Annotated in this window: 49 protein-coding genes, 4 pseudogenes and 1 riboswitch (2 of these 54 running past the window's edge); of the genes and pseudogenes, 29 read left to right on the forward strand and 24 right to left on the reverse strand. The window is 61.2% G+C overall.

Annotated features, from left to right (window positions below):
* The 13 genes from glpK to SJY08_RS18445 form a co-directional block, all read right to left on the reverse strand.
* Nucleotides 1-1,212 carry the 5' portion of a glycerol kinase GlpK gene (gene glpK / locus SJY08_RS18385; protein ID WP_377277441.1) on the reverse strand. Its footprint begins 282 nt before the window's first position, so the window shows 1,212 of its 1,494 coding nt (coding positions 1-1,212); its start codon is at nt 1,210-1,212; the stop codon falls past the left edge of the window.
* Between the two features lie 81 nt (nt 1,213-1,293).
* Complete coding sequence (locus tag SJY08_RS18390; protein ID WP_054149359.1) at nt 1,294-3,012, reverse strand: ABC transporter substrate-binding protein; 1,719 nt, start codon at nt 3,010-3,012, stop codon at nt 1,294-1,296.
* A gap of 83 nt (nt 3,013-3,095) precedes the next feature.
* Entirely contained in the window at nt 3,096-3,377 is a 282-nt protein-coding gene (locus SJY08_RS18395) for a DUF2160 domain-containing protein (RefSeq protein WP_054149358.1), read from the reverse strand.
* A 10-nt stretch (nt 3,378-3,387) separates the two neighbouring features.
* Nucleotides 3,388-4,206: a carbohydrate ABC transporter permease gene (locus SJY08_RS18400; protein WP_054149357.1), complete on the reverse strand. Its 819-nt coding sequence runs from the start codon at nt 4,204-4,206 to the stop codon at nt 3,388-3,390.
* A gap of 11 nt (nt 4,207-4,217) precedes the next feature.
* The gene (locus SJY08_RS18405) at nt 4,218-5,084 is read right to left on the reverse strand and encodes a carbohydrate ABC transporter permease (RefSeq protein WP_147887230.1); all 867 of its coding nucleotides are present in this window, start codon (nt 5,082-5,084) and stop codon (nt 4,218-4,220) included.
* 3 nt (nt 5,085-5,087) lie between these two features.
* Nucleotides 5,088-6,158: an ABC transporter ATP-binding protein gene (locus SJY08_RS18410; RefSeq protein ID WP_377277445.1), complete on the reverse strand. Its 1,071-nt coding sequence runs from the start codon at nt 6,156-6,158 to the stop codon at nt 5,088-5,090.
* 11 nt (nt 6,159-6,169) lie between these two features.
* On the reverse strand, nt 6,170-7,249 hold the full coding sequence (locus SJY08_RS18415) for an ABC transporter ATP-binding protein (RefSeq protein WP_069043977.1): 1,080 nt from the start codon (nt 7,247-7,249) through the stop codon (nt 6,170-6,172).
* A 48-nt stretch (nt 7,250-7,297) separates the two neighbouring features.
* The gene (gene glpD / locus SJY08_RS18420) at nt 7,298-8,809 is read right to left on the reverse strand and encodes a glycerol-3-phosphate dehydrogenase (RefSeq protein ID WP_377277448.1); all 1,512 of its coding nucleotides are present in this window, start codon (nt 8,807-8,809) and stop codon (nt 7,298-7,300) included.
* A 91-nt stretch (nt 8,810-8,900) separates the two neighbouring features.
* Entirely contained in the window at nt 8,901-9,689 is a 789-nt protein-coding gene (locus tag SJY08_RS18425) for a DeoR/GlpR family DNA-binding transcription regulator (protein ID WP_069042646.1), read from the reverse strand.
* 74 nt (nt 9,690-9,763) lie between these two features.
* Entirely contained in the window at nt 9,764-10,759 is a 996-nt protein-coding gene (locus SJY08_RS18430) for a FecCD family ABC transporter permease (RefSeq protein ID WP_377277450.1), read from the reverse strand.
* 68 nt (nt 10,760-10,827) lie between these two features.
* Entirely contained in the window at nt 10,828-11,784 is a 957-nt protein-coding gene (locus SJY08_RS18435; protein WP_377277452.1) for an ABC transporter substrate-binding protein, read from the reverse strand.
* Nucleotides 11,785-11,804: 20 nt separating this feature from the next.
* Entirely contained in the window at nt 11,805-12,599 is a 795-nt protein-coding gene (locus tag SJY08_RS18440; RefSeq protein WP_069042649.1) for an ABC transporter ATP-binding protein, read from the reverse strand.
* Nucleotides 12,600-12,800: 201 nt separating this feature from the next.
* Nucleotides 12,801-13,032: riboswitch (cobalamin riboswitch) on the reverse strand.
* A gap of 122 nt (nt 13,033-13,154) precedes the next feature.
* Complete coding sequence (locus SJY08_RS18445) at nt 13,155-14,438, reverse strand: NAD(P)/FAD-dependent oxidoreductase (RefSeq protein WP_377277455.1); 1,284 nt, start codon at nt 14,436-14,438, stop codon at nt 13,155-13,157.
* A gap of 121 nt (nt 14,439-14,559) precedes the next feature.
* Here SJY08_RS18445 and SJY08_RS18450 point away from each other — a divergent pair, with 121 nt between their 5' ends.
* Together SJY08_RS18450 and SJY08_RS18455 are read left to right on the forward strand one after the other, a co-directional pair.
* A complete protein-coding gene (locus SJY08_RS18450; protein WP_069042651.1) occupies nt 14,560-14,763 on the forward strand; it encodes a hypothetical protein in 204 nt (67 codons plus the stop codon).
* 81 nt (nt 14,764-14,844) lie between these two features.
* Nucleotides 14,845-15,669: pseudogene (locus tag SJY08_RS18455) on the forward strand (manganese catalase family protein).
* Nucleotides 15,670-16,302: 633 nt separating this feature from the next.
* On the opposite strand, the gene SJY08_RS18460 reads toward SJY08_RS18455, so the two are convergent.
* On the reverse strand, nt 16,303-16,848 hold the full coding sequence (locus SJY08_RS18460; RefSeq protein WP_377277457.1) for a DUF4142 domain-containing protein: 546 nt from the start codon (nt 16,846-16,848) through the stop codon (nt 16,303-16,305).
* Between the two features lie 141 nt (nt 16,849-16,989).
* On the opposite strand from SJY08_RS18460, the gene SJY08_RS18465 reads away from it, so the two are divergent.
* The 17 genes and pseudogenes from SJY08_RS18465 to hutC all read left to right on the forward strand — a co-directional run bounded on the left by SJY08_RS18465 (nt 16,990) and on the right by hutC (nt 36,654).
* On the forward strand, nt 16,990-17,943 hold the full coding sequence (locus SJY08_RS18465) for a sugar-binding transcriptional regulator (protein WP_377277459.1): 954 nt from the start codon (nt 16,990-16,992) through the stop codon (nt 17,941-17,943).
* A 147-nt stretch (nt 17,944-18,090) separates the two neighbouring features.
* Nucleotides 18,091-19,405: pseudogene (locus SJY08_RS18470) on the forward strand (ABC transporter substrate-binding protein).
* A gap of 144 nt (nt 19,406-19,549) precedes the next feature.
* Entirely contained in the window at nt 19,550-20,422 is an 873-nt protein-coding gene (locus SJY08_RS18475) for a carbohydrate ABC transporter permease (RefSeq protein WP_069043978.1), read from the forward strand.
* A 10-nt stretch (nt 20,423-20,432) separates the two neighbouring features.
* On the forward strand, nt 20,433-21,257 hold the full coding sequence (locus SJY08_RS18480) for a carbohydrate ABC transporter permease (RefSeq protein ID WP_054149341.1): 825 nt from the start codon (nt 20,433-20,435) through the stop codon (nt 21,255-21,257).
* Nucleotides 21,258-21,269: 12 nt separating this feature from the next.
* Nucleotides 21,270-22,268, forward strand: a complete 999-nt coding sequence (locus tag SJY08_RS18485) for an ABC transporter ATP-binding protein (protein ID WP_069042658.1) — start codon at nt 21,270-21,272, stop codon at nt 22,266-22,268.
* The gene (locus SJY08_RS18490; RefSeq protein WP_377277463.1) at nt 22,265-23,044 is read left to right on the forward strand and encodes an L-iditol 2-dehydrogenase; all 780 of its coding nucleotides are present in this window, start codon (nt 22,265-22,267) and stop codon (nt 23,042-23,044) included. Before SJY08_RS18485 ends, SJY08_RS18490 begins: the two co-directional genes overlap by 4 nt.
* A 34-nt stretch (nt 23,045-23,078) precedes the next feature.
* Nucleotides 23,079-24,563, forward strand: coding sequence for a mannitol dehydrogenase family protein (locus SJY08_RS18495; RefSeq protein WP_377277465.1), 1,485 nt, complete (start codon nt 23,079-23,081; stop codon nt 24,561-24,563).
* Between the two features lie 6 nt (nt 24,564-24,569).
* Nucleotides 24,570-25,277 (forward strand): HAD family hydrolase, encoded by a 708-nt coding sequence (locus SJY08_RS18500; RefSeq protein ID WP_377277467.1) that lies wholly within the window; start codon nt 24,570-24,572, stop codon nt 25,275-25,277.
* Nucleotides 25,270-26,895, forward strand: coding sequence for an FGGY family pentulose kinase (locus SJY08_RS18505; RefSeq protein ID WP_377277469.1), 1,626 nt, complete (start codon nt 25,270-25,272; stop codon nt 26,893-26,895). The genes SJY08_RS18500 and SJY08_RS18505 overlap by 8 nt, the downstream gene beginning before the upstream one ends.
* 136 nt (nt 26,896-27,031) lie before the next feature.
* Nucleotides 27,032-28,405 carry a formimidoylglutamate deiminase gene (gene hutF, locus SJY08_RS18510; RefSeq protein WP_377277470.1) on the forward strand — a complete coding sequence of 458 codons (1,374 nt, stop codon included), beginning with the start codon at nt 27,032-27,034 and terminating at the stop codon, nt 28,403-28,405.
* 43 nt (nt 28,406-28,448) lie between these two features.
* Complete coding sequence (gene hutH / locus SJY08_RS18515; protein WP_377277472.1) at nt 28,449-29,957, forward strand: histidine ammonia-lyase; 1,509 nt, start codon at nt 28,449-28,451, stop codon at nt 29,955-29,957.
* On the forward strand, nt 29,954-31,174 hold the full coding sequence (hutI, locus tag SJY08_RS18520; protein WP_377277474.1) for an imidazolonepropionase: 1,221 nt from the start codon (nt 29,954-29,956) through the stop codon (nt 31,172-31,174). Before hutH (SJY08_RS18515) ends, hutI begins: the two co-directional genes overlap by 4 nt.
* Nucleotides 31,171-32,706 carry a histidine ammonia-lyase gene (hutH, locus tag SJY08_RS18525; protein ID WP_377277475.1) on the forward strand — a complete coding sequence of 512 codons (1,536 nt, stop codon included), beginning with the start codon at nt 31,171-31,173 and terminating at the stop codon, nt 32,704-32,706. Before hutI ends, hutH (SJY08_RS18525) begins: the two co-directional genes overlap by 4 nt.
* Nucleotide 32,707: 1 nt before the next feature.
* Nucleotides 32,708-33,508: an N-formylglutamate deformylase gene (gene hutG, locus SJY08_RS18530; RefSeq protein ID WP_377277477.1), complete on the forward strand. Its 801-nt coding sequence runs from the start codon at nt 32,708-32,710 to the stop codon at nt 33,506-33,508.
* A 12-nt stretch (nt 33,509-33,520) separates the two neighbouring features.
* Nucleotides 33,521-35,194, forward strand: coding sequence for a urocanate hydratase (gene hutU / locus SJY08_RS18535; protein ID WP_377277479.1), 1,674 nt, complete (start codon nt 33,521-33,523; stop codon nt 35,192-35,194).
* 17 nt (nt 35,195-35,211) lie between these two features.
* On the forward strand, nt 35,212-35,829 hold the full coding sequence (locus SJY08_RS18540; RefSeq protein ID WP_300889371.1) for a HutD family protein: 618 nt from the start codon (nt 35,212-35,214) through the stop codon (nt 35,827-35,829).
* A gap of 87 nt (nt 35,830-35,916) precedes the next feature.
* On the forward strand, nt 35,917-36,654 hold the full coding sequence (hutC, locus tag SJY08_RS18545) for a histidine utilization repressor (RefSeq protein ID WP_377277481.1): 738 nt from the start codon (nt 35,917-35,919) through the stop codon (nt 36,652-36,654).
* Nucleotides 36,655-36,712: 58 nt separating this feature from the next.
* Here hutC and SJY08_RS18550 read toward each other — a convergent pair whose 3' ends face one another.
* The 3 genes from SJY08_RS18550 to SJY08_RS18560 are packed head-to-tail and all read right to left on the reverse strand — an operon-like array spanning nt 36,713 to nt 41,972.
* Nucleotides 36,713-39,766 (reverse strand): efflux RND transporter permease subunit, encoded by a 3,054-nt coding sequence (locus SJY08_RS18550; RefSeq protein WP_377277483.1) that lies wholly within the window; start codon nt 39,764-39,766, stop codon nt 36,713-36,715.
* Nucleotides 39,763-40,848: an efflux RND transporter periplasmic adaptor subunit gene (locus SJY08_RS18555; RefSeq protein WP_377277485.1), complete on the reverse strand. Its 1,086-nt coding sequence runs from the start codon at nt 40,846-40,848 to the stop codon at nt 39,763-39,765. The genes SJY08_RS18550 and SJY08_RS18555 overlap by 4 nt, the downstream gene beginning before the upstream one ends.
* Nucleotides 40,845-41,972 carry an efflux RND transporter periplasmic adaptor subunit gene (locus tag SJY08_RS18560; protein WP_377277487.1) on the reverse strand — a complete coding sequence of 376 codons (1,128 nt, stop codon included), beginning with the start codon at nt 41,970-41,972 and terminating at the stop codon, nt 40,845-40,847. The genes SJY08_RS18555 and SJY08_RS18560 overlap by 4 nt, the downstream gene beginning before the upstream one ends.
* A 58-nt stretch (nt 41,973-42,030) precedes the next feature.
* Between SJY08_RS18560 and SJY08_RS18565 the strand changes: the two genes are divergently transcribed.
* A complete protein-coding gene (locus tag SJY08_RS18565) occupies nt 42,031-42,771 on the forward strand; it encodes a TetR/AcrR family transcriptional regulator (protein WP_377277489.1) in 741 nt (246 codons plus the stop codon).
* Nucleotides 42,772-42,792: 21 nt separating this feature from the next.
* Here SJY08_RS18565 and SJY08_RS18570 read toward each other — a convergent pair whose 3' ends face one another.
* Genes SJY08_RS18570 through cyoA form a run of 5 tightly spaced genes read right to left on the reverse strand, consistent with a single transcriptional unit; the run spans nt 42,793 to nt 47,757 of the window.
* Nucleotides 42,793-43,497 (reverse strand): SURF1 family protein, encoded by a 705-nt coding sequence (locus tag SJY08_RS18570; protein ID WP_377277491.1) that lies wholly within the window; start codon nt 43,495-43,497, stop codon nt 42,793-42,795.
* A 14-nt stretch (nt 43,498-43,511) separates the two neighbouring features.
* Entirely contained in the window at nt 43,512-43,910 is a 399-nt protein-coding gene (cyoD, locus tag SJY08_RS18575; protein ID WP_054149323.1) for a cytochrome o ubiquinol oxidase subunit IV, read from the reverse strand.
* Nucleotides 43,910-44,533 (reverse strand): cytochrome o ubiquinol oxidase subunit III, encoded by a 624-nt coding sequence (gene cyoC / locus SJY08_RS18580; protein WP_377278663.1) that lies wholly within the window; start codon nt 44,531-44,533, stop codon nt 43,910-43,912. Before cyoC ends, cyoD begins: the two co-directional genes overlap by 1 nt.
* The gene (cyoB, locus tag SJY08_RS18585) at nt 44,527-46,539 is read right to left on the reverse strand and encodes a cytochrome o ubiquinol oxidase subunit I (protein ID WP_054149321.1); all 2,013 of its coding nucleotides are present in this window, start codon (nt 46,537-46,539) and stop codon (nt 44,527-44,529) included. Before cyoB ends, cyoC begins: the two co-directional genes overlap by 7 nt.
* A 12-nt stretch (nt 46,540-46,551) precedes the next feature.
* The gene (gene cyoA, locus SJY08_RS18590; RefSeq protein WP_069042675.1) at nt 46,552-47,757 is read right to left on the reverse strand and encodes a ubiquinol oxidase subunit II; all 1,206 of its coding nucleotides are present in this window, start codon (nt 47,755-47,757) and stop codon (nt 46,552-46,554) included.
* A gap of 237 nt (nt 47,758-47,994) precedes the next feature.
* Here cyoA and SJY08_RS18595 point away from each other — a divergent pair, with 237 nt between their 5' ends.
* The 3 genes and pseudogenes from SJY08_RS18595 to SJY08_RS18605 all read left to right on the forward strand — a co-directional run.
* Nucleotides 47,995-49,329 carry an MFS transporter gene (locus SJY08_RS18595; RefSeq protein WP_054149319.1) on the forward strand — a complete coding sequence of 445 codons (1,335 nt, stop codon included), beginning with the start codon at nt 47,995-47,997 and terminating at the stop codon, nt 49,327-49,329.
* Nucleotides 49,330-49,576: 247 nt separating this feature from the next.
* Nucleotides 49,577-49,759, forward strand: a pseudogene (locus SJY08_RS18600) (two-component system response regulator); the annotation flags it as partial.
* Nucleotides 49,760-49,867: 108 nt separating this feature from the next.
* Nucleotides 49,868-50,079, forward strand: a pseudogene (locus SJY08_RS18605) (IS3 family transposase); the annotation flags it as partial.
* A 297-nt stretch (nt 50,080-50,376) separates the two neighbouring features.
* Here SJY08_RS18605 and SJY08_RS18610 read toward each other — a convergent pair.
* Both SJY08_RS18610 and SJY08_RS18615 read right to left on the reverse strand, forming a co-directional pair.
* Nucleotides 50,377-50,772 carry a YybH family protein gene (locus SJY08_RS18610; protein ID WP_377277495.1) on the reverse strand — a complete coding sequence of 132 codons (396 nt, stop codon included), beginning with the start codon at nt 50,770-50,772 and terminating at the stop codon, nt 50,377-50,379.
* Between the two features lie 30 nt (nt 50,773-50,802).
* The gene (locus tag SJY08_RS18615) at nt 50,803-51,429 is read right to left on the reverse strand and encodes a TetR/AcrR family transcriptional regulator (protein ID WP_054149317.1); all 627 of its coding nucleotides are present in this window, start codon (nt 51,427-51,429) and stop codon (nt 50,803-50,805) included.
* A 142-nt stretch (nt 51,430-51,571) separates the two neighbouring features.
* Here SJY08_RS18615 and SJY08_RS18620 point away from each other — a divergent pair, with 142 nt between their 5' ends.
* The 6 genes from SJY08_RS18620 to SJY08_RS18645 all read left to right on the forward strand — a co-directional run.
* Nucleotides 51,572-52,645 carry a PotD/PotF family extracellular solute-binding protein gene (locus SJY08_RS18620; RefSeq protein WP_069042679.1) on the forward strand — a complete coding sequence of 358 codons (1,074 nt, stop codon included), beginning with the start codon at nt 51,572-51,574 and terminating at the stop codon, nt 52,643-52,645.
* Nucleotides 52,646-52,873: 228 nt separating this feature from the next.
* Nucleotides 52,874-53,737: an ABC transporter permease gene (locus SJY08_RS18625; protein WP_377277498.1), complete on the forward strand. Its 864-nt coding sequence runs from the start codon at nt 52,874-52,876 to the stop codon at nt 53,735-53,737.
* A gap of 2 nt (nt 53,738-53,739) precedes the next feature.
* On the forward strand, nt 53,740-54,528 hold the full coding sequence (locus tag SJY08_RS18630) for an ABC transporter permease (RefSeq protein ID WP_377277500.1): 789 nt from the start codon (nt 53,740-53,742) through the stop codon (nt 54,526-54,528).
* Nucleotides 54,525-55,610, forward strand: a complete 1,086-nt coding sequence (locus tag SJY08_RS18635; RefSeq protein ID WP_377277502.1) for an ABC transporter ATP-binding protein — start codon at nt 54,525-54,527, stop codon at nt 55,608-55,610. The genes SJY08_RS18630 and SJY08_RS18635 overlap by 4 nt, the downstream gene beginning before the upstream one ends.
* Nucleotides 55,611-55,620: 10 nt before the next feature.
* Nucleotides 55,621-56,358 (forward strand): MBL fold metallo-hydrolase, encoded by a 738-nt coding sequence (locus SJY08_RS18640; RefSeq protein WP_377277504.1) that lies wholly within the window; start codon nt 55,621-55,623, stop codon nt 56,356-56,358.
* 13 nt (nt 56,359-56,371) lie between these two features.
* On the forward strand, nt 56,372-57,671 hold the 5' portion of the coding sequence (locus SJY08_RS18645) for an aldehyde dehydrogenase family protein (protein ID WP_377277506.1). Its footprint extends 134 nt past the window's final position; 1,300 of the gene's 1,434 nt are visible here — the first part of the coding sequence; it begins with the start codon at nt 56,372-56,374; its stop codon lies beyond the right edge, outside the window.

Here is a 57,671-nt window from a genome sequence, read left to right on the forward strand (position 1 = left end):
CGTCTTCGATGCGCTGCCGTTCCAATCCTTCTTCATGGCTTCCAGGAGATCATGGGTCTGGTAGGCGACGCTTTCGAGTACGGCGCGAGCGAATTCCGCTGGGCCCGTTCCACGGGTCAATCCGAAGATGGCGCCACGGGCATCGGCATCCCAATGGGGTGCGCCAAGCCCGGTGAAGGCCGGTACAAGATAGACGCGCTGATGCGGGTCGGCCTTGCTCGCGAGCGCATCCGTCTCCGAGGCGACCTTCACAAAGCCCATCTGGTCGCGAAGCCACTGGACGGCGGCACCGGCGATGAAGATCGAGCCCTCAAGAGCGTAAGTGGTTTCGCCATTCATGCGATAGGCGATGGTGGTGAGCAACCGGTTCGAGGAAGCGACGCGATCGCGGCCGGTGTTCAGGAGTGCGAAGCAGCCCGTGCCATAGGTCGATTTCATCATACCGGGCTCGAAACAGGCATTGCCGATGACGGCGGCCTGCTGGTCGCCGGCGACGCCGAGGATCGGGATTTCGGCACCTAGCACGGACGCATCGGTGATGCCGAAATCGTCGGCGCAATCCTTGACCTCCGGCAGCATGGCGCGCGGGATTTCGAGGATCGCAAGGAGTTCGTCGTCAAAGCGGTTTTCGCCGATGTCATAGATCAGCGTGCGCGAGGCATTGGTCGCGTCGGTCGCATGAACCTTGCCGCCGGTCAGCTTGTAGATGAGCCAGCTATCGACCGTGCCGAAGCAGATCTCGCCATTTTCGGCGCGGGCCTTCAGGCCGTCGGCATTCTTCAAGAGCCAGGAGAGCTTGGTGCCTGAGAAATAGGGATCGAGTAGCAGGCCGGTCTTTTCGGTGAAGAGCGGTTCCAGGCCCTTATGTTTCAGTTCGTCGCAGAAACGGGCCGTGCGGCGGTCCTGCCAGACAATGGCACGGTGGACCGGCTGGCCGGTCTCGCGGTCCCAGACAACGACGGTTTCGCGCTGGTTGGTGATGCCGATCGCGGTAACATCGCCGATCTTGATCTTGGCGGCAGAGAGTGCCTTCTCGATGGTCGCCAGCACGCTCTGCCAGATCTCGTCCGCATCATGCTCGACCCAGCCGGAATCGGGGAAATGCTGGGTGAACTCCTGCTGGGCGACGCCGACAATATGCATCTCGTGATCGAAGATCATCGAGCGGGTCGAGGTCGTTCCCTGGTCGATGGCCAGAATGTAACCGCTCATCAGGCTGAAACTCCTTAAGTGAAGAAGCCGGGGCGTAGTTTGCGCCCCGGCGATTGTCAATTCAGCGGCGATCGCCGGTCGTTACTGCCAGCTCTTGACGAGCTCGTCGTAGTTGACCGTCATCGGCTGTTCTTTTTCGTTCTCGATCTTCAGCTGTGGCGCGATATTGCCCTTGGCAACGGCATCGGCGTTCCACTCTTCGAGGGTCTTTTCCTCGGCGAGCTTCGGACCGATATCGCCCTGGACGCCAGCGCGTTCGAGACGCTCAAGGACCTTTTCCTGCTCGGCGCAGAGCGAGTCCATGGCTTCCTGCGCAGTCTTTGCACCGGAAGAAGCATCACCGATTGCCTGCCACCAGAGCTGAGCCAGCTTCGGATAGTCAGGAACGTTGGTGCCAGTCGGCGACCACTGCAGGCGAGCCGGCGAGCGGTAGAATTCGACCAGACCACCAAGCTTCGGAGCGCGCTCGGTGAAGGACGGATGGTCAAGCGTCGACTGACGGATGAAGGTCAGGCCGACATGGCTCTTCTTCACGTCGACGGTCTTCGAGGTGACGAACTGGGCATAAAGCCAGGCCGCCTGGGCGCGATCGACGGGGGTCGAGGTCATCAGGGTCCAGGAACCGGCATCCTGATAGCCGAGCTTCATGCCGTCCTTCCAGTAGACGCCATGCGGGCTCGGAGCAAAGCGCCACTTCGGCGTGCCGTCCGCGTTGACGACCGGCAGGCCTTCCTTGACGAAGTCGGCGGTGAAGGCGGTGTAGGTGAACATCTGCTGGGCGATTTCACCCTGCGACGGCACCGGACCGGATTCGGAGAAGGTCATGCCCTGGGCGGCCGGAGGGGCGTACTTCTTCATCCACTCGAGATACTTCTCGATGGCGTAGACGGAGGCCGGGCCGTTGGTGTCACCACCACGGGCGACGCAAGAGCCGACCGGGCGCGAGTTTTCGTCGACCTTGATGCCCCATTCGTCGACGGGAAGACCGTTCGGGATGCCCTTGTCGCCGTTGCCGGCCATGGAGAGCCAGGCGTCGGTAAAGCGCCAGCCGAGCGACGGGTCCTTCTTGCCGTAGTCCATGTGGCCGAAGACCTTCTTGCCGTCGATTTCGCGACCGGTGAAGAATTCAGCGATGTCCTCATAAGCCGACCAGTTGACCGGAACGCCGAGGTCGTAGCCGTACTTTGCCTTGAAGTCGGCCTTGTTCTTCTCGTCGTTGAACCAGTCGTAGCGGAAGAAGTAGAGGTTGGCGAACTGCTGGGTCGGCAGCTGATAGAGCTTGCCGTCAGGAGCGGTCGTGAAGGACTTGCCGATGAAGTCGTCGATGTCGAGGGTCGGGCTGGTGACGTCCTTGCCTTCGTTCGCCATCCAGTCGGTCAGGTTGCGAACCTGCTGATAGCGCCAATGGGTGCCGATCAGGTCGGAGTCGTTGATGTAGGCGTCATAGATGTTCTCGCCCGACTGCATCTGCGTCTGCAGCTTTTCAACGACGTCGCCTTCGCCGATCAGGTCATGGGTGACCTTGATGCCGGTGATGGCGGTGAAGGCCGGAGCGAGGACCTTCGATTCATATTCATGCGTGGTGATGGTTTCGGAGACGACCTTGATCTCCATGCCGGCGAAAGGCTTCGCGGCATCGATGAACCACTGCATCTCGGCTTCCTGTGTGGCACGATCGAGTGCCGACATGTCGCCGACTTCGGCGTCCAGGAACTTCTTCGCCGCTTCCATATCGGCGAATGCGACACCCGTCATGGCAAGAAGCATGGCGGCCGTCGTCGTCAAAAGGTGCTTTCGCATTATGTCCTCCCTAAGGTTGCGATTGCATTCGGTTTGCAGTCTCGAGAATGGCGACCTCCCGCCGCCATCCCGTCTTTTCTGCTCTAGACGTAGCGGAAAACGCCGATGGCGTAGACCACGGACAGAGCAAGAGCCCACCACAGGTTCGGTCCAACGAGACCGAGCCAAGCGAGATTGATGAAAGCCGACCCGAGCAGCGACACGAAAAGGCGGTCACCGCGGGTCGTCTCGAAGCGTAGAATGCCGGTTCGCGGATTGCCGCCCGGGGACAGATATTCCCAGACCGCCATCGACAGGATCAGGCACAGAATCACGATGAAGAAGATCGCGGTCGGCGTGGTCCATGCCATCCAAGTGAAATCCATCGAACCCTCCTCAGACCCGGCCCAGGGCAAAGCCCTTGGCGATGTAATTGCGAACGAAATAAATGACGAGCGCCCCGGGTATGATCGTCAGTACCCCGGCTGCTGCGAGCACACCCCAGTCCATGCCCGAGGCCGAGACCGTGCGCGTCATGATCGCTGCGATCGGCTTGGCATCCGTCGTCGTCAGCGTGCGAGCGATCAGGAGCTCCACCCAGGAGAACATGAAGCAGAAGAAGGCGGCGACACCGATGCCGGATGCGATTAGCGGCATGAAGATCTTCACGAAGAACTTCGGGAAGGAATATCCGTCGATATAGGCCGTCTCGTCGATTTCCTTCGGCACGCCCGACATGAAGCCTTCCAGGATCCACACGGCGAGCGGCACGTTGAAAAGGCAGTGTGCAATGGCGACGGCGATATGCGTGTCGATCAGGCCGAAGGCGGAATAGAGCTGAAAGAAGGGCAGCGCGAAGACAGCCGGCGGTGCCATGCGGTTTGTCAGCAGCCAGAAGAACAGATGCTTGTCACCGAGGAACCTGTAACGCGAGAAAGCATAGGCTGCCGGCAGCGCGACGGCAACCGCGATCACGGTGTTCAGGCACACATAGATGATCGAGTTGATGTAGCCCTTGTACCACGACGGATCGGTGAAGATCACCGCGTAGTTGGCAAGTGTCGGATTGACGGGCCAGAGCGAGAAGGCGCCCGTGATCTCCGCATTCGTTTTGAAGCTCATGTTGACGAGCCAGTAGATCGGCAGCAGCAGGAAGATGATGTAAATCGTCGGAACCAGGAAGCCGAGACCGGTGCGGTTATCAGTGCTTTTCATCGGTATCTCCCTCAGCCCTTCGCGTCACTGTTGGTCATGACGGTGTAGAAAACCCAGGACAGAGCCAGGATGATCAGGAAGTAGATGATCGACATGGCCGCCGCCGGGCCGAGGTCGAACTGGCCGACCGCCATCTTGACGAGGTCGATCGACAGGAAGGTGGTCGAATTGCCGGGGCCGCCGCCGGTCAGGACGAAGGGCTCGGTATAGATCATGAAACTGTCCATGAAGCGCAGCAGCACGGCGATCAGAAGCACGCGCTTCATCTTCGGAAGCTGAATGAAGCGGAACACGGACCAGCGCGATGCGCCATCGATCTTGGCGGCCTGGTAATAGGCATCCGGGATCGAGACGAGGCCGGCATAGCAGAGCAGCACGACAAGGCTCGTCCAGTGCCAGACATCCATCACGATGATGGTGACCCAGGCGTGGATCGGGTTCTGGGTGTAGTTATAGTCGAAGCCCAGGGCGTTCAGCGAATAGCCGAGAAGACCGATGTCGACGCGACCGAAGACCTGCCAGATGGTGCCGACGACATTCCACGGAATAAGCAGCGGCAGCGCCATCAGCACGAGGCAGACCGGAACGCCTAGTCCGGTTTTCGGCATGTTGAGCGCGATAAAGATGCCAAGCGGCACCTGGATCGCAAGAATGATCATGGAGAAGATCAGGTTGCGTCCGAGCGCATCCCAGAAACGGTCCGACGACAGGATGTCGGAAAACCAGTCGGTACCGGCCCAGAAGAACTGGTTGTTGCCGAATGTATCCTGGACGGAATAGTTGACGACGGTCATCAGCGGGATGACGGCCGAGAAGGCCACCAGCACCAGGACCGGGACGACCATGAACCAGGCCTTGTTGTTCCAGGTTTTTTCCATGGGTCAGCCCTCCATGCCTACGCGCCAGGAATCGGCGAAGATGCCGAGACCTTCGGGGACGAATGTGATGCGGGGATCGGCGGGAATATCTGCATCTTCGGGCACAACGACAGACATTGACTGGCCGGCAAAGCGGGCGCGCACGATCTTCTGTCGACCGATGTCCTCGACCTTGTCGATGGAGATCGGCATGCCTTCCCGTCCGAGGCGGATGAATTCAGGCCGGACACCGAGCTCGATCTTGCTCTGACCGGAGAGCTTCGGTGCGCCCGGCAGGTTGATCGCCTGATCGCCAATCATGGCGGTTGCGCCGCTCACCTTTGCCGGCATGACATTCATACCAGGAGAACCGATGAAATAGCCGACGAAGGTGTGGCTCGGCCGCTCGAAGAGTTCGGCCGGCGTGCCGATCTGGACGATCTGACCGTCATACATGACGACGACCTTGTCGGCGAAGGTGAGCGCCTCGGTCTGGTCATGGGTGACGTAAACCATGGTGAAACCCGACTGGCGGTGCAGGCGCTTGAGTTGCGAGCGCAGGACCCACTTCATGTGCGGATCGATGACCGTCAGCGGCTCGTCGAAGAGGATCGCGTTAACGTCGGAGCGGACGAGGCCACGGCCGAGCGAGATCTTCTGCTTCTGGTCCGCCGTCAGGCCTTGCGCCTGTTTGCGGGCCATGGGCTGCAGGTCGATCATGTCGAGGATCTCGTTGACCCGCTTGTTGACCTGATCTTCCGGGACATGGCGGTTGCGCAGCGGAAAGGCCAGATTGTCGTAAACCGTCATGGTGTCGTAGACGACCGGGAACTGGAAGACCTGGGCGATGTTGCGTGCGGCCGTCGGCAGATTGGTGACGTCAACGCCGTCGAATTCGATCCGGCCGTCGGACGGATGCAACAGGCCCGAGATGATGTTGAGCAAGGTGGTCTTGCCGCAGCCCGAGGGCCCAAGCAGCGCATAGGCGCCGCCATCGTCCCATTCGTGGTGGACTTCCTTTAGGGCATAATCGCCGGCTGCGCGGGCGGCCGGGGTGTAGGCGTGGCGGATATGGTCGAGATTGATGCGTGCCATGACGTTGCTCCTCACGCGGCCATTTCGGCCGGCGCGCCGAGCGCCTTGCCGTCGGCGCCGAACGCCATCAGGTGACGGGTATCGATGAAGACATCGATCTCGCGATCGGGATCGATGTCGTGGATGCCATGGGCCAGGCACACCCAGCGGGCGGTGCCGTATTCGACATGGATGAAGCTCTCCGAGCCTGCGATTTCAGAAACCAGCGTCCGCGAGCGCATCGGCATGGCGCCAGGCAGAGCGGTGAGCGACAGATGATGTGGGTGGAAGGCGACCGTTACGGGGCCGTCCGCGATCGACGCCAGATGGGCCGGTACCGCGAGAACTGGCTGACCGTTCAGCTCGAAACTTGCGCCCCGCTTGACGAGCGCGATGGTGTTGAGCGGCGGATCGGCGAAAGTTTTGGCGGCCAGGAGGTCCAGGGGGCGGCGATAGACGTCGATCGTCTGACCGAACTGGGTAATCCGGCCTTCTGACAGGGTCGCGGTGTTGCCGCCGAGCAGCAAAGCTTCAGATGGTTCGGTTGTCGCGTAGACGAAAATCGCACCGGATTCGGCGAAGATCTTCGGGAGCTCTTCGCGCAGTTCCTCGCGCAGCTTGTAGTCGAGGTTGGCGAGCGGTTCGTCCAGCAGCACAAGGGTGGCGTTCTTGACGATGGCGCGGGCCAGCGCCGTACGCTGCTGCTGTCCACCGGACAGATTGAGCGGTGTGCGATCGAGATAGGGCGTCAGACGCAAGAGATCGGCAGCCTTGCGAACCTCGCGATCGATTGTGGCCGCATCCTTGCCGGCGACCCGCATCGGCGAGGCGATGTTTTCGTAGACCGTCAAAGCCGGATAATTGATGAACTGCTGGTAGACCATCGCGACATTGCGCTTCTGGACCGCCATGCCGGTGACATCCTTGCCGTCGAAATGGACGGTTCCGGAAGTCGGCTTGTCGAGGCCTGCCATCAGGCGCATCAGGGAAGTCTTGCCCGAAAGGGTGGGCCCGAGCAGGACATTGAGCGTACCCCGCTGCAATGTCAGATCGGTCGGGTGAATGTGATATTCACCTCCCGCCATTTTCGAGACTTTACGCAGTTCCAACATATGCCCTCGGGCCTCCTCCAAACCGTCGGTCTTCATCAGGATGGGCGATCAGGCCGCCGCCAGCATCCCCAAATAGGCATCCAGCCCCTTCGCCTCCTCCGGCGTCAGGAATAGTCCCTGTTTCGTCCGGCGCCACAGCACGTCTTCGGCCGTGACCGCCCACTCCGTCTCCACCAGCCAGCGAACTTCGACCTCGTACAGCGTGCCGCCGAAATGGCGCCCGAGATCGGCCGCGCTCTTCGCCTTGCCGAGGATCGCTCTTGAATCTGTGCCGTAGCAGCGAATCAGGCGCTCGGCATGCATGCGATCCAGGAAGGGATAGGCTTTGATTAGTCCGTCGACCGTCGGCTCGAAGGCCGTGGCCGAGAAATCGCCACCCGGCAGACGGCTACCCGCCGTCCAAGAGGCGCCTTTTTCGCCGATCGCTTCACCGATCTTTTCCAGCGCATGTTCGGCCAGACGACGATAGGTGGTAAGCTTGCCGCCGAAGACATTGAGCAAGGGGGCGTCGCCGCTATTACCCTCAACCTTCAGCACGTAATCGCGCGTCGCCTCCTGAGCCTTCGAGGCGCCGTCATCGAAAAGAGGACGCACGGCCGAATAGCTCCAGACGATGTCGTCTGGGCGTACCGGTTCCTGGAAATATTCGCTTGCCGCATCGCAGAGATAGTTCACCTCTTCGGGGCTGATGCGAACGTCCTTCGGGTCTTCGGTGAAATCCCGGTCCGTCGTGCCGATCAGGGTGAATTCACCCTCATAGGGGATGGCGAATATGATGCGGTTGTCGGGGTTCTGGAAGAAGTAGGCGCGTGGATCGGTGAACTTCTTGCGAACCACGATGTGGCTGCCCTGGACGAGACGGACATTGTGCACATTGTTGCGCCCGAAGGCACCGGCCAAAACCTGATCGACCCAAGGGCCGGCCGCGTTGACCAGCATCCGGGCCTTGTGAGTGACGACGGAGCCGTCGCGCTGCGACTTTGTCGTGACAACCCAGTGGCCGTCTTCGCGATGGGCCGAGACAACACGGTTACGGCTCAGGATCGTTGCGCCGCGGATCTGTGCATCGCGGGCATTGAGAACGACCATGCGCGCGTCATCGACCCAGCCGTCGGAATATTCGAAAGCCTTGGAGAAGACCGGCTTCAAAGGCTTTCCGGCCGGATCGCGGCGCAGATCGAGCGTCTTGGTCGGCGGAAGCAGCTTTCGGCCACCGAGATTATCGTACAGGAAAAGGCCTAGGCGAATGAGCCAGGCAGGGCGAATGCCGCCCTTCTGGAAGGGCAAAACGAACCGCAAAGGCCAGATCACATGCGGCGCCATGGCCCAGAGGACTTCGCGCTCCATGAGCGCTTCGCGGACCAGGCGAAACTCGTAATGCTCGAGATACCGAAGACCACCATGGATGAGCTTCGTTGCGCCCGAGGAGGTGCCGGAGGCGAAATCGTTCATTTCAGCCAAGGCAACGGAGTAACCACGGCCGGCCGCGTCGCGCGCGATCCCAGTCCCGTTGATCCCGCCGCCGATCACAAAGAGATCGTATATTGGCTGCCCCGACATCGTTCCTCCGCATGTTCGCACCTGCAGCATTTACTGCTATTGCGAAAGTCCATCTATCTTTTTCGAAATTTAAACGAATGTCAAACGAAAGTTATTCCGCCGCTAGATCGCGGTCGACCGGTGCGGTTTCGATGATCCTGACATCGCGCTCGGCGCAAATGTCCCGGATGCTGCTGGACGGACAATTGTCGGTGATAAAGGTTTGAACTTGCGAAATATGCCCGATGCGGACCGGCGCGGTGCGCTCGAATTTTGATGAGTCCGAGACCAGAATGACATGCCGCGCGTTGGCGATGATGGCCTGGGCGACTTTCACTTCGCGGAAATCGAAATCGAGCAGTGCACCATCTTCGTCGATCGCCGAGACGCCGATAACTGCGAAATCCACCTTGAACTGACGGATGAAATCCACGGCCGCCTCGCCGACGATACCGCCGTCCGAACCACGAACCACACCGCCGGCGATCACCACCTCGATCGAGGGATAGACACGCAAGCGATTGGCAACATTGATATTGTTGGTGATGACCATCAATTCCCTGTGGTCAACAAGCGCTTCGCCCACGGCTTCCGTCGTGGTGCCGATGTTGATGAACAGGGAGGAGTTGTCCGGGATCAGGTTGGCGGCGGCACGGCCTATCGCCTGCTTCTCCCCGGCCGCCATCGAACGGCGCGCCTCGTATTTGACGTTTTCGTTTCCGCTCGGGAAGACGGCACCGCCGTGAATACGGTTAAGCGCGCGTGCGTCGCACAGGTCGTTCAGATCCTTGCGAATCGTTTGCGGCGTGACCGCGAAGCGAGCGGCGAGCTCGTCCACCAGAACGCGGCCCTGCTCCTTGGCCAGAGTCATGATCTCGGCCTGTCTCGCGGAGAACATCATGCCGCCCCCTCCCCTTATTTCGTTTTTTCTTCAGTCTAGGCAAAAACGAAACAGGGGCAATAGGCAGGCTCCAACTATCGCCGTCGCAGGAGAAGAATGAAAGCGAGCCCGCCTGCTAGGCCGGTAATCACCCCGATCGGGACATCCTCGGGCGCCATGATCGTGCGCGAAACGATATCGGCCAGAATAAGGATGACGGCACCGGCCAATGCCGAAAGGGGAATGACCCTGGTATTGTCGCTGCCGGCGGTCAGGCGGACAAAATGCGGAACCAGCAGGCCCACAAAGCCGATGGCACCCGAAAAGGCGACCATCACACCAGTCAGAAGCGCGGTGATCACAAAAAGCTCCGCGCGGAATCGGGCGACGGGAATGCCGAGCGTCGCCGCCGTCTCGTCGCCCATGGCCATGGCGTTGATTTCCCGGGCGCGAACGACAAGGAAGACGAGGCAAACTGAAAGTACCGCCACTGGATAGAGAAGATGCGACCATTGGGCGAGGCCGAGCCCTCCCAACATCCAGAAGACCACCGTGTGAGCGGCGCGCGGATCGCCGAGGAAGATCGCAAGATTTCCGAGCGAGGTCGCCACGAAAGCGATGGCCACACCGGTCAATACGAGACGATCGGCGCCCGCGCCGGTGAAGCGCGTCACGGTGACGACCGCGAGCGTTGCAGCCAAGGAACCGCCGAAGGCAAAGAGCGGTACGGTGACCAGGCCGAAGACAAGGCCGGTGTGGAGAAGGGCGATAATCGCACCCAGGGCACCGCCGGATGAGACGCCGAGCAGATGCGGATCGGCCAGTGGATTGCGAGTCACGGCCTGCAGGACGGCTCCGACCGTCGCGAGTCCGGCTCCGACGAGGCCAGCCAGGATGACGCGCGGGAAGCGAACGTCCCAGACGATGCTCTCGCGACCGGGCGACCATGTCACTTCAAATGTACCGGGTGCGAGTTTGTTGGCCACGATCGACCAGACAGTGCTGACCGGAATGGGAGCCGAACCCAGGGACACGCCAGCGGTGAGGCAGAGGGCCAGCAGCACGATAGCCAGACCCATCCAGAGAAACATGCGACCGTGCATCATTCTGCCTTGAATTTCGTACTGGGCGGGACCGGTTCGCGGTCCCGCCTTGAGGATTACATGTTGCGCGGATGGAAGGTGTTCGCGAGCCGCTCGATTGCCTGGATATTGCGCGGTCCAGGTGTTGCCTCAACATATTCCAGGACCACAAAGCGATCCTGCTTGACGGCATCGAGATTCTTGAAGGCCGGGTTTTCCTTCATGAAAGCGATCTTCTGTTCGGCCGTTACATCGCCGTAGTTGACGATGACGACGACTTCCGGATTGCGCTCGATGACCGGCTCCCAAGACACTTCCGTCCAGCTCTTTTCAACGTCTTCCATGATGTTCACGCCGCCTGCGGCTTCGATCATCGCGGTCGGAATGCCGAAGCGACCCGAGGTGAACGGCTTTTCGGTGCCGGAATCATAGACAAAGACGCGGACCGGCTTTTCGATGCCTCCGATGCGGGTTGTGATTTCGTCCAGTTGCTTGCGGTAGCCGGCGACCAGGGCCTCGGCGCGGTCCTCGACGTCGAAGATCTTGCCGAGGTTCAGCAGGTCGATGAACATGTCGTCCATCGTCGGCTTGTTCTTCGCCATGATATGGATGCAGGATTCGGTGAGTTCATAGACCTTGATCTTGAAGGGCTCGAGCGTTTCGGGCGTCACCTCGCCGCCGACCTTCATGCCGTAGTTCCAGCCGGCAAAATAGAAATCGGCATCGGCGTTCAGCAGCACTTCCTTGGTCGGGTATTTCGGCGAAAGCTCCGGCATTTCCTTCACGCCTTCCCGAAGCCCCGCATCCAGCGTCTTCCAGCCGGAGATCCCGGTGTAGCCGACCATGCGGTCCTGCAGCTTCAAGGCCAGCATCATCTCGGTCAGGTTGACGTCGTTGGAGACCGCGCGCGCCGGAGGTGCGTCAAACGTGACCTCGCGATCGCAGCTCTTGACCGTGACAGGATAGGCAAATGCCGAGGAGGCGGAGAAGACCGAAGCAAAGAGCGTGGCAGACAATAGAAGACGGGAAGCCATGTTGGCGGATCCTTTCAAAATCAGGTCAAGGCAAGGGAAAAGGAAAAACGATGGGATCGAGCGCCCTCCGCCTGTTGACGGGCGGCGAGGACACCGAAGGTTCCGGACAGGGCCTGTTCGGTCAGAACAGCTTCCGGTGGGCCGAACGCATTCATCCGGCCGCCATGCATCAGGGCAATATGCGTTGCAAACTCGGCGGCGAGGTTAATGTCGTGCAGCGTGGTGATGATCGTCAGGTTTAAAGCGCCGAGCAGATCGAGGATCTCGAGCTGGTGGCGGATATCCAGATGGTTGGTCGGCTCGTCGAGTATGAGGATTTCAGGCTTCTGCGCCAGCGCACGCGCCACCAGGACACGCTGCTTCTCACCTCCTGACAAGGTCGAGAACTGCCGGTTCGCCAGCCGCAGCAGATCGAGATGGTCGAGCGCGTGCTCTGCTTCGGCCCGGTCTTCTTCGCTCCAGCCCGCAAGGCCTTCGCGCCAGGGAACGCGCCCCATCATCACTACGTCGCGGACGGTGAACGGGAAGTCGCCCGGCATTTCCTGCAGAACGACCGCCACCCGACGGGCAAGCTGGCGGGCACTCATCTGCCAGATATCCTGGCCGTCGACCTCGACGCGCCCCTCCAGCGGGCTAACACCGCGATACAGGCAGCGAAGAAGCGTGGTCTTGCCAGCCCCGTTCGGCCCGACGATTGCCAGCCGGTCGCCGGCATCGAGGGAGAAGGAAACGCCTCGGACCAAATACTGGGATGGCTTCGGTCCCCAGCCGATATCGGTGACCCGGATCGGGCAGCCCTTGCTGGTACAGCTCATGGGCGTGCCCCCTCGAACGACGAAACGCCGAGCGTTACGCCATGGCCAAGGCCGATCGCCCGTCCCTGCGCTTCATGATCTGGAAGGAAATGCATGCCAGTCCTCCGCAGGATTTCTCCGGAGGCAAAATGGCATGTGGTCGGCGCGCCAGACGGCGCAGCGCAAAAGCCAGTTCGTATCCATCGGAACACCCCGTCCGCTTCGTTTTCTTCACTTAACGGCAGGTCTCCTGGCTCGCGGATATGCGCTTTCCATTTGCCTTCCCACGGTGACCCGCAGTGGCCCGGCGCTTTCACGCCGCGAGAATGGACAGCAATCCGCTTACAGTTGCGGGGGCAGCCACGGTCTTGGTCCCTATTGGGTCGTCCTCACCGTGTTCCCTATTAATCCCCTCGGAGTCATCCGGCGGGGAACCGTCACTGCTTGCATAGGACCTGCAGCCCCTGGCGGTCAAGCCTGGATCTTTTCGTTATGTAATATCGTTACGTCTATAGATCCGAATCCGGGTTGTCCACCTTCAAAGCGCATCCGCCCTCAGATTCTCAACGGAGGTCATTACCTCTCAGGGGCAACGAAGTTCTCATCGATCAGACGCGCGCCTCTCTGCCGGGTGGTGTAGCGCCAGATCCACTGAACACTGACAAGCAGGCGTTTCTCGAAATTGACCAGCAAATAGACATGGACGATGGCCCAGAGCAGCCAGGCGAGACGGCCCTTGAGCTGCCAGGAGCCGAAATCGAAGATGGCTGCGTTTCTTCCGATGACCGCCGTGTTGCCGCGATTGCGGAAACGGAAGTCTGGCACAGCCGCTCCTTTCAGGAGGTTGGCCTTGAGCGCTTTGCCGAGGAACGTCCCCTGCTGTTTGGCCACCTGTGCGAGCGCGGGCAATGCTTCGCCATTTTCTCCCAAAGCCAGCGCGGTATCGCCGATGGCGTAGACCCCGTCCATGCCATCAACCGAGAGGTCGCGCACCACCGGCAGGCGCCCGCCCGGGCCCGGCGAAAGGCCAAGCCATTCCGCGGCCGGCGATGCTTTGACCCCGGCTCCCCAGACGATGCAGCTCGCCGGCAGGAAAGCATCCTTGACCTTAACGCCCTCGGCAGTCACGTCTTCGACAGGCGTGTTCAGCCTGATATCCACGCCGATGTCGCGCAGATAGTCGGCCGCATAGGTCGAGAGATTTTCGGGGAAGGTTGCCAGAATACGCGGACCGGCCTCGACGAGGACGACGTGAAGTTGCTCTGGTCGCAGGCTACGGAAATCACGATCAATCATGAATCGACCGAGTTCTGAAATGGCGCCGGCCATTTCGACGCCGGTCGGGCCGCCACCGATGACGACGCTGGTCAACAGGCGGCGCTTCTCTGCCTCATCCTGGCTTCGCTCGGCCTGCTCGAAGGCGAGCAGGAGGCGGTGACGAATCTGGCGGGCTTCGTGAATCGATTTCAGCCCCGGTGCATGTTTCTGCCAGTCCTGATGGCCGAAATAATTGTACTGCGAGCCGGTCGCGAGAACGAGGCGGTCGTAGGAGATCGCTGCGCCATCGGCGAGAGAGACTGCGCGGGCGTCCGTATCGATCGACACCACCTCTCCCATCAGCACGTGGATGTTGTCCGATCGTCCCAATGTACGGCGGATCGGCTCGGAGATATCCGCAGGCGAAAGCGCTGCCGTCGCGACCTGATAGAGCAATGGCTGAAACAGATTGTGATTGCGCCGGTCGATCACGGTCACGTCGACTTCTGCGTCTGCCAGAGCCTTTGCGCAGGCAAGGCCTCCAAAACCTGCGCCGACGATCACGATGCGCGGCCGGCTCCCGATACTGGATCGTTCTTCCATCATCACCTCACTGTCTGCGCGAATTGTTCCGGGACAACCTGAAGGCGTCCGGAATGTTCCTGGGGAACTGTTCGCAAGCGGGACGGTTGGTCACGGAGAGCTCAAGAAGAGGAGACCCAAGATGGGCATGAACGCACCGAAAGATGGCAAGCCGGGAACAACGGATCAGTCGCCCCGCTGGGAAGGACCGCAGGAGAATCGACCGACGGGATATCTGCCGGCCAAGGACAATCCCAAGGTCGACCGGGATGCCGTGGGCGAAAATTTGCAGGACCCGGAAAAGCGAAATCTCGGCGATTCGCTGAAGACCCGCGACGACCAATAACCCCACTCCTGATGGTCAGAAAATCAGGAACAAGCCGGTAGGGTCCTTTTTAGGCAACCGTCAAACACGAGGAAAGATGCGATGTTCTATACCGACAACAAGCTGCAATATCCCGTCCGAGTTGAGACCCCGGACCCTCTGTTTGCCCGCGCCCTACAGCAGGCGATCGGAGGCGTGGAAGGAGAAATCCGCGTTGCCATGCAGTATTTCTTCCAGGCCTGCGGCGCCCGGGGCAACCCGAAGTTTCGCGACCTGCTGATGAACACAGCAGCGGAGGAACTGGGGCATATCGAGATGCTCGCAACGGCAGTTGCCATGAACCTGGAAGGCGCCCCCCTGTCACTCAAGTAAGAAATCGCGGCCGATCCAGTCGGTGGCGGGATTCTTGGCGGCATCAACCTCAAGAACCTTCTCTCGGCGGGGCTCTCTGCCATGCCGGTGGATTCGGACGGTGTGCCTTTCGACATGTCGCACATCTATGCGAGCGGCAATATCGCCGCCGACATGACCGCCAATGTTGCTGCGGAATCGACCGGACGCGTCCTTGCTACACGCCTTTACACCATGACGAACGATCCGGGCATGAAGGACATGCTGTCCTATCTCATCGCGCGGGACACCATGCACCAGAACCAGTGGATGGCGGCACTGGAGGAGTTGGGCGGGCCGACAGGCGTGTTTCCGATTCCGAACAGTTTCCCGCAGGAGCAGGAAAAGCAGGAGTTCAGCTACGCATATCTCGGATTTCAGCAGGACGGCAGCGCAGCTGCAGCCGGGCGTTGGTCCGAGGGACAGTCGGTCGATGGCAAGGGACAGTTCGTCTCCCAGCCGATGCAATCTCTCGGCCCCAAACCGGATCTGGGACGAGCGAAACCTAACAGCGGCGCTCAGACCGAGCAGCTCTGATCACGCGAGTCATAGGTCGAAAACTCTTTGTTCCATAAATGGAACAAAGCTTCTCATTACCGGTTCAGAGAGGAGATCATTGTTCCCTCCCCCGAACCTCCCCCCGGCCGCCCCAAGGGCGCCTACCTGAACCCCGCTTCGGCGGGGTTTTTTTTGGGGATTTGCATCAGATGGATCCCCTCGACGCGCTACCGCGAGACTGGCTGGCATCAGCCTCGGAGGGAGCGGCTGCCGAAGGCCTATTGCTGAACACTGTGGGGAGGATAATCCTTGTTGTCCTCATTGTCCTGGATGCCCCCGCCGCCCAGTGCGTAAAAGCTGGCAGCGAGGATCACGAGGAGGACGACAAGAGCCAGAAGGCGTGGGGGGACATAGCTTTTGCTCCTTATGGGAGTTGTTTGGGTGGGGCGCGACTTCCCTCTGCGTTACCCGTTTGGCGTTATGGTGTGCTGATGTCTCCGGTTGCGCTGGGCGGCACGTCCGGCACGGGCGCGTGACGCGTTGGGGGCGTCAGTGGGAGCGGTCTCGGTCACCTCCTGCTGAAATTCGCCCATCAGTAGCATCACGATAGCGACGAGGATTGCGCCCAAGAGGGCGGCGAGTTGCCATGTTCTACTCATCTACAGCCTTCAATCACGGATTGGTTTGGGATTGCGCTCTGACCTTGTGCATTCGGACCAGCGGGTAGTTGGCAATCGCATAGGTCTTCAGACTTCCGGCTGATCCATGATCGGCATAGGCGCCCAGCAGCCTGATGGCCTGATCATGCGCCTTCATCTGGGAGGACATATAGGCGGGGTCGAACTGGCTCTCCTCTGCCTGTTCCAGCGCGGTAAGCGTCTGTTTCTGTTCCATCGACAGTTCCAGAACCATCGCGATCGAATTGGCCTTGGCGGCTTCGGTCAACTGTTTCTGGGCACGCTTGTGGTCGTCCAGCATGGTGCGGGCGAAAGCCCTCACCTCCTCGTCCTGGCTTTGCTTCAGAGCGAGTTCCGCGGACAGTATTTCGAACTCGTTGGTAGCGGCGGCCCGTTGCGCGAAGCCTTTGGGGCCCAATGCTTCAGTCTCCGCAGAAGCCTGGGGGGTCGGCAGCTGCTGGATTGGTGCCGTCTGCTGGGCCGTTGCCGTGGAGACAAGGCAAAGTGCCGTTGCGGCTGCGAGCGAAATGGAACGTGTCATGATCGTTCTCCTTGAACAATGGGGTCAAAGGTTCAACCCGTCAGCCTTCAAACCGTTCCAACACATGCACGAGCGCGGAGCCCGGATTTGACAGGAGAGGGCAAAATTGGCAGCAGTGTTTCCACACGGAGAGGAGACCGCATGGCACGGCGTGGCGAGGGGCAGACAAGACTGGACGATGCAGCACGGGCCGGATGGCTCTACTATGTCGCCGGCAAAACCCAGGACGAGATCGCGGCTGCCATGGGCATATCCCGACAAAGCGCCCAGCGCCTCGTATCCCTTTCGATTGCGGAAAAGCTGATCAAGGTCCGGCTCGATCATCCCATCGCGGCATGCCTGGAACTTGCCGAAGCCGTGAAGCGCAAGTTCGGCCTGAAGGCGGTGGAAATCGTTCCTACCGATCCCGGATCCGAGTCCGCGACAGTGGGAGTGGCTGAAGCGGGCGCGGCGCAACTGGAGCGCTGGCTGAAACAGCCCGAGCCACTGGTCATTGCGATGGGTACGGGTCGAACACTCCGGTCGATGATCGATCAGTTGTCTCCGATGGAATGTCCGCAGCACAAGATCGTCTCGCTCACGGGCAATATCAGCCCCGACGGATCGGCTGCCTATTTCAACGTCATCTTCTCCATGGCCGATGCGGTGAAGGCACCACACTTCCCGATGCCGCTGCCGGTCATCGTCTCCTCTCCCGCCGAGCGGCAGTTGCTGCATGACCAGCCTCTGGTCGCGCCGACAATCGCGCTCGCGCGGCGATCGGACGTCACCTTTGTCGGCATCGGCGAGATGAACATGCGTGCTCCGCTTCTCGTCGATGGCTTCCTGAAGGCCGACGAGATGGAAGATCTCTTGCAGGCCGGCGCGGTTGGAGAGATCTGCGGCTGGATCTTCGGGGACAACGGCGAGTTGCTGACCCATCCGGTCAATGAGCGGGTTGCGAGCTTGCAAATTCCCGCCCGGGAAACTTCGACCGTGATCGGTCTCGCACGGGGTCGGCGCAAGCATCCGGCCATCCTGGCGGCCGTCCGGGGTGGACACATCAATGGGCTGATCACGGACGAGGACGCTGCGCGTCACCTTGTGGCGAGCTAGGCTTTTATAAAATTTTAATTCCAGAACAGTTGGTTAGCTATTTCATGCGGCAGCGCAGCATGAAATGCGGATTGACATTTTTTGCTCTACGATTGAGTAATTGCCCATGAGCAAAGCGAATGCTCATTTTTCTTCTGGGAGGAAGACATGACATTGAAGACGATTTTGCTGGGCGCGTGCTCGGCGCTGGCGCTTGCCGGCATGGCCTCGGCCGAAACCCTCACGATCGCGACCGTCAACAACGGCGACATGATCCGCATGCAGGGCCTGACCTCGGAATTCACCTCGGCCAATCCCGACATCCAGGTTGAATGGGTCACACTCGAAGAAAACGTTCTGCGCGAACGTGTGACGACGGACATCGCCACGAAGGGCGGACAGTACGACATCATGACGATCGGCACTTACGAAGTTCCGATCTGGTCCAAACAAGGCTGGCTGCTGCCGCTCGAAAATCTCGGCGCAGACTACGATGTCGATGATCTGCTTCCAGCCATTCGCTCAGGCCTGACCGGCGAAGACGGCAAGCTCTATGCGGCTCCGTTCTACGGCGAATCCTCGTTCATCATGTACCGCAAGGACCTGATGGAGAAGGCCGGGCTCACCATGCCCGACGCTCCGACCTGGGAGTTTGTTGCCGACGCCGCTCGCAAGATGACGGACCGCGCCAACGACATCAACGGCATCTGCCTGCGCGGCAAGGCCGGCTGGGGCGAAAACATGGCCTTCCTGACGGCCACCTCGAACGCCTTTGGCGCCCGCTGGTTCGACGAGAACTGGAAGCCGCAATTCGATCAGCCGGAATGGAAGAATACGCTCGACTTCTACGTCAAGCTGATGAACGACGCGGGCCCGCAGGGTGCGTCCTCGAACGGCTTCAACGAAAACCTCGCGCTCTTCCAGCAGGGCAAGTGCGGCATGTGGATCGACGCCACTGTCGCCGCTTCCTTCGTGACCAACCCGAAGGACTCGACCGTCGCCGACAAGGTGGGCTTTGCGCTCGCTCCCGACACCGGTCTCGGCAAGCGCGGCAACTGGCTCTGGGCCTGGAACCTCGCCATCCCGGCAGGCACCCAGAAGGCAGAAGCTGCCGAGAAGTTTGTCTCCTGGGCGACCAGCAAGGCCTATGCGGAGCTCGTCGCTTCCAAGGAAGGCTGGGCCAATGTTCCTCCGGGCACGCGGACCTCTCTCTACGAGAACCCGGAATACCAGAAGGCGGCGCCGTTCGCGAAGATGACGCTCGACTCGATCAATGCCGCTGACCCGAAGAACCCGACCGTCAAGCCGGTGCCCTATGTCGGCGTGCAGTTCGTCGCCATCCCCGAGTTCCAGAGCCTCGGCACCTCCGTCGGCCAGCTCTTCTCGGCCGCACTTGCGGGCCAGATGTCGGTCGATGATGCGCTTGCCCAGGCTCAGAGTTCTGACGACACGCGAAATGACCCGCGGCGGCTACATCAAGTAATCCACCCTCCCGAACTACCTGCCCGGATTGCGATCCGGGCAGGAAAGGCTTCGACCGTTTGCGGCCAATGCCGGTCGTCGTCACCTAGCCTCCAACGGGCCTACGGACCTCGTCTCCGACATGGCCATCAGGGCGAGCTTCATCATGGCTACTCAAAACACACGCACCCTGGCCCGTCTGATGATGGCGCCGTCCGTCGGGCTCCTGTTGATCTGGATGATCGTGCCACTGTCGATGACGCTGTGGTTCTCGTTCCAGAACTACAATCTGCTCAACCCTGCCAATGTCAGCTTCGCTGGCCTGTTCAACTACCGCTATTTCTATACGGATCCGGCCTTCTTCCAGTCGATCTGGAACACCATGCTGATCGTCGGCGGCGTGCTGTTCATCACCATCTTCGGCGGCACGCTGCTGGCGCTGCTGCTCGACCAGCCGATTTTCGGCCAGGGGATCGTGCGTATCCTCGTCATCTCGCCCTTCTTCGTCATGCCGCCGGTCGCTGCATTGATCTGGAAAAACATGATCATGCACCCGGGCTATGGCGTGCTGGCCGACATCAACCGGGCGCTCGGCTTGAGCCCCGTCGACTGGTTCGCGCAATATCCGCTTCTGTCGATCGTCATCATCGTTGCCTGGCAATGGCTGCCGTTTGCAACGCTCATCCTGCTCACCGCCCTGCAGTCACTCGATGGCGAGCAGCAGGAAGCGGCCGAGATGGATGGTGCGCGCTTCATCGACAAGTTCATCTATCTGACGCTTCCGCATCTCGCCCGCGCAATTACCGTGGTCATCCTGATCCAGACCATCTTCCTGCTCGGGGTCTACGCGGAAATCCTGGTCACCACCAATGGCGGCCCGGGCTATGCCTCGACCAATCTCGTCTTCCTGATCTACCGAACGGCCCTTCTGGGTTACGACGTCGGCGGCGCTTCGGCGGGCGGCATCATCGCAATCATTCTCGCCAATATCGTCGCCATCTTCCTGATGCGCGCCGTCGGCAAGAACCTCGACCGGTAAGGACAAGGCCATGGCTCGCAACGTCACAACCCGGCGCAAGATCATCTTTACAGCGATTGCCTGGACGATCGCCTTCGTGATCTTCTTCCCGATCCTCTACACGCTGATCACCAGTGTGAAGACGGAAAGCGAAGCGATCCAGGGCTTCGACCTGATCCCGACCTTTACCTTCGAAAATTACGTGACGGTCCAGACACAGCGCGACTACATCAAGCCGTTCATGAACTCGGTCATCCTGTCTGTGGGCTCGACGATCCTGGCACTTTTCGTCGGCATCCCGGCCGCCTGGGCCATGGCGTTTTCGCCGACCAAGCGGACCAAGGACATCCTGATGTGGATGCTCTCGACCAAGATGATGCCTGCAGTAGCCGTGCTCGTTCCGATCTACCTGCTGTTCCGCGACTTCGGTCTGCTCGATACCCGGATTGGTCTGACGATCATGCTGACGCTGATCAACCTGCCGATTGTCATCTGGATGCTCTACACCTATTTCCGCGAGATTCCGGGCGAAATCCTCGAAGCCGCGCGAATGGACGGTGCCTCGCTTTTCAACGAGATCGTCTATGTGCTCGCGCCCATGGCCCTGCCAGGCATTGCCTCGACGCTTCTCCTCAACATCATTCTCGCCTGGAACGAAGCCTTCTGGACGATCCGTCTCACCACCACCAATGCGGCGCCGCTAACCGCCTTCATCGCCTCCTTCTCCAGTCCGCAAGGGTTGTTCTGGGCGAAACTGTCGGCCGCCTCGACGATGGCGATTGCGCCGATCGTGATCCTCGGCTGGTTCAGCCAGAAGCAACTCGTGCGCGGCCTGACCTTTGGCGCCGTCAAGTAAGGAAACCCGACCATGGGCAGCATCAAACTCGAACAGCTCTCCAAGTCCTTCGGCGAGCATGCGGTCATCCCGGGGATCGACCTTGAAATCAATGACGGTGAATTTGTCGTCTTCGTCGGGCCGTCCGGCTGCGGCAAGTCCACGTTGCTGCGCCTGATCGCCGGCCTCGAAGACGCGACCGGCGGACGCATTGTGATCGACGGCAAGGATCAAACGCATACACCGCCGGCGCAGCGCGGCCTGGCAATGGTGTTCCAGTCCTATGCACTTTATCCGCATATGAGCGTGCGCTCGAACATCGGCTTTCCGCTGAAGATGGCGAAGGTCGACCCGGCCGAGATCAACCGCAAGGTCGAGGAGGCAGCGCGCATATTGAACCTCACCGATTACCTGGAGCGCCGGCCCGGGCAACTCTCCGGCGGTCAGCGACAGCGCGTCGCTATCGGCCGTGCCATTGTCCGCAATCCCCGTTGCTTCCTGTTCGACGAGCCGCTTTCCAACCTCGATGCGGCGCTTCGCGTCGCCATGCGTCTCGAGATCACCGAACTGCATCAGAAGCTCAAGGCAACCTCGATTTACGTGACCCACGACCAGGTGGAGGCCATGACCATGGCTGACAAGATCGTGGTTCTCAACAAGGGCCGCATCGAGCAGGTGGGATCGCCGCTCGACCTCTATCGCAGCCCGGCCAATCTCTTCGTCGCCGGCTTCATCGGTTCGCCGAAGATGAACCTGATCTCTGGCAAGGCGGCTTCCGCCCATGGCGCCCACACGATTGGCATTCGGCCGGAGCATGTCACGCTCTCGCTCGACAGCGGCATGTGGCGTGGTCTTGTGACAGTCGCCGAACATCTTGGCTCCGACACGTTCCTGCATGTCGAGGTGGATGGTGTCGGCACGATCACCACGCGGACCGGAGGGGAATTCCCGGTCCGTCATGGCGACACTGTTTATGTGACACCGGATCTCAATCGACTGCACAAATTCAATGACAAGGGACTGGCAGCATGACCGGCAGATTGAGCGGAAAATCGGCAATTATCACAGGCTCAGCCCGCGGCATCGGCAGGGCCTTTGCGGAAGTCTATATTCGCGAAGGTGCAACGGCGGTTGCGATCGCCGATATCGATTTCGACCGCGCATCGGCAACGGCAACGGAGATCGGCCCTGCGGCCTATGCCGTCCGGATCGACGTCTCCGATCAGGCATCGATCGACGCAGCGATTGCTGCCTGTGTCGAACGCGCCGGCGGCATCGATATTCTGGTCAACAATGCCGCAATCTTCGATCTCGCTCCGATCGTCGAGATTTCCCGCAAGAGCTATCAACGCGTTTTCGACATCAATGTCGGAGGAACGCTGTTTACGATGCAGGCCGTGGCCAAGCAGATGATGGCGCAAGGGCGTGGTGGCAAGATCATCAACATGGCGAGCCAGGCCGGACGACGCGGCGAACCGCTGGTCGGCGTCTACTGCGCCTCGAAGGCTGCCGTCATTTCGCTCACCCAATCGGCTGGCCTCGACCTCATCAAGCACGGGATCAACGTCAACGGGATTGCGCCCGGCGTGGTCGGCAGCGAGATGTGGGACGAGGTCGACGCGCTCTTCGCAAAGTACGAAAACCGTCCGCTTGGCGAAAAGAAGAAACTTGTCGGCGAGGCGGTCCCCTTCGGCCGTATGGGCCGGGCGGAGGATCTGACCGGCATGGCAGTCTTCCTCGCATCGGCGGAAGCCGACTACATCGTCGCCCAGACCTACAATGTCGACGGCGGAAACTGGATGAGCTGACGGCTCGTGCGGCCCCCAGCCAAGGAATGCACTCATGACGATCAAACTCTCGCTTGCAACTCTGGCAGATATCGGTGACTGGGCGTCCCTGCCCTCCTATCGCCGCGAGGACATCCGTCCCGGGATCCTGCATTTCGGCGTCGGCAATTTCCACCGCGCCCATATGGCGATCTACCTGCACGAACTCTTCAACAGCGGTCGCGATCTCGATTGGGGCATTATCGGCGCTGGTGTCATGGCCTCCGACCAGCGGATGCGTGACACGCTGAAAGCCCAGGATTTCCTCACGACCGTGGTCGAGCAGGATATCGATCGCTCGGCCGCGACCATCACCGGGCCGATGCTGGATGTCATCACAGCACCGGATTTCGATCGGATCGTCGCGACGCTCGCCTCCCCCGATATCCGGATCGTTTCGATGACGATCACGGAGGGTGGGTATTTCATCGATGCGGCAACCGGCAAGTTCGATCCTGATCATCCGGCGATCGTCGCCGACGCGAAGAACCCTGGCGAGCCGAAGACGGTCTTCGGACTGATCATCGCCGGCCTCAAGGCGCGCCGCGCTGCGGGCGTTCCACCCTTCACCGTCATGTGCTGCGACAATATCCCCGGCAATGGCGAGGTGACGGAAGCCACCGTCTGCGGGTTGGCGCGCCTGTCTGATCCTGATATCGCCGACTGGATCCATCACAACGTCGCCTTTCCGAATTCCATGGTGGACCGCATCACGCCTGCGACCGGACAGCGGGAAATCGACATCACGCGAGAGAATTACGGGATCGAAGACGGCTGGCCCGTGTTCTGCGAGGGCTTCAAGCAGTGGGTGCTTGAAGACAAGTTCCCGCTGGGACGCCCTGCCCTGGAAGACGTGGGCGTGACCTTTGTGCCCGATGTGGCACCCTACGAGTTGATGAAGCTCAGGATCCTGAATGGTGGCCATGCGGCAATCGCCTATCCGGCGGCGCTGATGGACATTCATTTCGTGCATGAATCCATGGAGAACCCGCTGATCCGGGCCTTCCTGGCGAAGCTCGAAAACGACGAGATCATCCCGGTCGTGCCGCCCGTGCCCAACACCAGCTTGCAGGACTATTTCGCGCTCATCGAGAACCGATTCGCCAATCCAAAGATTGGCGACACCATCCCGCGCCTGGCGCAGGATGGCTCGAACCGTCAGCCCAAGTTCATTCTACCCTCGACGGCAGATCGTCTGGCCCAGGATCTGGACGTGCAAGGCCTTGCTCTCGTCTCGGCCCTCTGGTGCCGCTACTTCGAAGGCACGAGCGACGGCGGAAAGCCGATCGCCTTCAACGATCCAAGCGCGGAGCGGCTGCACGTGGCTGCACTCACCTCTCGGAATGATCCCATGGCCTTCATCGGGATTACCGACATCTTTGGATCCGTCGGAGCCAATCCGCAGTTCCAGAAGCGATTCGGTGAAGCGATCGCAAGCTTGCGGAGCCAAGGCGCCGCCGCTACGCTCCAGCGCTATCTCGACGGAACCCTTGCAAGCTGAGTGACCATGGACCCGCAGCCGATCCGCCTGGTGATCTTCGATTGTGACGGGGTCCTCGTCGACAGCGAAGGCATCGCGCTCGAGGTTCTGGTCGAAGCGCTGGCCGAAACGGGAATTGGATTGACGACCAACGAGGCGGCGGAGCGCTTTCTCGGGCGAAGCCTTGGTTCGCTGACAGAGGTGGTTCGATCCGAATTCGGTGTCGAGATCGATCCCGCTTTCCTGGCCGGCATGCGGGATAGGCTTTACGCGCGGTTTCGTGCGGAATTGGCAGCCCTTCCAGGGGTCGCATCCGCCATCAATTCACTCAAGGCCATGCGGGTCTCCTGCTGTGTGGCCTCGTCCAGTCAGCGGGAACGGATCGAGCTCTCCCTGTCCGTGACCGGACTTCTTCCCCGTCTCAGCCCACATATCTTCAGCGCGACGATGGTCGAACGCGGCAAACCCGCACCCGATCTCTTCCTGCATGCTGCCACCAAGATGGGTGTCGCGCCGGCGCAGTGTCTCGTGATCGAGGACAGCCCCGCCGGCATCCGTGCGGCGCAAGCCGCGGGCATGAAGGTCATCGCCTTTACCGGCGGATCCCATACCGGGAATGCCAGCTACCGGGAGGCGCTCACGCATCTGAAGCCGGATGGGCAGTTTGACGCCATGGAGAATTTGCTCCACTTTGTGCGCGGAGCGAGGAGACCGGAAGATCTGACTGATGCGTGAGCACCTCTTGGCCGTGGATGTTGGCACGGGCAGTGCACGGGCCGGGGTGTTCGATCTCAGCGGTCGGCAACTTGCCCGCTGTGTCGTCCCGATCAGCGTTCACCAGCCTCTGCCCAAGCATATGGAGCAGGACAGCGAAGAGATCTGGGCGGCAGTCTGCAGCGCGGTTAAATCTGCCCTTGCCGAAAGCGGAATCTCTGCTGACGAAATACTGGCCCTCGGGTTCGATGCCACATGTTCGCTTGTCGTGCGTGACCGCGATGGGCGCCCGCTTTCGGTCTCGGAAACACGCTCGCCGAACCTCGACACCATCTTGTGGATGGACCATCGGGCGCTTGAGGAAACCGAATACTGCAACGCGATCGCCGATCCGCTGCTCGAACGCTTTGGCGGACGGCTTTCGGTCGAGATGCAGATCCCGAAACTGCTCTGGCTCAAAAGGCACAGAGCGGATCTCTGGGCCGAAAGCGCACAAATATTCGATCTCTGCGACTTCCTGACCTGGCGCGCGACCGGCTCCGAGAAACGTAGCCATTCAGCGCTCGCCTCGAAATGGGGCTATATGCCGGAGGCGCCCGGTGGGCCACCGATCGACTACTACCGGAAAGTTGGACTCGGCGATGTCATGGAGCGAGCGGGGCTGCCGCCCCTTTCGGAACAGCCGGGTCAGGCGATCGGCTGCCTCTCCCGAACCAGCGCCGCGGAACTTGGTCTCGACGAGCAGTGCCTTGTCGCCCCGGGGCTGATCGATGCTTACGCGGGAACTGTCGGCCTCTTCGCCGCGGGGGAACGGCCGAACGTCACGCTCGATGCCGAAGCCGTGCTGATTGCAGGCACTTCGAGCTGCATCGTGCGGCTTTCGAGCGAGCCTGTGTCCGGCACCGGCTGCTGGGGCGCCTTTCGGGATGCCGCGATTGCCGGCCTCTGGCTGACGGAGGCCGGGCAGTCTGCCTCGGGTGCCTTCCTGGACCACATTGTAACGCAACATCCGGCCGGCGGGATTCCCATGAAGGCACGCCACCGGGCAATCCTCGACGGGATCGCCGAGTGTCTGGCGAGCGAGGGACCAGATTTCGGTCTGCCGATCAGCGTCCTGCCGGACCTGCACGGTACACGCTCACCCGTGTCCGATCCGATGCTCACCGGGACAATCGCGGGGCTCGATCTCGATCGCAGTGAGCGCTCCCTTCTCAGGCTCTACTGGAGAAGCTGCGTGGCGCTTGCCTGCAGCATCCGCCATATCATCGACCATCAGCCGCGCCGTGCGGGAGCGCCGCGACAGCTTCTGTTGGCCGGCGGCCTGGCCGACCATCCGCTTCTGGCGCAACTCTATGCCGATGCGACCGGCTGCGATGTCTTCGTGCCGATCGACTGCGACGCCGTTCTGCTCGGCTGCGCACTGCATGCGGCTGTTGCCGCTGGCGCCTTTTCGACTTCTGCCGAAGCGGGGAGCCGGATGCGGTATGCCATGAAGCACTTTCCTCCATCGCCGAAGCGGCAACAAGCTCTCGCGCGGGATCACGCGCTGCTCTTGGCCATGATGCGGCATCGCGAAGAACTCGCGACGCTTGCAAGCCCTCAAGGCAGAACGCCGGACGCCGTTTCCCTGGCCATCTGATCCCACGCGGCCTCAAGAGTTGAGGTCTCGGCCGCGTGCAGTCAACAGAACACCGGATCCGACGGCGCATCGGTGCCCTCTTGCGCCGAAGCTTGGAACCTGCCATGTTGCCTATACAACTTGCAAAGGTTTCGAGATGAGAGCTTCTCAAAGTCTGTTCTGTGAGCGCGTGCTTCTGCCCGAGGGCTGGGCAAGCGATGTGACAATCGGGATCGATCAGAGCGGTTCGATAGCCTCGATCGAACGCGGCACGGTGCATGGGCCAGATTCAACCATGCTGGCCGGACCCGTGGTTCCAGCGCTGCAAAACCTGCATTCTCACGGGTTTCAGCGGGCAATGGCCGGTCTCGCCGAGATCGCCGGCTCAACCGATGACAGCTTCTGGACATGGCGTGACACCATGTATCGGCTGGTCGGGCGCATGTCGCCCGACGATGTCGAGGCTGTTACGACAAAGTTGTATAGTGAACTTCTGAAAGGTGGTTTCGGTCATGTCACTGAATTCCACTATTTCCACCATGCTTTGCCTGAGGTCGGCACGTCCGACGGCTTCGAGATGTCCAGCCGTATCCTGCGTTCGGCGGAGACGGCCGGGATAGGCCTGACGCACCTGCCGGTTTTCTATGCCCATGCCGGCTTCGGAGGGCTCGAGCCCAATGCAGGACAGCGTCCGTTCATTCATAGCGTCGACAGTTTCCTGGCTCTTCTCGATCGGCTGGCGCCTGCTTGCACGACTGCCGATGTGCGCCTTGGTCTGGCCATCCATTCGCTGCGGGCGGCGACGCCGGACGAGATGCGCGCGGTGCTCTCGGCGGAGCAAACTGGCGGGCCCATCCATATTCATGTGGCCGAACAGGAACGGGAGGTGGAGGACTGCCTTGCCTGGAGCGGCCGCCGGCCGGTCAGCTATCTGCTCGACGAGTTTGCGCTCGATGAGCGCTGGTGTGCCATCCATGCGACGCACATGACGGCGGAGGAGACGGCACGGCTGGCGAAGTCCGGAGCGGTCGCGGGTCTCTGCCCGGCCACCGAAGCCAATCTCGGCGACGGGATCTATCCCGCAACGGACTTCATGGCCTTGGGCGGGCGCTTCGGGATCGGCACGGACAGCCATGTCGCCACCTCCGTGGCGGAGGAATTGCGCGTGCTGGAATACGGACAGCGGCTGCGCGATCGACGCCGCAACCGGCTTGTATCCGGTCCTGGTGCCTCGGTCGGCCGCACGCTGATCGACGCAAGTCTGTCTGGCGGCGCCCAGGCTGCGGGTCTCAAGACGAGCGGTATTCGCGTCGGCGCGCGCGCCGATCTCGTCGTGCTCGACGGTGCCAACCCTTTCATCGCTGCTGCCAAAGACGATCAGATCCTCGACCGCTGGATCTTTGCGCTCGCCAGCGAGGCCGTGCGCGACGTGATGGTTCGCGGGAACTTCGTGGTTCGGGAGGGTCGCCACCGTGCCGAAGAGCGCATCGACGGCGACTTTGCCCGCGCGCTGAAGAGGATCCTGCAATGAGTTTCATTTGCCGGCGAATTCTTTTCAGCAGATGGAGCGCCTGATGGTGCAGACGATCACTCTCGATAAGGTGCTGACTTCAGATGCGATCGCCGCGATTGCCGAGGGCGCCAGGCTGGCCTTAAGCGAAACGGCGCGGCAGCGGATCCTCAAAGCCCGCGCAATCGTTGAAGCCCTGGTCGACCAAGGTATCCGTGGCTATGGGATCAATACCGGCGTTGGCGCACTTTGCGACGTGGTAATCGATCGTGCGGAGCAGGCAGCGCTTTCCCGCAATCTGCTGTTCAGCCATTCCTGTGGCGTGGGCGAACCGCTCGGGCGGGTGGAAACACGCGCGATCATGGCAGCCCAGGTCGCCAATTTCGCGCATGGTTATTCGGGCATCCGGCTTGAGGTCGTCGAGACACTCATCGCCCTCCTGAACAAGGATATGCTCCCGGTGATCCCGTCCAGGGGTTCCGTCGGTTACCTGACGCATGGCGCGGCCATCGGGCTGGTCCTGATCGGATCAGGGGAATGCCGTCATGACGGCAAGCTAATGTCGGGCGCAGACGCGCTGGCCGCGCTTGATATCAAGCCGCTGGTGCTCCAGGCGAAGGAAGGTCTGAGCCTGATCAACGGTACACCCTGCGCCACCGGCCTTGCTTCGCTTGCCGTCACCAGGCTCGCGCATCTCGTCGACTGGGCAGATGCAGCAGCGGCGATGACCTATGAGAACCTCGGCGCGCAATGCGATCCATTTGCGGAGATGCCGCTTTCCCTGCGGAAGTCCGATGGGCTGCAGCAGGTCGGGCAGAACTTGCGGACATTGCTGGCCGGAAGCGCGCTTCTGGCGGAATCTGCGGGCAAGCGGACGCAGGATCCGCTCAGCCTCAGGGCCGTGCCGCATGTGCATGGCGCGGTGCGCGATGCGCTCGCGGAGGCCCGCGCGGTGGTGGATCGGGAGCTTGCGAGCGTCACCGACAACCCCGCCGTGAGCGGATCGCCTGAAGACCCGAAAGTCCATTCGCAGGCGCATGCGGTCGGTGCCGCCCTTGGGCTCGCCATGGATCATCTGGCGACGGCCGCAGCCGAACTCGCCGCCATTTCCGAGCGGCGGATCGACCGGCTGGTCAACCCGCTGGTGAGCGGCCTGCCGGCCTTCCTCGCCTCGGGCAGCGGCGTCGAATCCGGCTTCATGATCATTCAGTATACAGCGGCAGCACTGGTGGCTGAAAACCGCCGGCTCGCGATGCCGGCAAGCCTCGATGGTGGCATCACTTCAGGCCTGCAGGAAGACATCCTGACCCATGCGACGCCTGCTGCGGCCAAGGCATTGGCGATTGTCGATAATCTTGAGACCGTGCTTGCCATCGAACTGACCGCCGCCGCGCAGGCCCATGACCTGCAGTCTTCCAAGGCGGCCAAGGCTCCGATGACGCAAGGGATCTACGAGCGGCTCCGCCGTGTGGTGCCCTTCTACCGGGACGACCGGCCCTTGAACAGCGACATCCAGCAGATCCGGACACTCCTGAAGACGACGGCCGCCTGGTCCGAAAGCGAGGGTGCATGACGACTATCCTCACCAATGCACGGCTCGCGACCATGTCGCCTGACCGGCCACGGCTCGGCATGATCGAGAATGGCAGGGTGATGATCGAGGGCGGGCGGATTGTCGCTGTCGGCGATGCGGACGAGATCGCGATCCCCGGTAGCGCCGAGGTGATCGACTGCGAGGGGCGCTGGGTGACGCCGGGCCTGATCGATTGCCATACGCATCTGGTGCATGCCGGCAATCGGGCACGTGAATTCGAAATGCGTCTTGCCGGCGCTTCCTATGAGGAAATCGCACGCGCCGGCGGAGGCATCGTCTCGTCCGTGCGCCAGGTGCGCGAGGCGAGCGAGGCGGAACTTGTCTCGCAAACGCTTCCCCGGCTCGATGCGCTGATCGCCGAGGGTGTGACGACCGTTGAGGTCAAGTCCGGCTATGGGCTCACCGTTGAAGACGAGCTCAAGATACTGCGTGCCGCCCGACAGCTCGGAGACGAGCGTCGGGTCTCCATTACCACGACCTATCTCGGAGCGCATGCAACGCCTGCCGACTACAAGGGGCGCAATCGCGCCTTCATCGAGGAGGTTGTGCTGCCGGGCCTGAGGGCTGCCAAGGTGCAAGGACTGGTCGATGCGGTGGACGGCTTTTGCGAAGGCATCGCCTTTTCTCCTGAGGAGATGCGGATTGTCTTCGATGCGGCGAAATCTCTCGGACTGCCGGTAAAACTGCATGCTGACCAGCTGTCGGATCTGCAGGGGGCAGCGCTTGCCGCCGGGTATCAGGCGCTGTCAGCCGACCATCTGGAATACACCGATGAGGACGGCGCAGCAGCAATGACCAAGGCCGGAACCGTCGCGGTGCTGCTGCCCGGCGCCTACTATTTCATCCGCGAAACGAAGAAGCCGCCGATCGATCTGTTCCGCAAACACGGAACGGCAATCGCGCTTGCCACGGACTGCAATCCCGGCACCTCGCCGCTGACCTCCCTGCTACTGACCATGAACATGGCGGCCACGCTGTTTCACATGACGGTCGAGGAATGCCTTCTCGGCGTGAGCCGCAATGCCGCCCGCGCGCTCGGACGTCTTGACACGGTCGGCACCATCGAGGTCGGCAAGCAAGCCGACCTTGCCATCTGGTCGGTCGAGAGCCCGGCGGAACTTGTCTACCGCATCGGCTTCAACCCGCTGCATCAGCGCATCTGGAACGGCCACATCACCAAAGGAATTCTGTCGTGACCATTACGCTTCACCCCGGCCGCGTCTCTCTCGCCGAACTGGCGCAGATCTACTGGAGCGGCGAAAGTGCCGTGCTCGACCGCAGCTTCGACGCCGGCATTGAGAAGGCGGCCGCACGGATTGCGGAAATCGCCGCCGGCAACGCGCCGGTCTACGGCATCAATACCGGCTTCGGCAAACTCGCCTCGATCAAGATCGATGCGGCCGACACGGAGACACTGCAGCGCAATCTGATCCTGTCGCATTGCTGCGGCGTGGGCCAGCCGCTGGCGGACAATATCGTGCGCCTGATCATGGCGCTGAAGCTGATCTCGCTCGGTCGCGGCGCCTCCGGCGTTCGCCTTGACCTGGTGCGGCTGATCGAAGGCATGCTGGACAAGGGTGTCACCCCGCTCATTCCAGAGAAAGGCTCCGTCGGTGCATCCGGCGATCTCGCACCGCTTGCGCATATGGCCGCTGTGATGATGGGAGAGGCCGAGGCCTTCTATCAGGGCGAACGGCTTTCCGGCGCCGAGGCGTTGAAGCGTGCGGGGCTGACGCCCGTCGTGCTGGCGGCCAAGGAAGGTCTGGCGCTGATCAACGGCACGCAGGCCTCGACGGCGCTGGCGCTGGCAGGCCTCTTCCGCGCCCATCGTGCCGCACAGGCAGCACTGATCACCGGCGCGCTCTCGACGGATGCAGCCATGGGCTCGTCAGCGCCCTTCACCGCTGACATCCATACACTGCGCGGCCACAAGGGCCAGATCGATACGGCAGCGGCATTGCGGGGCCTGCTCGCCGGTTCGGTGATCCGGGAAAGCCATCTGGACGGCGACGAACGTGTGCAGGATCCCTATTGCATCCGTTGCCAGCCGCAGGTCGACGGCGCCTGCCTCGACCTGTTGCGCATGACGGGCCGGACACTCGAAATCGAAGCGAACGCCGTCACCGACAATCCGCTGGTGCTTTCCGACATGAGCGTCGTCTCTGGCGGCAACTTCCATGCCGAGCCCGTGGCCTTCGCTGCCGACCAGATCGCGATTGCCGTCTGCGAGATCGGCGCGATCGCACAACGGCGCATCGCACTTTTGGTCGATCCGGCCCTGTCCTACGGGCTGCCGGCCTTCCTCGCCAAGAGACCGGGGCTCAACTCCGGTCTGATGATCGCGGAGGTCACGTCGGCTGCCCTGATGAGTGAAAACAAGCAGATGGCCCATCCGGCCTCGGTCAATTCGACGCCGACATCCGCCAATCAGGAAGACCATGTCTCGATGGCCTGCCATGGGGCACGGCGCCTGCTGCAGATGACCGACAACCTCTTCTCGATCATCGGCATCGAGGCGCTGACCGCCGCCCAGGGCGTGGAATTCCGCGAGCCCCTGACGACGAGCCCGGAACTGAGACGTGTGATCTCCACCTTGCGTGCCCATGTCGCCACACTGGAAGAGGACCGCTACATGGCGCCCGATCTCGAGGCCGCCGGTCGCCTGGTGGCGGATGGGACCTTGGTTTCGGCCGTCTCCGCCGGATTGCTGCCGGGGCTGGAGGGCTGAGATGGCCGTCTTCGAAATCACCCAAGGCAACTCGCCCGTCATTCTCGCCTTCCCGCATACGGGCACGGATGTCCCACCCGCGATCTGGGATCGGCTTGATGACAACGGCAAACTGCTGGCCGATACCGACTGGCATATCCATGAGCTCTATGCCGGGTTGTTGCCGGATGCGACGACGGTCCGGGCGACCTTCCATCGCTATGTGATCGATGCGAACCGCGACCCTGATGGCGTGAGCCTCTATCCGGGGCAGAACACCACCGGCCTCGTTCCGGAAACGGATTTCGACGGGGTGGCGATCTGGAAAAGCGGCGAAGAGCCGAGCGAGGGCGATATCGCCAATCGGCTGGCAGGCTTCCATCAGCCCTATCATGCGGCGCTGAAGGCTGAAATCGAGCGCGTGAAAGCGTTGCATGGCGTGGCGGTGCTCTATGACTGCCATTCGATCCGTTCGTTGATCCCCTTCCTGTTTGAAGGGCCTCTGCCGGATTTCAACATCGGCACGGACATGGGCCGCACCTGCGATGTCAGGATCGAGAAAGCCGCCGCCGAGATCGCCGGTCGGGCCGAGGGCTACAGGTCTGTGGTCAACGGCCGCTTCAAAGGCGGCTGGACGACACGGCATTACGGGCGGCCGGAGACCGGCGTGCACGCCATCCAGATGGAACTGGCGCAGATCACGCATCTCGCCACCGAGGCACCACCCTTCGCCTATGACGCCGGAAAGGCCGAGGCGCTGCGACGCCATCTCAAGGACATTCTGACAACCATCGAAGCCATCGCGCTCGATCTGAAACGCTGAGGAGCGAGGACCATGAGCAATCCCAGACACAATATCCGCGACGTCCGCGCCGCCACCGGAACCGAACTCTCGGCCAAGAGCTGGATGACGGAAGCGCCGCTGCGCATGTTGATGAACAATCTCGATCCCGATGTTGCCGAGCGGCCGCATGAGCTGGTCGTTTATGGCGGCATCGGGCGTGCCGCCCGCACCTGGGAGGATTTCGACCGGATCGTCGAGACGCTGAAGACGCTGACTGAGGAAGAGACGCTGATCGTCCAGTCGGGCAAGCCGGTCGGCGTGTTCCGCACCCACAAGGATGCGCCGCGCGTGCTGATTGCCAATTCCAACCTCGTGCCGCATTGGGCAACCTGGGATCACTTCAACGAGCTGGATAAGAAGGGACTGGCCATGTACGGTCAGATGACCGCCGGCTCGTGGATCTATATCGGCACCCAGGGCATCGTGCAGGGCACCTATGAGACCTTCGTGGAGGCTGGCCGCCAGCACTATAACGGCAATCTCAAGGGCAAGTGGATCCTGACCGGAGGCCTTGGCGGCATGGGTGGTGCCCAGCCACTCGCCGCCGTCATGGCCGGCGCCTGCTGCCTTGCCGTCGAGTGCGACGAGACCCGCATCGATTTCCGCCTGCGCACCCGTTACGTCGACGCCAAGGCGCATACGCTGGACGAGGCGCTTGCCCTGATCGACCAGTGGACGAAGGCCGGCGAAGCCAAATCCGTCGGCCTCGTCGGCAATGCCGCCGATATCTTCCCGGAACTCGTTCGCCGTGGCGTGCGCCCCGACATCGTCACCGACCAGACCTCGGCCCATGATCCAATCCACGGCTATCTGCCGGTCGGCTGGACGGTTGCTGAATGGCGGGCGAAGCAGGAAAGCGATCCCAAGGCGGTGGAAGTCGCCGCCCGCGCCTCGATGAAGATCCATGTGCAGGCGATGGTCGACTTCTGGAACATGGGCATTCCGACGCTCGACTACGGCAACAACATTCGCCAGGTCGCCAAGGAAGAAGGCTTCGAGAATGCCTTTGCCTTCCCCGGCTTCGTGCCGGCCTATATCCGGCCGCTCTTCTGCCGTGGCATCGGCCCGTTCCGCTGGGCGGCCCTTTCGGGTGATCCAGAGGATATCTACAAGACGGATGCCAAGGTGAAGGAGCTGCTGCCGGACAACACGCATCTGCACAACTGGCTGGACATGGCGCGCGAGCGCATCGCCTTCCAGGGTCTGCCCGCCCGCATCTGCTGGGTCGGCCTCGGCGATCGCCACAAGCTCGGCCTCGCCTTCAACGAGATGGTGCGTAATGGCGAGCTCAAGGCACCCGTCGTCATCGGTCGCGATCATCTCGATTCCGGTTCTGTCGCCTCGCCCAACCGCGAGACGGAAGCGATGAAGGACGGCTCGGACGCCGTGTCCGACTGGCCGCTTCTGAACGCGCTGCTCAACTGCGCCTCGGGTGCGACCTGGGTCTCGCTGCATCATGGCGGCGGCGTCGGCATGGGCTTTTCACAGCATTCCGGCATGGTCATCTGCGCCGATGGCACGGACGATGCTGCACGCCGGCTGGAGCGGGTGCTGTGGAACGATCCGGCGACCGGCGTGATGCGCCATGCCGATGCGGGCTATGACATCGCGCTCGACTGCGCCAAGGAAAAAGGCCTTCGTCTGCCCGGCATTCTCGGCAATTGAGGGGACGCGAAACGCCCATGTCCATCCGCATCCAGCGCTTCGACGAGCACCTTAAGATGCCCTGGAAAAACGGGCTGGGGATCACCCGCGAGGTGATCTCCAGGCCTGCTTCGGATGGAGCCGGCGGGTTCGACTGGCGAATCAGTCTTGCGACCGTCGGGACCTCCGGTCCGTTCTCGGTCTTTGCCGGGATCGACAGGACGATAGCCGTTCTGCAAGGCGACGGCATGCAGTTGACGGTCGATGGGAGGCGGGAGCCGCCGCTACTCGTGGGCTCGCCTCCCTTCGCCTTTTCCGGCGATGCGGAAGTGCAGGCCGATTGTCTTGGAGGAGAGACGCTCGACCTCAATGTCATGAGCCGTCGCGGGTTTTTCGTTCATCGCATGACGAAGATCGACGTCTCAGCCGCACAGACGCTTTCGGTGTCGGGGGACACCGTCGCAATCGTGTTTCGGGGTGATGCCCGGGTGACGATCGATAGCCTGCGATCAGATGTCGGGCTCGGCGATATCATGATCTCAGAGCAGGCGCCATTCGAGTTCACCGTCGAGCCTCGCGCGGCTGATTGCACGCTCTACAGCATCGAAGTAACTGCCGCTCTGGATAGGGCTTTTGAAGCCGAACCGGTTGCCTAGACAAGGCCTGTGCCGATAAGGGAATGCCCGAAGTGCTGCGGCGAGAAACCGGCAAGATCGCTTCGCCACCATCAGGATCGACCCACCATGTCCGACGACCAGCCAGGCTTTGCACTCCCCGAGGAACGGCAGGATACGCCGCTCTACGAGCAGATGAAGTCCGAGATCAAGGCGCGGATTGAGGGTGGCGAATGGCCGATCAATTTCCGAATTCCCTCCGAAAACGAGCTCGTCGAGATGCTGGGGGTGAGCCGGATGACGGCGCATCGGGCGCTGCGGGAACTGGCCAGCGAAGGCGTCATCGTGCGGGTCCAGGGGCGCGGCTCCTTCGTTGCACCGAAGAAGCGTCGGGCCAATGTCAGCGACGTGCGCAACATCGCCGAGGAGATCGCCGAGCGCGGCGGCCAACATTCCGTAGAGATCGTGCTGATGCAGGCGGAAGTTTGCGATCACGATCTGGCGGACAGGCTGGAAGTGGAGGCCGGCACATCAGCCTTTCATTCGGTCATCGTGCACAAGGAGGACGACCTGCCGATCCAGCTCGAGGATCGCTTCGTCCATGCGGAGCTTGCGCCCGCCTATCTCGATCAGGATTTCCTGGCGATGACGCCGAATGCCTATCTGAGCGGTATCGCGCCGATTTCGCGTGCCGAGCAGTTCGTTGAGGCGGTACTTCCACAGCCCTGGGAATGCCGGCTGCTGGCCATCGCAAGGTCCGAACCCTGTCTTCTGGTGCGGCGTCGGACCTGGTCCGGCGACCGGCTGGTGACATCCGTTCGGCTTCTCTATCCGGGTAGCCGCTACAGTCTCGAAAGTTCTTATTGAGCCGAGAAGAAAACCGGCCGCAAGCTTTGTCGCGGCCGGTCGAAGTTGGCCCAGTCGGTCAGGCTGTGACCGAGGGCTCCTTGATCCGGAACCAGATCAGATAAAGCGCCGGCAGGAAAAGCAGCGTCAGCACCGTACCGACAATGATGCCGCCCATCATCGCGAAAGCCATTGGCCCCCAGAAGATCTCAGAGGCGATGGGGATGAGCGCGAGACTGGCTGCGGCAGCCGTCAGCATGATCGGTCGCATGCGGTGCTCGGTGGCCTCGCGTACGGCGTCCCAGGCATGCCGGCCGTTGCGTTGCAGCGTATCGATCTCGACCACGAGGATGACCGAGTTTCGGATGAGGATACCGATCAGGGCCAAGACGCCGAGAATGGCAACGAAGCCGAGAGGCGCCCCGCTGGGCAGGAGGGCTGCGACAACACCGATCAGTCCGAGCGGGGCGACAATCACCACCATGAAAAGGCGCTGGAAGCTCTGCAGCTGGAACATGAGGATCGTCGTCATGGTCAGAAGCATCAGCGGCACGACGGCCGCAATCGGTGCCTGGCTTTTGGCGCTGCTTTCGACCGAGCCGCCGACCGCGACATGATAACCCGCAGGAAGATCGGCGGCAAAGGTTTCGACCTTGCCCTTCAAGGCCGCATCAATGGTGGCCGGCTGCGTGGCATCGGTAATGGCAGCTTTCAGCGTGATCGTCGGACTGCGATCACGACGCCAGATCACGGGCTGCTCCATGCCGTAGGAGAAGGTGGCGATGGAGGCGAGCGGTACGGACTGGCCATCACCGCCGGGTAGCTGCAGATTGCGGAGTGTTTCGACGGACTGACGCTCGTCGCCCGGCGCACGGCCAACAACGTTGATCAGATAGATACTGTCGCGCAGCTGGGTCATGGTGGAGCCGCCGGCCATGTTGTTGAGCGCCGTCGCGATATCGCTCGAGCTCACGCCGAGAAGACGGGCCTTGTCCTGAAGCACATCGACCTTGACGGTGCGAGCCGGCTCCATCCAGTCGAAGACGATACGACCGAGACGTGGCTCCGTGCCGACGACGGCTGCAAGTCCGGCTGCGTATTCGCGCACCTTTTCCGGATCCGGGCCGCTGACGCGGTACTGGATTGGCCGACCGACCGGCGGTCCGAGCTCCATTTCCTTGACCAGAATGTCCGTACCCGGATAGCCATCTGCGGCAACCGCCTTCAGCTTTTCCTTGAGCGCCTCACGGGCCTCGATACTCTTGGTGACGATGACCATCTGGCCGAAATATGGGGCCGACGGCTGCACGTCGAATGAGAGAACGAAACGCTTGGCGCCTTGCCCGACATAGGACGTCCAGTGGTCGATACTGTCGTCATTGGCGAGGTAGGCGGCCTCGAATTCATCCATGTCGGCCTTGGTCTGGGCCAGCGTGGAGTTCTGCCGCCCGGTCCAATCGACGATCAGCTCCGGACGATCCGATGCTGGGAAGAACTGCTGCTGGACGAAGCCCATGCCATAGACGGAGAGGAGGAAGACGCCGAATGTGGCGGCGACCGTCATCTTCGGCCGATGCATGCAAGCCGCCAGAATGCGCGAGAACATCTGGGCAACCCTGCCCTTCTGCTCATGATGCCGCTCCATCTTTGCCGGAAGGATCAGCACCCCGAGAACCGGCGCGAAGAGAACGGCCACAATCCAGGAAACGATCAGGGCAACGGCAATGACGACGAAGAGCGAGAAGGTGAACTCGCCGGCGGCGCTGTCGTTTAGACCGACGGGAATGAAACTCGCGACGGTGACCAGGGTGCCGGTCAGCATCGGAAACGCCGTCGAGGTCCAAACCGCTATCGCTGCCTTGGACAGGGGTTCGCCCTGTTCAAGCTTGGACACCATCATCTCGATGGCGATCATGGCATCGTCGACCAGGAGGCCGAGCGCGATGATCAATGCACCCAGCGAAATGCGCTGGAGGGAGATGCCCAGATACTCCATGGCGACGAAGGTGATGGCGAGGACCAGCGGGATCGACAGAGCGACCACGAGCCCGGCTCTGGCGCCGAGACTTATGAAGCTGACGACGAGAACGATGGCGATCGCCTCGAAGAGGGCCTTGGTGAAACCGCCGACCGCCTCGTCGACGACAACTGCCTGATCGGCCACATGATGAATGCCAATGCCGATGGGCAGGTTGGCGGTTACCTTTTCCATCCTCTCGGACAGGGCTTCGCCGAATTCGAGCAGGTTGGAGCCCGGCTTCATGCCGATCGCAAGACCGATCGCCGGCTCGCCATTGACCCGGAACAACGCCTGTTGCGGGTCGACATAGCCGCGCGTGATGGTCGCGACATCGCTCAGTCGAAAGAAGCGGTCGTTGACGCGAAGGTTGACCTTTCTCAGATCGTCTTCGGTGGAGAACTGACCTGAGACGCGCATGCTGATGCTCTCGGACGCGGTGCGCAGAGTGCCTGATGCGACAACGGCGTTCTGATTCTGCAGTGTCTCGACGATCTGTTGCTGGGTGATGCCGAGCGCGGCCATACGCCGGGTGGAGAATTCCAGATAGATCACCTCGTCCTGAGCGCCGATGAGATCGACCTTACCGACATTGGGAACGGCAAGGATCTCGGTTCTTGCCGCTTCCAGATAGTCCCGGAGCTGTCGCTGTGTCAGTCCGTCCGCCGTGAAGGCATAGATATTGCCATAGACATCACCGAAGCTGTCGATGAAAAAGGGACCGACCACACCCTGAGGAAGGTTGGGAACGATGTCATTGATCATGTTCCGGACCTTGACCCAGGTCTGGCTGACGTCCGCCGCCTTCGTGTTCTCGAGAAGGTTGACGTAGATCGTCGCCTGTCCCGGCGCATTGATGCTCTTGGTGTAGTCGAGGGATTCGAGTTCCTGCAGTTTCTTCTCGATCCGATCGGTGACCTGACTGGTCATTTCGTCGACCGATGCTCCCGGCCACTGGGCCTGGATCAGCATCGTCTTGATCGTGAATTCGGGATCTTCTTGCCGTCCGAGATTAGAATAGGCCATGATCCCCGCAACCGTGGAGAGGATCATGAAATACCAGACGAGCGACTTGTGCCGCAGTGCCCATTCGGAAAGATTGAATTTGCTGTTCATCGGGCAATCTCGTCGGTGAAGGAAACGATCTGATTTTCGGTGAGGGAGTTCACGCCGGCGCTGACCACGCGCTCTCCGGCCTGCAATCCCGAAACAATGTCATAGCCGCCGCCATCGGCCTTTTCGGCTTCGACAGGCCGACGCGCCACGGCACCGCTGGCCGGGTCGATGACCCAGACAAATGCGCCGCCTGACTGATCGGTACCCATGGCCGTTTCAGGCAGCCAGATGGCGGTGGCGACGGCTGCGATTGGTCTCGCGACCACGGTGCTGCCGAGGCGAAACGCCTTGTCCGGGGCAGAAAGCGCAAGCTTGGTTCGCCGCGTCCGGGTTGCGCCATCAGCCTCGGGTGCGACCTCCCGCACGCGACCTTGTGCCTTGATTTGCGGGTTCGACAGGAGGGTGACCTCGTATTCCGTGTCGGGCAGTTGAAGCGCCTTCAGCGTGTCGGGGACATCGATGACAGCATCGAGGGCCTCCAGCCGGGCGATCGTCACGGCCGATTGACCGGCTGCAACGACCTGTCCGACTTCCGCGCTCACGGCCGAAACGACACCATCGGTTTGTGCGACGACAGTGGCATAGGTTGTCTGCTCACGCGCTTTCGTCAGATCGGCTTCCTTTTGCCGGACAGTCGCCTCGGCGGCTTCCGCGGTCTGCTCGGCTTCTTCCAGTCGCTCACGCGTGGTCGCCTGGGTTCTCAGAAGTGTCGCCTGACGGCTGGCATTGACCTGCGCCAGATCGAGTTTGGCATTTGCGGATGCAAGATCTGCTTCGGCCTGGCGGACAGCGAGCTGAAGGCTGGTCGTGTCGAGCGTCATCAGAACCTCGCCGGCACGAACGACATCGCCGACATCGACCATGCGCGCGGTGACCCGACCGAGCAGACGAAAGCCGATGTCGACATTCAGCTTGGCCTCGACGGTCCCGGTGAAGGTCGATCCAGGCTCACTCGCGCGCGGCCCGGCGATGACCGAGAGAGCCGGACGCTCCTGCGGCGCGGCCTGTTCTTCGGCCTCGCTGCAGGAACTCAGCGCAACGACCGCAAGGCACAGAAATGCAATTGCTTTCACTTGCTTCATTGCGCGTCTCCCTGAACCGTACGAACCTTTTGTTTCGGATAGAGAAACTGCGTTCCCTCGACGACGAACTGATCACCGGGTTCAAGCCCGTTGGCGACGATGATCCGGTCGGCGTCGTAGCGCAGCACCTCGATTTGACGGGTCTCGACTGTCTCCGTGGCCGGATCGACGACGAAGACTGCGGGCTTTCCGTTGGCACTGGTCAAAGACTGGGACGGAATGGATATTCGCCCCACTTCCGAGAGCTTCGCATAGGCCACAATTGCCGAACCCAGCGTGATCTCCGGTGGCGGATCGGTGATCGACAGCTTCAGTCGTACTGTGCCGAGCTTGCGATCCACCGAGGGGCTGATCTCCTGAATGTGCGCGACTGCGCGAATATCCGGCCGATCGACAAGGGCGACTTCCACCGATTCAGGCGGCGTGTCCCTGGTCAAGGCACTTTCATCCACGTTGAAGACAGCATCGAGCTCGCCATCATGGGCGAGCTTGAATGCGGCCGATGATGGCTGCACGACTTCTCCCGGTTCGATGCTCACAGCCGTGATGAGGCCATCGGCATCGGCTTTCAGCTCGGTCTGAGCCAGGCTTTCCTGCACGCTGGCGAGATTTGCCTGTGCTGCATCGAGATCATTGACTGCCGAATCATATTGCTGGATCGCCTCGTCCAGCTGCTGCTGTGGCAGAGCACCTGTCTGTGTCAGGGTGCGACGGCGGTTGAGATAGGATTCGGCGGTGCGCAAGGTGGCTTGGCGGGCGCGGATGGCCGCTTCTGCCGCCGCCAGATCCGCCTTCTGTTCCGTCGGATCGATGCGGGCAAGCACCTGACCGACCTTCACCCGATCGCCGACCCCGACATCACGGGCGATGACGCGGCCGCTGACCTTGAAGGACAGGACGCTTTCGACCCTCGGCTTCACCTCCCCGGTACCGGAGACCGTGACGGCATCGGACACGGTGGCTGCGGTTGCGACCCTGACCGTCGGCACATAGCCGGTCTTTTCCGACGCCTCGTCGCTGCAGGAGGCGAGAAGGAGGGGCAGAACTGCCGCCAGCAGCCATGGGAATTTTCTTGACGTCGGGGGCAACCGACCCATCTGGCGCGTTACCAACGGGGTGGGCATCGCAGGCTCCTGAAAACGAGGGAGGATTTTATTCATCGTCTGTTGAATATATGCCGGAATGCGGCTAGGCTTGTCAAGCGAACGAATTGAGGGTGGTGTGAAACAGGTTAAGAACGTGCCAGAGCGGAAACGGGGTCGGCCTCGCCGGGGCGCAGAACAGAATGCCGAAGGCCTTCTGGAGGCTGCCATGGAGACCTTTGCGGCAAATGGTTTCGAGCAGACATCACTGCGCGCAATCGCAGCGACCGCGGGTGTCGACGTCGCGCTGATATCCTACCGCTACGGATCAAAAATGGGCCTTTGGCAGGCGATCGTGACCGAAGTGGCGCGCGAAACCGTGGAATTGCTCGAGGCAGCGATTGCTCGGGCCCAAGACCGCCCGCAAGCAGAGCGTGTCGATTTCATCAGTTCCGAAGTCGTGGACGTGATCTGGCGGCGAACACATTTTTCGAGAATTATGTTTTCGGAAATCATTCAAAGCCGGGACGAGGAACGAAAGGATTTCATCGAGGAGGCCTTGGCGAAGCCATTTCTCGAAGTCGTCTATCCTTTCGTGCAGTCAAGCCTTGAGGCGGCGGGGCAGAAGCGTCCGTTCGATATCAAACTGGGCATGATGGCGTCGATCGCGCTTGCGGGACTCTTGAGTTCAACGCGCGAGTTCACCGGCCGCTTCGTGGAGGTGGCGAGACATGACGAAATGCTGCAATACCAGGTGAAGCAGATCATCAAGAGCATGTGGACCGGCCCCGCTAACAACGCGGTGCCCACCCTTCAAGCAGCTGGAACGAAGGGATCCTGACCAACCGTTGCAAGGGCTCTATCAGCGGTGTGTTTCGCCGGGTCCCGTTGCACGGTAAAGCAGATAGGCAAAGACGGCAGCCAGACCGAACCATGTCATGGCATAGCCGAAATGCTTGTTCGGGAAGGAGACGACGGTCAGCCCGCCAATCGGGAGTGCGTCGCCGCGTGCGTCAGAATCGATGAAATAGGGCGCCACGTCACCGAGTCCCAGCGTACCGGCCATCGCAAAGGTGTCACGCGAGAACCAGCGGCCATTGGCCGGATCATTGTCCCGCAAAAAGGCGCCGCCGGGTTGGGTGAGCCGCAAAAGCCCCGTCACCTCGGGCTCGCCAGCAGGTCGCTGACGATCTGCCGGCGACGTGCGATCATCAGGTACAAAGCCTCTGTTGACGAAGAGCCGCCACCCTTCGAGCGTTTCGAAAGGCGACATGACCCAGAAACCGGACCCGCGGGCCGTAACGGCCTTGACGAGGATATCGTCGCCCGGAAGATAGCGGCCTTGTACCTCGACGCGGCGATATTCCGCGGTGTCGAAGGAGACGGCAGCCCAGTCATTAGGACCGGGCGCAGAGACCGGCGGGGCAAGAAGCCCCGCTTCGACCCGTTCTATGAGTGCCGTTTTCCACTGAAGACGCTGGAGCTGCCAGACGCCCAGCCCGAGGAGCAGGGCGATGGCGAGCGTGCCGAGCCCGATGATCCACCATGGTCGGCCCGCTCGCGTCATGTCACCTCGCTGTCTCAGGAGCCGAAGCCCTGGAAGCTCTCGTGATCCATTGATGGCATCATGTTGGTGTTGAGGTTGTACATGACCCAGACGGAGCCAGCGATCATGATCACCACGACGATGACAGTGAAGATCATCGACAGCATGGTCCAGCCTTCGTCCGACCGGGTGTTCATGTGGAGGAAGTAGACCATGTGGACGAGAACCTGGACGACAGCGAAGGCGATCACGGTCACCGCGGTCAAGACGCGGCTTTCGAAGCCACCGCTCATGACAATCGCAAAGGGAATGATCGTCAGGATCGCGGCCAGCACGAAGCCAGTCAGGTATGACCGGTAGCTGCCATGATCATGACCGGTGCTGTCGTGACCATGGTCGTTGTGGCCATGGGGCTTGATGGAGTGTTGCGACATCAGATCATCCCCAGAAGATAAACGAAGGTGAAGACCCCGATCCAGATGACATCGAGGAAGTGCCAGAACATGCTCAAGCATTCCATGCGTCGGGTGTTGGCAGGGATCAGGCCTTTCTGATTGACCTGGATCATCAGCGTGACAAGCCAGATGCAGCCGAACAGCACGTGCAGGCCGTGCGTGCCGACCAGCGCGAAGAAGGCCGAGAGGAAGGCCGAGCGCTGCGGACCAGCGCCGAGCTCGATCAGGTGATGAAACTCGTAGATTTCGAGCGCCAGGAAGGCGAGGCCGAGCAGGAGAGTGATGGCAAGCCAGATCTGCATGCGGGCCTGCCTGCCTTCATACATGGCAAGCATGGCGAAGCCGAAAGTGATCGAGGAGACCAGCAGGAAGCCAGTGTTGATCGCAATCAGGTTCAGCTCGAAGAGCGCCTTTGGGCCGGGACCGGCCGCATAGCTCTGGCCGACCACCGCGAAGACCGCGAAGAGGACCGCGAACATAAGGCAGTCGCTCATCAGGTAAATCCAGAAGCCGAGCCGCGTCGACGCGCCTTCCGGATGGTGATGCGGCTCGGTTTCCCAATAGACGGCAGGCGTATCGGTTTGGGTGACGGTGCTCACGATTGTTGCGCTCCTACGCTTGCCAGTTCGCGCTCACGCGCCTTTTCGACACGCTCGACCTCGTCGACGGGGACGTAATAGTCCCGATCGTAGTTGAAGGTATGGGCGATCGACACGGCGATGATCGCGAGGAAGGACACGGCCGCCAGCCACCAGATGTACCAGACCAGCGCGAAGCCGCAGAGCGTGGCAAGCGCGGAGATCATGACGCCTGAGCCGGTGTAACGCGGCATGTGGATCGGCAGATAGGGTGCCTTCGGGCGTGTCTGGCCAACCTGCTTCATGTCGTGCCAGGCGTCGAGATCGTGGACGACAGGCGTGAAGGCGAAGTTATATGCCGGCGGCGGGGAGGACGTCGCCCATTCGAGCGTGCGACCATCCCATGGGTCGCCGGTGACATCCATGTTGTCCTTCCGGTTCCAGATCGAGACTGCGATCTGGATGAAGAAGGCGGCGATGCCGACAGCGATCAGCACGGCGCCCAGCGCTGCCAGAATGAACCATATCCTGAGATCCGGATCATCGAAGACGCGCATGCGGCGGGTGACCCCCATCAGGCCGAGCACGTAGAGCGGCATGAAGGCGAGCCAGAAGCCGCTGACCCAGCTCCAGAAGGAGACCTTGCCCCAGAAGACATTAAGCTGGAAGCCGAAAGCCTTGGGCCACCAATAGGCGATCGCCGCAAAGCAGCCGAACAACACACCGCCGATGATGACGTTGTGGAAGTGCGCCACCAGGAAGAGCGAGTTGTGCAGGACGAAGTCCGCCGGCGGGACGGCAAGGAGAACGCCGGTCATGCCACCGATGGTGAAGGTCAGCATGAAGGCGACCGTCCACATCATCGGCAGGTCGAAGCGCACCCTGCCCTTATACATGGTGAAGAGCCAGTTGAAGATCTTGGCCCCCGTGGGTACCGAGATGATCATGGTGGTGATGCCGAAGAAGGCGTTCACCGAGGCACCCGAACCCATTGTGAAGAAGTGGTGCAGCCAGACGACATAGCTCAGGATCGTGATGCAGACGGTGGCATAGACCATCGAGCTGTAGCCGAAGAGCCGCTTGCCGGAGAAGGTCGAGGTAATCTCCGAGAAAACGCCGAAGAGCGGCAGGATGAGGATGTAGACTTCCGGGTGACCCCAGATCCAGATGAGGTTGATATACATCATCGGATTGCCGCCGAGATCATTCGTGAAGAAGTTCGTTCCCACGTAGCGATCAAGCGTCAGGAGGATCAGCGTCATCGTCAAAACCGGGAAGGAGGCGACGATGAGGATGTTGGTGCAGAGTGCCGTCCAGGTGAAGACCGGCATGCGCATCAGGGTCATGCCCGGGGCACGCATCTTGACGATGGTGACGAGCAGGTTGATGCCGGACAGCGTCGTTCCAACGCCGGCGATCTGGAGGCCCCAGATATAGTAATCGACCCCGACCCACGGACTGTAGCCGATGCCCGACAGTGGCGGGAAGGCAAGCCAGCCGGTCTGCGCGAACTCACCGACGAAGAGTGAGGCCATGACAAGCACGGCACCGCCGACGGTCATCCAGAATGAGAAGTTGTTGAGGAAGGGGAACGAGACGTCTCGCGCGCCGATCTGCAGCGGCACGACGTAGTTCATCAGTCCCGTGACGAAGGGCATCGCCACGAAGAAGATCATGATCACGCCGTGGGCGGTGAAGATCTGGTCATAGTGATGGGCGTTAAGATAGCCCTCGGAGCCATTGAAGGCGAGCACCTGCTGAAGGCGCATCATGATGGCGTCGGCGAAGCCTCGCACCAGCATGACCAACGCCAGAATTATATACATGATGCCGATCTTCTTGTGATCGACAGAGGTCAGCCATTCCCGCCAGAGATAGCCCCAAAGGCGATAATAGGTCAGCGCGCCCACCGTTGCAGCGCCCCCGACCGCAACCACAACGAAGGTTGCAAGCACGATCGGGTCCGTCGGGATCGCACTCCAATTGAGGCGACCTAGAAGAAGCGTGGTGGAATGGTCTATCGTAGCCATGCCAAATTCCTGTCAGAGTTGCGGCGCATTGCCGGATGCCTGCCGGACGAGCGTGAGAAAACGTTCGGCCTCACCGCCGAAAGGCGATACCGGCTGCGGCATGTTGTGTCCCATCAGTGGACCCGAAACGACGGGCTGGTCGTTGTAGGAAGCAGGCTTTGCGGCCAGCATCTGCTCCAGCTCTTCCGCCGAGCAGAAGCCGAGAACCTTGAAGGGTTCCCAGCCGAAGACCGGCTCGCGCGTGCCGCGGCGTTCATGCTTGTCGTAGATCAGGGCGCTCATGTTGACCGTTCCGGCGAGACCCGTTCCGCCCTGGGCGTCGAGCGCCATCATTTCGGCCATGCAGATCTTGCCGTCTTCGACGCACATGTTGACCACGCGCGGAAAGAGCTGCGGATCGACACTGGCAAACGTGATCGGCGTGACGTTCTCGGTGGGACGCTCGAGCTCGAGATACTTCGCCCGGTCCAGCTTGTCGCTGCCCGCGCGCGCCTCCTCGACCCAGGCCTCGAAGGCGGCAGCGTCGGTTGCGTTTGCCTTGAAGCGCATGCCAGAGAAGCCGGCACCCGAGTAATGCGAGGCGAGCCCCTGGAAGGTACCTTCCTTATTGAAAACACCGTGCAGCGTCGTCTGCATGCCGGGCATGGCGTAGATCATGCCGGCCATGTGCGGGATGTAGAAGGCATTCATCACCGAAGAGGAGGTCAGCGAGAATCGGATCGGCCGATCGACCGGGACCGGAAGCTCGTTCACCGTGGCGACGCCGTATTGCGGGTAGATGAAGAGCCATTTCCAGTCGAGTGCCACGACCTGAACCTCAAGCGGCTCCTGCTGCGGATCGAGCGGCTGCTCCTCAGACACGCGCGCCAGTGGCCTGTAGGGATCGAGAAGATGGGTACCGACCCAGGTCAGCGCACCGAGGCAGATGATGATCATCAGGGGGATCGCCCAGATGATCAGCTCGAGCTTGGTCGAGTGGGACCAGTTCGGCCTGTAGATCGCCTGACTGTTGGATGCACGGTAGTGCCAGGCGAACCAGCAGGTGAGCGCCATCACCGGAATAATGATGATCAGCATCAGAAGCGTGGAGATGACCAGAAGGTCACGCTGCTGGGCGGCGACGTCGCCGGTGGGAGCAAGGACTTCAGCCTTGCAGGCGGACAGGAAAAGGACCGCCACCACGGCGGCCAATATTTTCGGGAGGCGAAGCTCTTGCATCTCTTACCCTGATACGCTGACGGGTCACAGAGCAGGGGTCCCCCCGAACACCACTCGACGACCATTGACATTCGCCAAGCTAGTTAGTTGGGTTTTGCGGTGCAGCACATACGACAATTTGTCACCTGTCAATTTGGCCGCACCTGCGGCATTTCATTTCAGCATGTTAGACTAAGGCGAAGGCTGTATCCCCCGGTGCGCGCCCGCCCAGTACAATCGAGAAAGTGATCCCGCGACATGGCGAGCATGACCGGTTCTGCACCCCCGGCCGCACAGAACGGCCGCACAACTTCAGACGATGACCATCACGTTTCACCGTCCGATATCGCTGTCGGCGTCATCATCGGGCGCACGTCGGAGTTCTTCGACTTCTTCGTGTTCGCGATCGCGTCCGTCATCGTCTTTCCGGCGCGCATCTTTCCGTTCCTCGATCCGCTGACCGGGACGCTCTGGTCATTCGTGCTGGTGGCTCTCGCCTTCGTGGCACGACCGCTCGGCACTGTGATTTTCACAGCCCTCGACCGCAGACATGGCCGCGTGACCAAGCTGACGGTGGCGCTTTTCCTGCTGGGAACTTCCACTGTCGCCATGGGGCTGGTGCCGTCCTATGAAACCGCCGGATGGTGGGCAATCGCCATGCTGGCGCTCTTGCGCATCGGCCAGGGTCTGGCGCTTGGCGGCACCTGGGATGGCCTTGCACCGCTGCTGGCCATCACTGCGTCGAAGGACAAGCGTGGTTTCTATGCCATGATCCCGCAGCTTGGCGCTGTGGTTGGTCTTGCCGTCGCCGCCGTGCTGTTCGCCTACCTCGTCATGACGCTGTCGGCCGCCGACTTCCTCGACTGGGGCTGGCGTTATCCATTCTTTGTCGCCTTCGCGATCAATGTCGTCGCGCTCTTTGCGCGTCTGCGCATCGTCGACACGCCCGAGTTCAAGGAACTCTTCGAGACGAACGAGCTAACCCCGACGGGATTGCGCGCCACCCTGTCGCAGGACGGACGCACGGTTCTGCTCGGCGTTTTCGTGCCGCTGGCGAGCTTTGCCATGTTCCACATGGTCACGGTCTTCCCGCTTTCGTGGATTTTCCTCTACACGGACGAGGCGCCGGGCACCTTCCTCCTGATCGAAGCGGCCGGTGCTGCCGTCGGCATCCTTGCCATGCTGTTCTCCGGCTGGCTTTCGGACCGTATCGGCCGCGACAGGATCCTCGTCTGGGGGGCCTGGGCCATCGGTGCCTTCGCGCTGACGGCGCCTCTGCTGCTGAACGGCGGCCAGGCCGGTGTCGTCGCCTACATGATGGTTGGTTTCGTCATTCTCGGCTTCAATTTCGCCCAGTCATCCGGAACCATCGCATCGCTGTTTGACCGTCGAAATCGCTACACGGCCTCCGCGATGGTCTCGGCACTCTCCTGGATGTTCGGGGCAGGGTTTGCACCTTTGGCAGCACTGTTGCTGTCTACCTGGTTCGGTCTGTTTGCAGCCGGCCTCTACCTTCTGTCGGGGGCCGTCTGCACGCTGATCTCGCTCGCGCTGGCACGGCAGATATCGCTGCAGCCCAAGGGGCATGACTGAGCGAGAACGAATATCGGCCTAACCTGCGCTTCACCGCCAGCCCCCGGAATAGACCACTCCGGGGGTTTGTTTTTTGGCCTCGCTGTTCAGTCAAGCCGCCGATCTGCTCTAAAATCAGTTAGCATGGCCGCAGGCTCAAAACTTAGGCCGCAAGCTTGCCAACCTTGCAGCATTGCGTCCTCAATCGCTTAAGAACCACCTCGACCTCACTATCCTTGTGATCCATGACAACGCTGTTCGCGCAGCGATGATCGAGCACGGTTTGCTGCGCAAGGCAGGTCGTTAGCACGTCACAGCTGCTCTCGAGGGGCAGGGAACTGCCAAGACGGAGCAGACACTGCCGCCAGACGTCATCATCATCGACATCGACAATCCGAACCGTGACATGATGGAGCCTCTCTTTCAGCTCACCCGCTCGGTGAGAGGCCCATGGCCAAGCTGCCGCCATCTTTCGACCTTCAGGGCAAAAGGGGGCTCGTGGCCGGCGGATCAACTCACAGATGGCCGAAGGTTCCGGTGCGCTCGGTCTCGGATCCGTGATTGCGAAGCCATTGCCCATGTCGAGACAACTGAGTGCATCGAGAGCGAGGACGTCCAGAACCTGGTCATCGCGGCGGTGGAGAACCGCATTCGTTTCATCAACACACTTCCAAGCCAAATGAATGGCTGACTGACGACAATTCCTGCTTCAACGCAGACAACACGACATCACTGCTCATCGGTATCGGCATGGAGCCGTGCTCCACACCATTCGCAGGCGTGTCGAGATGCTTCTGCCTGACCCCATCTTTTGTGTGGCTCAGTATGTTTATGCTTTTGGGCTCGGTGGATCAGTTCGTCTTGCTCAAGGTCTCCTGGATCACAAAGCCTGAGCAGAACCGGCGAGTGACCCGCCCCCAGCCAGGCCGCAATGGGCAATCTGGCTTTTCTTTCGTGTCTCACATTGTAGGAGCGGTACATCACATAAAGAATTCAGATGCAGACCATGCGTTGGCAGCCGATGGCGTCTAGCCAATGAACCGCAAGTAGCCCAGTCACAAACAACAACTACATCGGGAGCGGGGAAAGATGCTCATGAATGGCGAGCCATCGACCGTCCGGCTGGTGGGCAAAGACGATCGTCTCACGCTCGTGGTTCGTCATCGCTTCGCCGCCGATCACGAGATCGGTCTCCACCGCATGGGTGAAGATGGCGACATCGCCGAAGATGTGTACGCTGCGGTTCGTTGAGCGGCAGGCCTTGACGCTAAAGCCGTCGCGGGTTTCCCACAGCGCCCATTCCGCCTTATAGGCCGCGCGATCCGCGAGAGTGCGATCGAGATTGTAGAAGATGAAAGTCGCCGACGGCGCGAAGGCATCGAAATAGGCCTTGGTGTCGTGGCGACCGAAGGCTGCCACCAGGGCATCGGCTGCGGAAAGCACTGCGGTCGAATGATCTGTCATCTCTGTCATTTCTTCGGGATTTCGGGGGCGTCAGACGCGCTTGACGCTGCTGATCAACTCGGCGATCGGGCGGTTCTGCTCGGCGACACGGGCCTTGAGCTCTTCAAGCGGCATGCTCTCGTACTTGCAAAACTCGATGAACATCATGTTGAGATTGTTGAAGAAGACCTCTCCGAGCGCCCGCGCGTCGACGCCGGCGATGACTACGCCACGCCGCTGGAGCGTCTCGATCAGCTGAACGACCTGGGCACAGAGGCGCCCGTCAAGTTCCGTATAGCGCTTTGAGAGCGGCGTCTCAGGCTGCTGGATCGCAGATGCCATGGCGGTGCGCCACATCTCCTTGCTGAGATAGACGAGCGAGTGATCGTAATACTGGTTGATCAGGGCACCGAGCGCCTCGATGACGCTGAGTGGCGGGTTCGCGACAATGCGTTCGCCGGCCTCGAGCACTTCGGTCACTTCCATCGAAACCGTGGCGACGAGAACATCGCCCTTGTTCTGATAGTAGTTGTAAAGTGTGCCGACCGAGACCTCTGCCATCTCGGCGATGTCCTCGATGCGCGCACTGTCGTAACCCTGTTCGCGGAACAGGGTGGTGGCCGCTTCCAGGATGCGACGGTTCCTGTCGGCCTTCTGTCGGGCGCGCAATCCGGTCATGGCTAACTCCGTTGGAATCTCCTCAAATTTGAGATTGACTTAAAAAATGAATTCACTCAATCTTTTTCTCAAGGCGCCGAAACGAGCGCTATTCTGATCAACGCGAGGGTCCGCTCGGGGCCTTCGACAAGAGGGTGAACTTATGGAAAAGACCGTACTGGGCGGGCTCTCCCGCCGCCTGCTTCTTGCGACCGTTGCCATCTCCGCCTTGTCCGGCGGGGCTCATGCCCAGGAGGAGCTGAACGCCCTCGTCTGGTGCGACCACACCGACCCGGCACTGATCGAGCCTTTCGAAAAGGCGAACAACGTCAAGGTGAATCTCAAGGAATATGAGGGAACCGGCGCCGGTCTCTCGATCGTCGAGCAGTCGCGCCCGGGCGACTGGGACGTCTTCGTGATCGATGGTGTCGACGTGCCGCGCGCCGTCGAAATGGATCTTCTCGCCGAAATTCCGGCCGACAAGCTGCCGATGGCCGACATTTTTCCGGAAGTCCGCATGGAGGCCAACAACACCAAGGACGGCAAGATCTACGCCGTGACGGAAAAGTTCGGCTACAACACGATTTCCTACGACAAGAGCAAGGTCGATCCGAAGGACATGGAAGACCTGTCGATCTTCTGGTCCGAGAAATACAAGGGCCGCATCGCTCTCTATGACTACTACCTGCCGATGATCGGTCTGACGGGCCTTGCCATAGGCAAGAACACCGCCGACCTGACGGAAGCCGATCTCCCGGCGATCAAGGAAAAACTCTTCGAGATGAAGAAGGTCTCGCGCCAGGTGAGCGATGTCGTCGCCTCGCAGACGGCGCTCGTCAGCGGCGAAGTCGACATCATCCTCGGCGGCGGCGAATGGGTGACCGCAGGTCTCACCGCCGAGAAGCCGGACCTCGACTGGACCGTCCCGAAGCAGGGCGCCCTGCGCTGGGCGCAGTCGATCGGCGTGTTCAAGGATTCAACCAAGCAGGATCTGGCCATCAAGTTCGTGCAGTACATCCTGAGCCCCGAAGGCCAGGCCCGTCTTGCCACCTCGTCCTGCTACTGGGGCATGCCGGCAAACGCGAAGGCCGGCGAGCAGCTCACCGACCAACAGAAGACGGCGCTCCGTTGGGACAAGCAGCCCGAATACCTGAAGAACACCCAGCTCTATCCGGTGGCCAATGCCGATCTCGACGCGGCCATGCAGGACGTCTGGACCGAAATGCTGCAGCAGTAGGCGCTGCCCATAAAGGGCGCGGGAGGTGTCTTCCGTCCGCGCCCCAAGCCTTCCCTCACGTTGTTATTCTTGACGAGCATCGCGGCCCGGGCGGGTCACATGCTCGGGTGAAGAACTGCGCGCATTCGACAGAATTGAGCCCTGAAGTTTGTCGCTGCCTTTGAGATCGGCCATCATGAAAACCCGCCAGCCGAGCCGATTGCCCTGAAAGAACGGAGTGTCCCGTCGATGACCGCCACCGCGCTCGAGCGCAGAGAACGCCGCAAGGCCTGGGTATTCGCGCTGCCGGCAGTCCTGTGGACCGTGGCCTTCTTTCTCGTGCCCTTCCTCTACATGGCGGCAATCAGCTTCTGGAAGCGCGAGGGCCGCGAGATCGTCGCCGTCTGGGCGCTCGACAATTACGCGGCCTTCTTTGGCAAGCCGCATCTTCTCAAAGCGCTGTTCAATTCGCTCGAAGTGACGCTCACCGTCACGGTCATTTCGATCCTGCTTGCCTATCCGCTGGCCTGGATCATCGCCGAGCGCGTGCCGCGACGCTGGCAGCGCTTCGCGCTGATCATGGCGATTCTTCCATTCTGGACATCCTATGTGGTGCGCTCATATTCCTGGCTGTTGGTGCTGTCCAAGGGTGGTGTCGTGAACCAGACGCTGATGTGGACAGGCCTGATCGCCGAGCCGCTCGAACTGTCAGCAACGCGGACCGGCACGGTGATCGGCTTCGTGCATTTCTTCGTCATGCTGCTGACGCTGACGATCTATGCCAATCTCGTTCAGCTCTCGCCGAACTATCGCCGTGCCGCAGCCGATCTCGGCGCAAACGGCTTCCAGACCTTCTGGCACGTGATCCTGCCACTGACGCTGCCCGGCATCATGGTCGGTGCCTTTCTCACCTTCGTTCTTTGCATCGGGGATTACATCACCCCGCAGATCCTCGGTGGCAACAATGAGCTCGTCCTGCCGCAGGTGATCATGCTGCAGCTCGGTCGCCGCGCGGACTTCCCCATGGCAGCCGCCCTTTCGCTGGTGTTGATGGTGGTGGTGACGATCGCCTATCTCGCCTGCGCCCGATGGCTGAAGATGGAGAGGACGTGACCATGCGGCATCTCAACACGGCACTTGCGGTCCTCTATGCCGGCGGGCTCTATGTCTTCATCTTCCTGCCGGTCGCTGTTCTCGTGCTCTTCTCCTTCCAGGACGGGACGCTGCCTGTGCCACCCCTGCATGGCCTGACCTGGAAGTGGTATGGCGAGATCTTCGCCGATGAAAAACTGATGGCAGCGCTCTTTAACTCGCTCGTTGTCGCGATCATCTCGTCTGCGATCTCCTGCATGCTCGGCTTCCTCGCAGCCTATGCCTTTGCCCGCTACAAGCTTCCCGCATCCGGCCTGCAGCGCGCCCTGATCGTCGCGCCGATGACGGTCAGCACGCTGATCATCGGGCTCGGCCTGCTGTCGCTCCTGTCCAGGCTCAATGTTTCGTTGTCACTATGGACCGTCGGCATCGGTCATGTCGTGATCAACCTGCCGCTCTGCTTTGCGATCATCTACGCCTCCATGGGCGGCCACCAGGTCAACATCGAACGCGCCGCTCGCGATCTTGGGGCCCGGGACTGGCAGGTCATGACGCTCGTCACGGCGCCGATGCTGATGCCGTCCATCCTTGCCGCCTTCTTCCTGTCGGTCACCTTCAGCTGGGACGAATTCATCATCTCTTTCCTGCTGTCGCGCTTCGACGTGACGCTGCCGGTCGAGATCTGGAGCATGCTGCGCTCCGGCCTTGACCCCAAGACCAATGCCATCGGCAGCGTCGTCTTCCTCATCTCCGTCGCGTTCCTCATCGTGATGGAACTCGCCGTTTTCAGAAAATCCGGAAAATCCCAATGACTGCAGACGTCTCGATCCGAAACGCCACGAAAGTCTTCGGTGCCTTCCGCGCGCTCGACGATGTCTCGCTGGAGATAGCCGCCGGCGAGTTCATCGTGCTTCTCGGCCCCTCTGGCTGCGGCAAGACGACCCTGCTCTCGATCCTAGGTGGCTTTATCGAGCCGAGCGCTGGCACGATCGCCATCGGCGGTAAGGACATGACGCATGTTGAGCCGGCAAAACGACCAACCACGACCATGTTCCAGGACTACGCGCTGTTTCCGCACATGAAGCTCATCGACAATGTCGGCTTCGGTTTGCGCATGCGCGGTATGGGAAAGGCCGAGCGCCATGCAAAGGCGCTCGCCATGCTCGATCTCGTGGGGCTCAAGGCCTCCGCATCGAAGAAGCCGCACGAGCTTTCCGGCGGCCAGCGTCAGCGTGTGGCGCTTGCCCGCGCACTTGCCGTCGATCCTGATGTGCTGCTGCTCGACGAACCGCTCGGGGCACTGGATCTGAAGCTTCGTCGTCAGATGCAGGACGAGTTGAAAGCCATACAGAAGCGTGTCGGCACCACCTTCATCCATGTCACCCACGATCAGGAAGAGGCCATGGCGATCGCCGACCGGATCGTGGTGATGAACCACGGCCGGATCGAGGATGTCGGCAGGCCCTCGGACATCTACATGCGGCCGCGCTCGCTGTTTGCCGCAGCTTTCATGGGCGAGGCGAACTTCCTGCCCGGTCGGGTGATCTCGATTGCGGAAGGCGAAGCGCAGGTGGAAACGGCGCTCGGCTCAGCCATCATTCCCATCACGGCTTTCACCGGGGGCACGCCTTCGCCAGAGCAAAAGATCACCTTGTGCATTCGCCCCGAACATTTCCGGTCCGCCGGCGAGGAGGGCGCAATGGTTGCGCTCGGCCATGCGCGGATCACCGACAGCGCCTTCTTCGGAGCGCACCACCGATGCCACCTTCAGCCCCAAGGCCATTCCGAGATCGTGATAACCGCCCATCTGCCGCAAACCGCACACCCGCAGCCGGGCGATGAACTCGAGTTGACGGTGAAGGCAGATACCATCGTTGCTCTGGTCGAAGCGTAGGAGACACGTGATGAAACCGCGCATCCGCCCCGAGGACTGGTACAGCGTCTGCCGTCTCGACGACGATGTGAGCTATATCTGCGAGCCGCATATCCAGGAATTCTATCGCTGCAACATCTGGCATGTGCGCGGGCGCGATCGCGACATGCTTGTTGACAGTGGCATGGGCGTTGTTTCGCTTCGCGAATGGGTACCGCTTGTCACGGAGCGTGAGCTGATCGCGGTGGCAAGCCACACCCATTTCGATCACATCGGCTGCCACCACGAGTTCGAATGCCGTGCGGTCCATTCGGCAGAGGCAGATCTGCTCGCTGATCCGACACGCGAGAACACGCTGGCCGACCCCTATGTTACCGACGACATCTTCGACGCCCTGCCGCCCGAGCCCTATTGCTCGAAGTGTTATGCGGTGAAGCGGGCGCCGGCGACGCGCCTACTGGAGGACGGCGACATGGTCGACCTCGGCGATCGGCAATTCGAGATCATTCACACTCCCGGCCATTCCCCCGGGGGCATCGCGCTCTACGAGAAGGCGACGGAAATCCTGTTTTCCGGCGACATTCTCTACGACGGTCCGCTGATCGAGGACACCTACCACTCGAACGCCAATGACTATCACGCTTCGATGGAGCGCCTGCTGCGGCTGAAGGTGCGTCTGGTGCATGGCGGCCATTTTCCAAGCTTCAGCGGCGAACGATATCGGGAGCTGATCACCGGTTGGCTCGACGCAAAACACAAGACAATCTGACGGGGAGGCAAGCATGCTCGACAAGCGCAAGTTCTACATCAACGGCGAGTGGGTCGACCCGATCGCGCCTCACGACCTTAAGGTCATCAATCCCGCGACCGAAAAGCCGATCGCCGTGATCTCGATGGGGACGGCCGCCGATATCGACCGCGCGGTTGCCGCTGCCAAGACGGCATTTCAGAGCTACAGCCGCACCAGCCTCGATGAACGCATTGCACTTCTCGAAAAGCTGCTTGAGATCTACACCCGCCGCTACGACGAGATGGCACGGACAATCACGCTCGAACTCGGCGCCCCGATCACCATGAGCACCGACCAGCAGGCGCATGTCGGCGTCGGCCATCTCGAAGGTTTCATCGAGGCCCTGAAGCGCATCAAATTGCGCGAAGAACTGCCGAACGGCGACATCGTGCTGCGCGAACCGATCGGCGTCTGTGGCCTCATCACCCCCTGGAACTGGCCGATCAACCAGATCGCCCTGAAGGTCGTTCCGGCACTGGCGACAGGCTCGACCTGCGTTCTGAAACCCTCCGAGTTCACGCCTCTCAACGCCCTGCTCTACGCCGAGATGGTACACGAAGCGGGCTTCCCGGCCGGGACGTTCAACCTTGTGAATGGCGATGGCGCCAATGTCGGTGCAGCGCTCTCGAAACACCGGGATATCGATATGATGTCCTTTACTGGCTCGACCCGCGCCGGCACAGCCGTCAGCAAGGATGCCGCCGATACCGTGAAGCGCGTAACCCTGGAGCTCGGCGGCAAGTCGCCCAACATCGTCTTCGAGGATGCGGATCTCGAAGAGCGCATTACCGGCAGCGTGCTCGAATGCTTCAACAATTCGGGCCAGTCCTGCGATGCTCCGACGCGACTGCTGATCCAGCGTTCCGTTTACGATCAGGCGGTAGAAATCGCCCAGCGCGTGGGAAGCGAGGTCAGCGTCGGCAATCCGGAAGAAGCCGGCGAACATATCGGCCCGCTGGTCAGCGACATCCAGTACGGCCGCGTGCAGACCCTGATCGAGGCTGGCATCGCTGAGGGCGCCGAGCTTCTCGTTGGTGGCCCGGGCAAGCCTGAGGGTTTCGAGACAGGCTACTTCGTCAAGCCGACCATCTTTGCCGGCGTCAACAACCGGATGCGGATCGCCCGCGATGAGGTCTTCGGCCCGGTGCTGGCGATCATTCCCTTCGACACCGAGGAGGAAGCGATCGAGGTCGCCAACGACACCAATTACGGCCTGGCCGCCTATATCCAGTCCGGGGATCTCGACCGCGCCGAACGTGTTGCAGCGCGCCTTCGCGCCGGCATGGTGCATA

Origin of the sequence: Rhizobium sp. R86522, assembly GCF_042466255.1 — a bacterium.
Classification (GTDB): Bacteria; Pseudomonadota; Alphaproteobacteria; order Rhizobiales; family Rhizobiaceae; genus Allorhizobium.

Excerpts from the sequence above, each read along its gene's own strand:
- SJY08_RS18390 (WP_054149359.1), bottom strand. The coding sequence starts at position 3,012 with ATGCGAAAGCACCTTTTGACGACGACGGCCGCCATGCTTCTTGCCATG.
- SJY08_RS18395 (WP_054149358.1), bottom strand. The coding sequence starts at position 3,377 with ATGGATTTCACTTGGATGGCATGGACCACGCCGACCGCGATCTTCTTC.
- SJY08_RS18400 (WP_054149357.1), bottom strand. The coding sequence starts at position 4,206 with ATGAAAAGCACTGATAACCGCACCGGTCTCGGCTTCCTGGTTCCGACG.
- SJY08_RS18405 (WP_147887230.1), bottom strand. The coding sequence starts at position 5,084 with ATGGAAAAAACCTGGAACAACAAGGCCTGGTTCATGGTCGTCCCGGTC.
- SJY08_RS18410 (WP_377277445.1), bottom strand. The coding sequence starts at position 6,158 with ATGGCACGCATCAATCTCGACCATATCCGCCACGCCTACACCCCGGCC.
- SJY08_RS18415 (WP_069043977.1), bottom strand. The coding sequence starts at position 7,249 with ATGTTGGAACTGCGTAAAGTCTCGAAAATGGCGGGAGGTGAATATCAC.
- glpD (WP_377277448.1), bottom strand. The coding sequence starts at position 8,809 with ATGTCGGGGCAGCCAATATACGATCTCTTTGTGATCGGCGGCGGGATC.
- SJY08_RS18425 (WP_069042646.1), bottom strand. The coding sequence starts at position 9,689 with ATGATGTTCTCCGCGAGACAGGCCGAGATCATGACTCTGGCCAAGGAG.
- SJY08_RS18430 (WP_377277450.1), bottom strand. The coding sequence starts at position 10,759 with ATGTTTCTCTGGATGGGTCTGGCTATCGTGCTGCTGGCCCTCTGCCTC.
- SJY08_RS18435 (WP_377277452.1), bottom strand. The coding sequence starts at position 11,784 with ATGGCTTCCCGTCTTCTATTGTCTGCCACGCTCTTTGCTTCGGTCTTC.
- SJY08_RS18440 (WP_069042649.1), bottom strand. The coding sequence starts at position 12,599 with ATGAGCTGTACCAGCAAGGGCTGCCCGATCCGGGTCACCGATATCGGC.
- SJY08_RS18445 (WP_377277455.1), bottom strand. The coding sequence starts at position 14,438 with ATGGAAGAACGATCCAGTATCGGGAGCCGGCCGCGCATCGTGATCGTC.
- SJY08_RS18450 (WP_069042651.1), top strand. The coding sequence starts at position 14,560 with ATGGGCATGAACGCACCGAAAGATGGCAAGCCGGGAACAACGGATCAG.
- SJY08_RS18460 (WP_377277457.1), bottom strand. The coding sequence starts at position 16,848 with ATGACACGTTCCATTTCGCTCGCAGCCGCAACGGCACTTTGCCTTGTC.
- SJY08_RS18465 (WP_377277459.1), top strand. The coding sequence starts at position 16,990 with ATGGCACGGCGTGGCGAGGGGCAGACAAGACTGGACGATGCAGCACGG.
- SJY08_RS18475 (WP_069043978.1), top strand. The coding sequence starts at position 19,550 with ATGGCTACTCAAAACACACGCACCCTGGCCCGTCTGATGATGGCGCCG.
- SJY08_RS18480 (WP_054149341.1), top strand. The coding sequence starts at position 20,433 with ATGGCTCGCAACGTCACAACCCGGCGCAAGATCATCTTTACAGCGATT.
- SJY08_RS18485 (WP_069042658.1), top strand. The coding sequence starts at position 21,270 with ATGGGCAGCATCAAACTCGAACAGCTCTCCAAGTCCTTCGGCGAGCAT.
- SJY08_RS18490 (WP_377277463.1), top strand. The coding sequence starts at position 22,265 with ATGACCGGCAGATTGAGCGGAAAATCGGCAATTATCACAGGCTCAGCC.
- SJY08_RS18495 (WP_377277465.1), top strand. The coding sequence starts at position 23,079 with ATGACGATCAAACTCTCGCTTGCAACTCTGGCAGATATCGGTGACTGG.
- SJY08_RS18500 (WP_377277467.1), top strand. The coding sequence starts at position 24,570 with ATGGACCCGCAGCCGATCCGCCTGGTGATCTTCGATTGTGACGGGGTC.
- SJY08_RS18505 (WP_377277469.1), top strand. The coding sequence starts at position 25,270 with ATGCGTGAGCACCTCTTGGCCGTGGATGTTGGCACGGGCAGTGCACGG.
- hutF (WP_377277470.1), top strand. The coding sequence starts at position 27,032 with ATGAGAGCTTCTCAAAGTCTGTTCTGTGAGCGCGTGCTTCTGCCCGAG.
- hutH (WP_377277472.1), top strand. The coding sequence starts at position 28,449 with ATGGTGCAGACGATCACTCTCGATAAGGTGCTGACTTCAGATGCGATC.
- hutI (WP_377277474.1), top strand. The coding sequence starts at position 29,954 with ATGACGACTATCCTCACCAATGCACGGCTCGCGACCATGTCGCCTGAC.
- hutG (WP_377277477.1), top strand. The coding sequence starts at position 32,708 with ATGGCCGTCTTCGAAATCACCCAAGGCAACTCGCCCGTCATTCTCGCC.
- hutU (WP_377277479.1), top strand. The coding sequence starts at position 33,521 with ATGAGCAATCCCAGACACAATATCCGCGACGTCCGCGCCGCCACCGGA.
- SJY08_RS18540 (WP_300889371.1), top strand. The coding sequence starts at position 35,212 with ATGTCCATCCGCATCCAGCGCTTCGACGAGCACCTTAAGATGCCCTGG.
- hutC (WP_377277481.1), top strand. The coding sequence starts at position 35,917 with ATGTCCGACGACCAGCCAGGCTTTGCACTCCCCGAGGAACGGCAGGAT.
- SJY08_RS18550 (WP_377277483.1), bottom strand. The coding sequence starts at position 39,766 with ATGAACAGCAAATTCAATCTTTCCGAATGGGCACTGCGGCACAAGTCG.
- SJY08_RS18555 (WP_377277485.1), bottom strand. The coding sequence starts at position 40,848 with ATGAAGCAAGTGAAAGCAATTGCATTTCTGTGCCTTGCGGTCGTTGCG.
- SJY08_RS18560 (WP_377277487.1), bottom strand. The coding sequence starts at position 41,972 with ATGCCCACCCCGTTGGTAACGCGCCAGATGGGTCGGTTGCCCCCGACG.
- SJY08_RS18565 (WP_377277489.1), top strand. The coding sequence starts at position 42,031 with ATGCGGCTAGGCTTGTCAAGCGAACGAATTGAGGGTGGTGTGAAACAG.
- SJY08_RS18570 (WP_377277491.1), bottom strand. The coding sequence starts at position 43,497 with ATGACGCGAGCGGGCCGACCATGGTGGATCATCGGGCTCGGCACGCTC.
- cyoD (WP_054149323.1), bottom strand. The coding sequence starts at position 43,910 with ATGTCGCAACACTCCATCAAGCCCCATGGCCACAACGACCATGGTCAC.
- cyoB (WP_054149321.1), bottom strand. The coding sequence starts at position 46,539 with ATGGCTACGATAGACCATTCCACCACGCTTCTTCTAGGTCGCCTCAAT.
- cyoA (WP_069042675.1), bottom strand. The coding sequence starts at position 47,757 with ATGCAAGAGCTTCGCCTCCCGAAAATATTGGCCGCCGTGGTGGCGGTC.
- SJY08_RS18595 (WP_054149319.1), top strand. The coding sequence starts at position 47,995 with ATGGCGAGCATGACCGGTTCTGCACCCCCGGCCGCACAGAACGGCCGC.
- SJY08_RS18610 (WP_377277495.1), bottom strand. The coding sequence starts at position 50,772 with ATGACAGATCATTCGACCGCAGTGCTTTCCGCAGCCGATGCCCTGGTG.
- SJY08_RS18615 (WP_054149317.1), bottom strand. The coding sequence starts at position 51,429 with ATGACCGGATTGCGCGCCCGACAGAAGGCCGACAGGAACCGTCGCATC.
- SJY08_RS18620 (WP_069042679.1), top strand. The coding sequence starts at position 51,572 with ATGGAAAAGACCGTACTGGGCGGGCTCTCCCGCCGCCTGCTTCTTGCG.
- SJY08_RS18625 (WP_377277498.1), top strand. The coding sequence starts at position 52,874 with ATGACCGCCACCGCGCTCGAGCGCAGAGAACGCCGCAAGGCCTGGGTA.
- SJY08_RS18630 (WP_377277500.1), top strand. The coding sequence starts at position 53,740 with ATGCGGCATCTCAACACGGCACTTGCGGTCCTCTATGCCGGCGGGCTC.
- SJY08_RS18635 (WP_377277502.1), top strand. The coding sequence starts at position 54,525 with ATGACTGCAGACGTCTCGATCCGAAACGCCACGAAAGTCTTCGGTGCC.
- SJY08_RS18640 (WP_377277504.1), top strand. The coding sequence starts at position 55,621 with ATGAAACCGCGCATCCGCCCCGAGGACTGGTACAGCGTCTGCCGTCTC.